This window comes from Exiguobacterium sp. R-17 (assembly GCF_049913315.1).
Classification (GTDB): Bacteria; Bacillota; Bacilli; order Exiguobacteriales; family Exiguobacteriaceae; genus Exiguobacterium_A.
Genome location: NZ_CP184372.1, coordinates 1579065 through 1634159, shown reverse-complemented (window position 1 = coordinate 1634159; position 55095 = coordinate 1579065). Strand labels below are relative to the sequence as shown.

The following is a 55095-nucleotide window of genomic DNA, read 5'->3' as shown; positions in this document are numbered from 1 at the left end:
TCTTGATTCCGCAACGAAAGAGCAGCTTGACGAATTAGGCGGGCTTCAGGCGATCGCTTTATCACATCCGCATTATTACGCGACACAAGTCGAATGGGCAGAGGCTTTTGACGTACCGATTTATATTCATGAAGACGATGCGTCGTTCGTGACGCGACCAAGTGAGCGCATCGTATTCTGGAGTGGTGAACGCTTGGAGTTAACGGAAGATTTGATGTTACATCGCGTCGGTGGTCACTTCAAAGGAGCAGTCATCTGTGAACGAAAAGATGCGTCAGCAGGGCTGTTGTTGACAGGAGACATCATTCGAATCGTTGCCGATCGGGCATGGGTCAGTTTCATGTACAGTTATCCGAATATGATTCCGCTTCCTGCAAAGACGGTCGCGCGCATGGCAGAAACGATACGCCCGCTTCGCTTTGAAAAATTATATGACGCCTTTCATCGGAAGATCGAAACCGGTGCGTCTGAAGCTGTAGCGCGCTCTGCAGAGCGGTACATTGCTGCCTTGAACGGAGACTGGTTCACGACATGAAGTCGCGCTTGATCGTCATCCGTGGAAACTCCGGTAGTGGAAAAACGACGCTAGCTAAGGCATTACGATTGGTCTTACTGGATAGTATCCTGTTTTCGCAAGATGTCATCCGTAGAGAAATGTTGAACGTAAAAGATGGACCAGGAAATCCGACGATTCGCTGGATCGAGGAGTTGGTTGGACTTGCTGACGGACGTCATGCGACGATTCTGCTAGAAGGAATTCTCGCACAGGATTGGTACGGTGAGATGATTGACCGGTTGGAACGACGCTTTACTTCACGGTACGTGGCGTATTATTTTGACGTTTCATTCGAAGAAACCGTCCGTCGCCACGCAATGCGCCAGCCGACGGAGTTTTCTGAGACGGATATGAAACGCTGGTGGATTGATCAGGATCACCGCCCGACGGATCGTCTGATTGCTGAGGATAGATCCAATAGAAGCCATGATTCAGATAATAAAGCGTGAGCAGATAGGAGAGAGTCAATGACACATTATATTTTTGACATGGATGGAACATTGTTTCAAACAAATGCTGTGCTTGCGCATACGTTAGAAGAGGTCTTTCATGAATTGCGTCAGACGGGGCGCTGGGAAGGAGAGACTCCACTCGCGCTCTATCAGAAGATCATGGGCGTCTCGCTACCGGAAGTATGGGAGACACTACTTCCAGATTTTTCAGCCGCAGACCAACAGGTTGTGGATCAAAAGTTTCGACATAGCTTAGAGCAGGCAGTCAAGTCCGGGCATGGTTGTCTATATCCAGGAACGGTCGAGTTGCTCGCTCGTTTGAAACAAGCGGGTCATTCGGTCTATATCGCTAGTAACGGGTGGCCGTCCTACCTATCAGCGATCGTGACGACGTATGGTCTTGAAGCGTATATCGATCATGTCTATAGCATTGAAGACATTCGTTCCGGTGATAAATCAGCACTCGTACGAGAGATTTGTAAGACGCACGACATCTCTTCCGGATTCGTCGTCGGCGACCGATTGTCCGATTTCAAAGCGGCGCAAGCGAACGGACTAGTAGCAATCGGTTGCCAGTTCGATTTTGCGCAAGAGCAGGAACTCGTAGTTGCGGATCGAATCGTAACAGAGCTGAGTGCTGTCTACTAAAAAGAGCCGTCTTCTGCGGAAGACGGCTCTTACTTGTAGCAATTATTCTGCCCACCAGAGGGCATCGTCTGGTTTTTTTGCGATCGACGCGACTTCTTTTTCACTCGATACAGTCGGATGCGATCCTTTAAGTGCTTTACCGGCTGTATTTTTAAAGAGGAAGAAGAACGTGACGAACCCGATGACGCTGACTGCTGTTAGATAGAAAGCGGGAGCGAGCGGATTTTGCGTCTCATGGACGAGCCAAGTCGAAACGAGTGGCGTCGTTCCACCGAAGATCGAGACCGAGACATTGAACGTCACGGATAGTGTCCGGTAGCGGACATCCGTATAGAAGATACTTGGTAGCAGACTAGGCATCGTTCCTTCAAAGATCGCCAAGAAGAATCCGAGGATGAAGATTCCGATTCCGACGAACAAGAGTGGTTTAAGACCAATCAAGAAGAACGACAGGATCGAAAGCAACGATAGTCCTGCTAACGCGAAGAGGACGATATTGCGATTGCCTTTTTTATCACTTAGTTTTCCGAAGAAATAAGCGAGTGGAATCATGATCACCATGACACCGGTGATGAGAATCGTACTTGTCGAACTTGACATACCAATGACTTCATCAAGGTATGATGGCATGTAGGACAAGAGCATATAGTTCGTAATGTTGAAGAACGCGACAGCAATGAAACAAAGGATGATATCACGCTTATGATCGCGTAAGATTTCGCGGAATGTCGCGGGTTCTTCTGTATTTTCATTAATCTCATTTTCGAAGATTGGCGACTCATCCAAATGACGACGTAAATAGAGACCGAATAAACCGAGTGGTGCTCCAAGGATGAATGGAATCCGCCATCCCCAAGATGCCATTTGATCATCTGATAAAGTGACAAAAAGTGTTGTAGCAAGTAATGAGGCAAGAATGTACCCACCTAGTGTTCCGATTTCAAGACCACTTCCAAGAGCACTCCGTTTGTTATCAGGTGACGACTCGGCAATGTAGACCATTGCTCCGGCATATTCTCCGCCAGTCGAGAACCCTTGTAAGATGCGGGCTAATAGTAAAAGGATGGGTGCCCAAATTCCAATTTGATCGTAGGTCGGTAATAATCCGATGATAAGCGTTGAACCGGCCATCATAACAATTGTCGTCGTTAAGACGACCTTCCGTCCAAGTCGATCTCCGATGCGTCCAAAGACGATTCCGCCGATTGGTCGCATTAAAAAAGCGATCGCAAAGGTCGCAAAAGTAAAGACAAGCTTCAGTTCATCATTTTCAACAGCGCTAAAGAAGTTTTGACTGATGATGATTGCGAGATAGGAATAAAGACCAAAATCGAACCATTCCATCGCATTCCCAATTCCGGTCGCGTAGACACTCTTTTTGGTTTGCTGCATGTCAACGACATTGACTTTTTCTTTTCTGAATTTCATAAGTTCTATTCACTCCCTTTGATAGGTTTGTATCGTACCATAGCAGGAAATGAAGTCAAGTTACCAATGTGCTTAACCAATTGAAAATGACTGAAAATGGCTCTATGCCGGGAGTTGTTAAACCGTTGATGCTCTAAGGACGAACAAGGGTGTGCATTTTTTATGAAAAAAATTGAAATTTTTTTGGATGTTTTCTTAAAATCGAAACAATTTTCATGTGTTTTCATAATTAAAAAAATCAGTAATCCGCCTATAGAAGGAGGGCAAAAGGACCATATTTTGGTGATTTAAAAAAACAGATGGAAAAGTGAAGGAGGAGTATATATGAAAAAGAAATGGATCGCAATCCTGGTTATCGGTCTCATTGTAATAATCGGTGGTTGGTATGTCAGTTTTCAAGAATCACAAGCATCTGGTTTTCCGGTGCCGCGATTTGCTACGGCAATTGAAAAACAAGGTGAGTGGAGGATCAAAACTCGACTTGTCTCGGAAACCGATGGACCGGGTTTACTGTATGGAACTCGGATTCGACAAGCCGGTTGGGAAGAACTCGATCGTGAAGGCGCAACAGCGTGGTATGAAAAAGAAGGGAAAGTGGTTGCCTTGACGACGTTTGATGGGGAACTGTATCTCGAAAATTCTAGTAAAGAAGAGATTCGATTATAAAATCACAAAATGAGGCCATGATTGGATCATTGCTGTAAGAACTTCAAAAGGATTGCATGGCACTGGCTCATGCAATCCTTTTTGTTTTAATCGTCTTTAGAAGAGGAGAGTTGTTTATGGGTCTTAGAATCGTAAATTTTATAGGAAATCGGGAACTGATGATTCTTCGTTGAAATGACGCGACAATAATAGGGCACGTCTTCTCCGTACGCTCCTAATTCCGGATTTTCTAGGAAGGTGAAATCCTCATAATCCTCTGTTGAGTCGAAAATAATAGAAATGGAGTGAGTCTTGCCCGAGTTTTCCTCTACATAACAGTCACCTTTGATGACAGCATGGTTCTTGAAAACGATCTGCGTAAGGCTAGGAACCGTCCAGTAGAGTAGTCCAACTCCAAATAACGTGATCAAGATGAATTGAAGTTTGTTTTTAAGTGATTCTGTTGAGTCTTTCCATGTACTAATCGTAAAAAAAACGCCGCCAAAAAGTGTAATGATTCCGAGGATGAGCATTCCATAGTATTGAATAAGTTCACGATTCATTCAAGTTTGCTCCGTTCCTCATAAATATAGTCCGTTCGCCTGGACGACGAAGTGTGAATGTTCGTAATGGTAGGTGATGACGGAATAGTCAAACGGACGACCATTCGTTAAGTGAAAGACTGTCTCGATCGTCAATCCAGGATCGCCCTCGGCGAGATCCAGATGACGAGCCGTCTCTGCGCTTAATTTCCCGACGTGCATGTACATATCCGAGAATCCAATGTTCAATTGCAGTGCTGTCTCTAAATATTCGAAGATTGATTGTTCGACGATTTCGCGATTTAAGTACGGTACGATCGATTGACGATAATAAGACTCTTCGAGACAGAGGATTTTGCCGTCAATGAAACGGATTCGCTTAACGTAATAGACTGTCTCACCCGATTCGATCCCAAGATTCTTCGCGATATTATCCGTTGCATCGATTGGTTCGAGTACGAGAACAGTTGACTCAATCGTATGACCGATGAGATTCTGCTTGAATCCTTGAGTCGAGAACAGTCGAATATAGCCGGTCCGATTCGTCTTACGGACAAAAATCCCGCTTCCACGGACTTGAAAGATGATGCCTTTTCGTTCAAGCAATTCGAGTGATTTTGTCATCGTCGTTTTACTGACGGCGAACTGCCGGATTAGTTCTTCGAGGATGGGTAGTTTGTCGCCTTGCTTTAACTCATGTTTTTCTATGTATTGCTCGATTTCATCGGCAGTTTGCTGGTATTTCAGCATAGGACACCTTCTTTTCTCACGAACTGATTTCTAATGTGAGTTTAGCATATTATTGATGTCTCCAAAATAGAATAGTTAATTAAATTATTTATGTATTGATTAATTGTGCATGTACAATTAAAATGAAAGGGTATTCAACGCGTCATATTCAGGGGAGGTACACAATATGGGCAAGGTTCGCGATTATCAAAAACTGGCGCACTCGATTTTAGAAGCGGTCGGAGGAGAAGAGAATATCATCAGTGCTGTTCGATGCGCTACACGACTTCGTCTTGTCTTAAAACGTTCAGATCCAGTAGCCAAAGAAACGGTCAGTGCATTACCTGGCGTCATTACGGTCGTTGAGTCTGGCGGGCAATTTCAAATCGTCATTGGTCAACACGTTGGAGAAGTCCATCAAGAATTTGTGAAACTCGTCGATCTAGAGCAATCGGACACGGAAGAGGCACCGAAAGGGACGGTCCTTAACCGAATCATAGCGACGATGTCAGCCGTTTTTGCACCGTTCGTTTATATTTTAGCTGCAGCAGGAATTCTGCAGGGAACATTGATTTTGGCGACACTTGCTTTTCCAGCATTTGCGAAGACGGGCACTTATGAAGTCTTCAGCTTTATTTCGTGGGCGCCTTTTACGTTCTTGCCAATTTTCATTGCCATCACGGCAGCGAACCATTTTAAGGTCAATGCATTCATTGCCGTTGCGTGTAGTGCAGCACTGGTCAGTCCAACGTGGGCAGACATCGCGGCGCGCATTACTGCAGGTGAATCCATCACGTTTCTAGGAATTGCTTTATCCGGAACAACTTATACATCATCGGTCTTACCTCCATTATTCCTCGTCTGGATTTTGTCCTACGTCGAACGATTCCTGAACAAGACGATCCACGAAGTCGTTCGTCCATTGTTCGTGCCATTCTTTAGTATGGTGTTGATGGTTCCATTTACGATTCTCTTGATCGGACCGATTACGACACTTGGTGCAGAAGGGATTGCAAATGGGTATAACTACTTAGCAGAGAATGCTCCTGCGGTCGCTGGTCTGATCATTGGTGGCTTCTGGCAAGTCATCGTCATCTTCGGTGTCCACTGGGGTGTCACGCCGATGGTGCTTGCGAACTTCGAACAATATGGTCGTGATTCATTCCAGGCGTATCAAACGATTGCCGTCATCGCCCAAATCGGTGCTGTCATCGGCGTCATCTTAAAAGCACGAAACAAAGAAACAAAAAAAGTCGGTGTCTCAGCAGGACTAACAGGTATCTTCGGCATTACAGAACCAGCCATCTATGGTGTGACGCTTCGTTTTAAGAAACCGTTCATCTACGGTTGTATCTCTGGTGCGATCGGCGCCGTCACGGCGAGTTTCTTTAAACCGTATTACTTTGCTTACGCCGGATTACCGGGACCATTGACGCTCGTCAACGGAATCGATTCCGACTACCCGTCGTCCATCATCGGTTTATTGATTGGAACAGCGATTGCCTTGATCCTGCCGATTGTCTTGATTCAAGTATTCGGTTTCGGTGAACAAGCATCACCTGTCGTCGCAACGGAAACGACAGCGACCCCTGTTGCTGAACAAGAAGTCAGTGCAACACTAACGAACGAAGAGACGCTACGTGCACCACTTGAAGGAACAATTGTTGCCTTATCGGATGTGCCGGATCCCGTCTTTGCTTCGGGGGCAATGGGTCAGGGAGTAGCGATTCGTCCGACGAACAACCGGGTCACGGCCCCGTTTGACGGGACCGTCGTCATGGTAGCCCCGTCCGGTCACGCAATCGGGCTACGGTCAACGAGTGGCGTCGAAGTTTTGATCCATGTCGGTCTCGAGACGGTGAAGCTCGACGGTAAACCGTTCACGTTACACGTCAAAGAAGGTGAAGCTGTGACGACCGGTGACCGCTTGTTGACGTTTGATGCGACAGCAATTGAAGCGCATGGACTCGAGACGATTACGCCGATCATCATCACGAACACCCAAAGTTATGCGCAAATCTTACCGACGGACGAGACCGTCACGACGGCAAACACACGGATTTTAACAATCATCAAGTAAGAGAAATAGAAGGAGGACATGAAGATGAAGACATTACCAAACGATTTTCTATGGGGCGGTGCGCTAGCAGCGCATCAATTTGAGGGTGGCTGGAACGCTGGTGGCAAAGGGCCGAGCGTCGTTGATGTATTGACGGCAGGAGCACACGGCGTCGCACGACGTATCACGGATCAGGTAGAGGAGAATGAATTCTATCCGAATCACGAGGCGATTGATTTTTATCACCGTTATAAAGAGGATATCGCGCTGTTCGCTGAGATGGGACTGAAATGTCTTCGGACATCGATCGGTTGGAGCCGGATTTTCCCGAACGGAGACGAAGCTGAACCGAACGAAGAAGGACTGAAGTTTTATGATGACGTCTTCGATGAATTACTGAAATACGGCATCGAACCAATCATCACGCTGTCGCACTTTGAGATGCCACTCCACCTTGCGCGTGAATATGGCGGTTTCCGTAATCGGAAAGTAGCGCTGTTCTTCGAAAAATTTGCGGAAGTCTGTTTCACGCGTTACAAAGACAAGGTCAAGTACTGGATGACGTTCAATGAGATCAATAACAAGATGGATGTCAGCAATCCACTGTTCCTCTGGACGAATTCAGGTGTCCTCCTCGATCCGGAAGAGAACGCGATGGAAGTCATGTATCAAACGGGACATCATGAATTGCTAGCGAGTGCGCTTGCTGTCGCAAAAGGGAAAGCGATCAACCCAGACTTCGAGATCGGAGCAATGGTTTCGCACGTACCAATCTATCCGTACTCATCGCACCCGGAAGATATTCTACTTGCTGAGACATCGATGCGTCAGCGTTACTTCTTCCCGGATGTTCAAGTCCGTGGTTATTATCCGTCTTACGCATTGAATGAGTTCAAACGAGAAGGATATGACATTCCAATCTTAGACGGTGATGCGGAGATTCTTCGTAACGGAACGGTCGACTATCTCGGATTCAGTTACTACATGTCGACGACTGTCAAACATGATGCCGTCGTCAATAATACAGGTAACATCGTTAACGGTGGTCTCGCACAAGGTGTTGAGAATCCGTACATCCAGTCGAGTGATTGGGGCTGGGCGATTGATCCGGTTGGTCTTCGTTACGCGATGAATCGTCTCTATGACCGTTACCAGATTCCGTTGTTCATCGTCGAGAACGGCTTTGGTGCGATTGATACAATCGAGGATGGTCAAATTCATGACACGGCGCGAATCGATTACTTGCGTGCGCATATCGAAGCGTTCAAAGCAGCCGTCCTCGAAGATGGTGTTGAGTTGATTGGGTATACGCCGTGGGGCGTCATCGACATCGTCTCCTTTACGACGGGGGAAATGAAAAAACGCTACGGTATGATTTACGTCGACCGAGATAACGAAGGCAACGGATCGATGGAACGGATGAAGAAGGATTCGTTTGACTGGTATCGTCACGTCATTGAGACGAATGGTACTGCGTTACACAGTTCAGAGACAGCAAAATGATGAAGCAAGGGGTAACGGAAAAATCCGTTGCCTCTTTTTTTAAGGATTGGAATGAAAAAGAGACGGGGTATGGCACACTAAAGAAAAACGGAGGATAAATAGATGATCAAAAAACGATATGCTGATCGGCGTGACTGGAATCGTATCAAACAGCGACACTATGTTCAAGAGCAGGTCGAGAATGAAGTGTTTCAAGGGCAAGTGACGCTTCTTCAACTGATTGAAGTCGCTTCACCATTAGACGTCAAGTATGGCGACGAAACGATTCGAATCGCTGACGCTGGTTACGTCTGGGTACAACAATTTCCAAGTGATGCTCATTATGCTGTGACCTCGATGTTTGATGCTTCAGGTCGGTTGGTGCAAACCTATATTGATATCTGCCTTCGTACTGGAATGGAAAACGGACGTGTCTACTGGGACGATCTATTTCTTGATCTGATTGCTTTGCCATCGGGAGAAGTCTTGTTAGTCGATGCGGACGAACTGGAAGTAGCACGGGAGCAAGGGACGGTCTCACAATCAGACTATGCGCTCGCTTGGGCAGAAGCAAATCAACTCCAGAACCAACTACAAGACGGGTCTTTTCCGCTAGTCGCTCATGCAGAAGTGATGAAAAGGCAGTTAGAGCAGCAACTCAAGTAGGGAACCCCGCGCTGACGGGATTCCCTGTTTTTTAGGCATGTTGTTCTTCTTTCACTTCGTCCGTTGTAAAATACTGTTGCTTGTGCGGGAGGAAAACCATTCCAAGAAAACAGATTGTCACCAACATGAGCAAACCAGCGAACAGGATCGTACTGAAGCGAATCGACCAAATATCGCCGAGTAGACCAATGCTGACGATCGCTAGAATCTGTAGCAGACTGACACCGACTCCGTAAAGACTCGTAAAGCGTCCCATTAAGTGTAGTGGAATATTCGTCTGTTGGAACGTTAGGAAACCGGTCCCCGCAAATGCGTGGAAACAACCGAGTAACAAGAAACCGATACAGACGATTGAAAACGAATTTGCACTTGCGTACAGCATATAACCGATAGCGACAAACGTATAGCCAATCGTCAGCATCGTCCGAACGGAAAGGGTTTTAGCGTAGCGGGCGACGACCCAGCTGCCGGCGACGGAACCGATCCCAGTCAGACTCATCAGTAAACCATAATCGGTTTCCGATAAGCCGATGCTTCGCTGTAAAAAGACGACTTCTTGCGTATCGAGTGCAAGCGTCGCGATCATCATCAGCATCGCGAGGACATACAATCCAGTCACATAATACGCGTCTTTACTGAACTGATAGACAAGCCGCCAATCGGACAAGATGTCTTGCAGCCGCATCCCTCGTTCGACCGAAGCGGTAAAACGCGGCAAGCGCATCAGCAGAACAGCTGATCCGAAAAACGAGACAGCGTTGAGCCAAATCGCAATGTCGGCAGAAGCAACATAGAGCAATCCTCCAGCGAGAGCAGGACCAATCAAAAAGGCACCTGACGTGATCAGACTACGATAGGCATTAAACGACGTCCGATCGTTTTGTGGAACAAGCGTCGTGATGTAGGTCAACGTTGCCGGTTCAACGACTGCTTTGATAATGGCTATGGCGATCAAGTCGATGTAAAGCAACGATAGTGGTAAAAATGGCATGATACCGATTAAGAAAGCACGCAACACATCAGTCTGAATCAACAGTCGACGTAAGTCGGATCGGTCGACCCAACTTCCTGCGAACGACTTGATGACGAGAGAGACGACCGGGCTGATGATCCACAGCGCAGCAACGGCAGACGCTGAACCGGTCAAACGGTAGATATAGACATTGATCGCAACGAGATAAATGAAGTCACCAAACTGTGAAATACCGAGCGCACTTAAGAGTATTCGTTCCCGAGAAGACATGACAGCATCCTTTCTTACATCATTTTCCAATAGTATACCAGAAAATTCAGATAACGTTTTCATATATCTCTATACTTTTTAAGAAAGAGTGGGTATACTTGGAAAAAATCAAAGGAAGAAGGGTTCGATCATGTTAACGACCATCGATTTATATCAAGCTTTGCCTGTACTTGAAACGGAACGACTCCGTTTGCGACCAGTTCGCACAGAAGATGCAGCAGATATCTATGCCTATACGAAAGATGAAGAGACAGCAAGATATGTCAGCTGGCATGCGCATAAAAGCCTTACGGATTCTGAACAATTCGTCGAACACATCCTTCGCCAATACGAACTAGGGAATCCTGCACCATGGGCAATCGAAGACAAAACGAGCGGACGGGTCATCGGAACGATTGATTTCATCAAAGTCTCGTTTGAGCAACAGCAAGCAGAACTCGGTTATGCGCTGTCGCGCGAGTACTGGGGGAAAGGTTTGATGCCGGAAGCAGCAGCGCGTCTTGTACAGTACGGTTTTGAGACACTCGGACTCGAGCGCATTCAAGCTCGTTGTTTTGTTGCAAATGATGGATCTGCTCGTGTCATGGAAAAGATCGGTATGACGTTCGAAGGAATCTCGCGGAGTGCTTTATTTGTTAAAGAGCGTTTCTGGGATTTAAAGATTTATGCGATCACGCGTAGTGATTTTGAAGGAAGGTAAGCGATGGGTTCACGACTGATGCATGCCTACATCGGACAACGATTGATTACGTCATTACCGGAACTTGACCCCGCTCGATTTCTTCTCGGTACGATCGCTCCTGATGCACGCTATGACGAGAAGGAGCAAGCCCACTATTATACGGGTGAATTAGCGAGCGGGACACGAACAATTGACTACGAAGCATTTTGGGGAGACTCGACGTCTTGGAATCCATCTTTTCGAAGTGGCTACTACGTCCATCTGATAGCGGACGATATTTGGTTACGCGGTTTTTATATGGGGTGGTTACGACAAGCGATCATAGCCGACGCCTCGATCGGTTCAAGATATCATGATGACTTTAGGCGGTACAATACACGCATCGCTCCGTTCGTGAAATGGAATGAACAAGCGATCAACGGAGCGCTTCATGAAGTGAGTGTACAGTCGAGGTGGAAAGCACTTCCACAATTTGTTGGCGAGGTAGAAGAGGACCGACGAACCGTTCTGCCACAAGAATATGATATCTTGTTGCCGCATCAATTGGACGGATACATCGAAACAGCGATTGAACGGTCCATCCATCACTTAGGTGAAAAAGGGCTAAAGATCGAGACAGCCAAAGAATCATCTCCGAATCATTGAATTGATCCATCTAACGGTTCCGAATAAGATGTAGCAGCATCCGTTCAGCAGACCAATCCACATCAGGTTAATCAGACTTTCTAAACCTTCAAACTAATCCATGAGTGGTGTGACGAATAAAGCGAATACAAAAAGTACCATGACGGTCCAACTGACGGTTCGAATTAGGAAGAGAATTGTTAAGCCAGCGACTACAGCTGGTACGATTCGTTTATAGATAAGATAGATTGCTGCCACGTTCAACGATAAAATATAGATTACAAACGCAATTAAAAATAATTGCGACATAAAATCACCTCCGAATAACAATAAGACGAAGAACGCATCCATTTAGATTAGGATGCGTTCTTCTATATTTATTGTAAGATGTCTTGAGAATAATCGTATGAATACGGTTGAACAAAAAGAAAATCGATTTTTAAATTTTAATTCAAAGCAAAATACTCGGAATAAGTTTAGAAACATGTTAAACTGGAAATAAGAAAAGTAAGGAAGTAAGGAATATAAGAAAAACATAGAAAGAAGGAAGTTCGTGATGGAGCTATCAAAGTTAACGTCAAAAGGACAGATCACCATTCCTAAAAAAATTCGGCAGGCCTTGCAAGTGGAGGAAGGAGATCGCGTGGCATTCATTGAGGAGGACGGGTTTGTCATCATGGCGAAAGCGGATTTGAAACAGCTGCATGACCTTCAAGATATATTGAGCGATGAGACGTTCAAGACGCTCATCCACAAAGCGAATCATCATTTATAAAATTTAAAAGAGGAGGAAATATAACATGGATATGCGAGAAGTAGATTTACCAGGAATCGGGCGGAAGTTCGAAGGCATCACGACACGAGGAGATAAGGTGGTCGTCATCGTTCACGACGACGGACGTCGAGAGGTCCATCATTATGATGACGATGATTTTGATGAGAGCATCTCGAGTGTGACGTTTAATGACGCAGAAGCTCGTCAAATGGCAGGAATTCTCGGAGGACTGTCTTATAAGCCGAAAGATCTCGAAAAAATCGAATTAGCATTTGATGATCTTGTGATCGAATGGTTTAAAGTCGGTCAGGATTCAAAAGTCAACAATCGAACGATCGGAGAACTCGATGTCCGCAACCAGTACGATATCTCGATTATTGCCGTGCTCAAGCATGACCGTTCAAAATCGCTGAATCCTGGACCAGAAACGCGTCTTGAAGTGGGAGATACCATCGTCTTATCAGGTGAGCGTCAAAACGTCCGTCACATCACGAAAGCATTATTCTCAATCGAAGGAGGCGGATAATATATGGATCATCTCATATTTGAAGTCGGTACCGCGCTTATCTTAGTGGCGATCGCGGCATTGCTCGCGAATAAACTTAACTTCTCGATCATTCCGTTTTTAATTGTTTTAGGAATGATTGTTGGACCGCACGCTCCGACAATCGGGATACTAGACTTCAAGTTCATCGAAAGTGCTGAGTTCATCAGTTTTCTCGGACGAATCGGCGTCCTGTTCCTTTTATTCTATCTCGGTCTCGAGTTCTCGATTGGTAAATTGATCCGGTCTGGGAAATCAATCGTTACGAGTGGAACGATTTATTTATCCATTAACTTTACGGGTGGTCTACTCTATGGATTCATCGCGGGTTTCCCACTTTACGAAGTGTTGATCATCGCTGGAATCATCACGATTTCCTCGAGTGCGATCGTCGCAAAAGTCTTAGTCGACTTACGTCGGACTGGTAATACAGAAACAGAATTGATCCTTGGGATCATTATGTTCGAGGATATCTTCCTAGCAGTTTACTTGTCTGTTTTATCTGGACTCTTGCTTGGTGACGGAACAACCTTAATGTCTTCTGTCACATCGATTTTGATTGCTCTTGGTTATATGTTGTTGTTCTTCATCATTGCTCGAAAAGCGACACCACTCTTGAACAAAATGCTAAAAATCGCATCGGATGAAGTCTTCATCATCGTTGTCTTTGCTGCCCTGTTCTTCGTTGCTGGTTTTTCAGAAACGATTCATGTCGCAGAAGCAATTGGTGCCTTGTTACTCGGTCTCGTTTTCTCGGAAACGGATCAAGGAGAGCGGATTGAACATCTTGTCGTACCGTTCCGTGACTTCTTCGGCGCCATCTTCTTCTTTAGTTTCGGATTGAGTATCGATCCGACGATGCTCTTAGATGCTGTCTGGCTCGCACTTGGTGCTGTCGTCATCACGATTGTCGGAAACTATGTCGCGGGAATGATTGCAGGACGTAAAGCAGGACTTTCGCATAAAGCTTCATCGAACATCGGCTTGACGATCGTCTCGCGCGGGGAGTTCTCGATCATCGTCGCGAATCTCGGTATCGCCGGTGGATTGATGGATATCTTGTCACCATTTTCGGCTCTGTATGTCTTGATTCTCGCGATTCTCGGACCACTGATGACAAAGGAATCGAAACGCATTTACAACGTCATGAATAAAATCTTCAAATGGACGGAACCGAAAGAGAAAAAGACAAAGAAAAATGCGTAATACGATGTAAACGAACAGCCAGTTCGGATTTCTCGAACTGGCTGTTGTTTTGTTTAAGTCAAGACATCATATGTCGCCATCAGGAATTGTCCCGATTGACGACTGTCCTTCAAGTGAAGATTCGTCTCAACGGTTCCTTCTGGGAATAACGGGATACCCGTTCCGAGAATGACAGGGGCCATCGCGAGTTCGATTGAACTGACGCACTGTAACCGTAGCGCTTCTTGAATCAATTCGCCGCCACCAACAAGCCAGACCTTGCCATCAATTGTCGGTGTGATCCGCTCAAGTAATTGATCGAGCGGTTCATCCGTATAGGTGACCGTCTCTGACGTTCGTTGCGTCCGGCTGTAAATATAACTTGGAATATCCGCGTATGGATACGTCTCGCTGAGTTGAAGGACTTCCTCATACGTTTTTCGACCCATGATGACGGCACCAATCTGTTCATAAAAAGCTTGGTAACCATTATCACCGTCTCCAGCAACAGCAAATAACCAGTCGAGGGAACCATCGTGTCTGGCAATTTTTCCATCAAGACTACAAGCGATATACAGTACGGTCGTAGAGTGAGACATTAAAATTCCTCCTTTAGATTTATCTGACTTCATCTTAGCGTATAATGACGACAAAAGATGTCGTCATTTGAGGAGGAACTGTATGAATACGAGACAATGGCGTTTGGTCCGTTTATTAAACCGGGGGGAACACTTTTCTGCACGTATGCTGGCGGAAGAATGTAAGGTATCGATCCGGACGATTCAACGAGACATGACGGTACTTGAAGCAAATGGTTATCCGATTTACAGTGAACCGGGCGTAGCCGGGGGCTACCGGATGCTGCCGCACCGGAACATGCCGCCACTCGTTTTGACAAATGAAGAGACGATTGTCTTGTTCATGCTACTCGAATGGGTCGGTCAGATTCCAGATTTTCCGTTCGGGACGATCCGCCAGGAAGTCGCTGAACGCTATACGAACGAGTTACCGAAGATGACGGAGCAACAGATTGTAAAATGGAAAGACCGCTTTCGCTTTCAAGCGGTCGATACACCACCGTCGCCGCGAAATCCTGCGTTACTTGACTTGTTAGAGAGCAAACGTATGGGGAATATTCTCTATGAGACGACAAAAGGTCAAAAGTCGATCGTAGTGGATCCGATCGGCTTATCGTTCGAACAGAATCGTTGGTATTTTTATGGACGGACTGACCGTGGATTTCGGCAGTTCCGTGTCGACCGAGTTCTAGGTGTATCGCTTCATGAGTTGCCAGCAACTGATTTGACCTTTTCTGATTTAGAAAAGAACATGACACATGTACCGATGACGACGGTGAAACTAGAATTAACTTCTTTAGGTGAACGAATGCTCGAAGGCATTTTACCTCTTCGTCGTGACCGAACATGGCAAATTCCGGTTAGTGAGCTCGATTTTTTAGGACGCCAATTGATGCGGCTCGGTCCGGAAGTTCGAGTCCTTGAACCACTAGAGCTGAAGGAACAATTGGTTCGTCAAGCAGAAAAAATGATCGCTGTGCAACAGTCCGATAAGCCGTTCGGACAGAATTGATCAAAAAACTATGTTACGATATAGCTAGAAAGAAACAATAGAGGAAGGGGTCTTCCATGGAAACACTATCACTGATTTTATTGATGCTTGCGCTCATCTTACTGACGCAAGTCGTCGGACATTACATCCGTTTCATCCCAACGGCTTTGATCCAAATCATTGCCGGAACCGTCGCCGCTCTCCTGATGAGTGGCTTGACGATTGAGGTCGAATCCGAATGGTTCCTCCTGTTATTTATTGCGCCATTACTTTACAACGATAGCTCTCACTTTCCGCGCGAAGATTTGTGGCGGATGCGCACAGCGATCTTCGGTAATGCAATCATCCTCGTCTTATTGACGACGATCGTCGGAGGATACTTCATCAATTGGTTGATTCCGGTCATTCCAGTCGCTGCTGCGTTTGCCTTAGCCGCAATCTTATCGCCAACGGATCCAATTGCCGTCAACGGAATTGCAAAACGTGTCCAGATTCCAGAACAAATCTTGACACTCGTTCGCGGAGAATCGCTGATCAATGATGCATCGGGATTAGTCGCGTTCAGTTATGCTGTTGCCGCTGTTGTCACGGGTTACTTCTCGATTCAAAGTGCGACAACAGAGTTCTTTTACATGTTCTTCGTTGGAGCCTTGATCGGATTGTTGATTTCGCTCACGATGAACTTTCTCAAGGTACGCTTGCGTCGAGCGGGTATTGAAGATGTCGTCTTCTACGCTTTACTGCAAATCCTGACACCATTTATCATCTTCTTCGTTGCTGAAGAAGGATTTCATGCATCAGGCGTCATCGCCGTCGTCACAGGTGGTATCTTGCATGCCTTGATCAAAGAACGAACAGAAACGTTCTTTGCGCAAGAGCAGACGTTGACGGATAACATCTGGACGATGATTGCGTATACGTTAAACGGGATTATCTTCTTATTGCTCGGTTTGACGTTGCCAGAAGCGACACGCGAGATTTTTGCGGATGACGCGATCAACAACTGGCGTCTCATGCTATATGTCATCGAAATCGGTTCATTCATTCTCGCGATCCGTCTCGTCTGGACGATGTTCTTCAATTGGTTCGATCATCGGTTCTTTAAAAAAGAGGACCGCGATCATCGTCGACCGTCCTTCAAACAAGATTTAATTACGACACTGGTCGGGGTTCGCGGAACGATCACGATGGTCGGGGTCTTGTCATTACCGTTCTTGACGGAGTCCGGCGAAGCCTTCCCGGAACGCTCATTGATTATCTTCCTTGCAGCGGGTGTCATCATCTATACGCTCGTTCTCGCGACGATTCTCTTACCGGTATTGAACCGTGGTGAGGCGGCAACGCCGATCGCACTCGACCTGAATGCCCAAAAACAACGGATGATTCGCCGGGCGATCTCAGAGATCAAACAAGTGACGGACGAAGACAATGCGGTCGTTGCGTTTGATTTACTCAATGAGTATCATGTGATGCTCCGGTTGTTGCGCGCGCAGGAAAAAAGTCAAGAAGAGCTCGATCAATTCAATGATCAGTTGAAGGCACTTCGTCTTGAAGCCGTCCAGTGGGAAAAGGAAGAATCAAAACGTTTCGTCGCTGAGAACAAGGTGCCGGATCTGCTGAAAAAGGATGTTTTCCGCTCGATTGAAAATCGTCGCAAGGCGATCGGTAAGGATTCGCGTTTCCAGATCGTCCAGCCGATTCGTAAATTGTGGTGGAAACGGAAACGATCGAACATGTCGTCGGATGCGTTAATTCAAATGACGCAAGTCGAGCATGATCTGTATGAAAAGGTCATGGGCACAGTCATCGAACGTCTCGAGAATTGCCGCACGTCTTATCCACCAGACGTCGTTCAAAGTGTGCTTGAGTTCTATAAACGACTTCGTTTCAAACATACGCGTTGGTCATCACCAATCGGTGGCAAGGACGTCGATCAGCAGAAGGAAGAGCTCTGCTTGAAAGCCATCGAAGTCCAGCGTCTTGAAATCGCCAATATGTCAAAAGAAGGGGATCTCTCGAACGAAGAAGAGAAGGAGTTACGCCGCTTCATTCACTATATCGAGAGTGTCGTTCTCTACGAATACGTTGAATAATATATAAAAAAAGACAAGAAGAGCAAACTTTTAATGCTCTTCTTGTCTTTTTTTATATCACGACTTGAGTGCCAACTTCTGAAAAAATAAAACGAGTAACTGTATGCGCATAAGGATGGATTTGTTCTATAAAAAATTCTGCCTCTTGAAACGTTTGGAAATGTAATTTTAGCATGAAGCAAGAATCACCAGATATTCGATAACAAAAGTCAACGTTAGTAAGTTGCTGAATATGATTTTTAAATGAATCGTACCGTCCTTCTTTAATGGTTGCTTCTACTAAACATTCAATAGGAGAACCTAGCTTTTCGTAATCGATTTTTAAACTGTATTCTTTAATGAGTCCAAAAGATTCCATTTGTCGGACACGCTCTGTTACGGAAGGAGCTGATAAATTAATTCGTTTAGCTAATGAACGCATCGACAGTCGACTATCTTGAGCCAGTTCATTTAATATTTGTCGATCAATCATATCGATTTTCAAATGTAAATCCTCCTTCAAAATAAGTTGTTGGATATAAAGTATTAGTTCGATATTTGTTTCAAATGAAATGTGATAATTTTTAATCATTATATAAAATTATTGTATAAGGAGTGAATAAAATGACAAAAATACCTTTATCCCAAATAGGAGAAACACCATTTCAAAAATTACTAGGTCATAATCCTAAAATCTTATCCAGTTGGACAAGGCTAGAAAAAGATTTGATTGAAGAGGGAGCCTTAAGTTCGGATGTGAAAGAACAAGTTAGAAGAACATTAGCGCAATCAAATGGATGTGCATATTGCAAGGCAAAAGGAAAGCCAAAGAAAAAAATGATGGATGAAAAAATGATTTTAGCAACTGGATTTGCAGATCTTTTTTTAAAGGTGAAAGGAAATATTCCTGATTCAATATTTTTACTCATGAATGAAACATTTACTATTCCAGAAATCAGTGAATTATGTGCATTCATTACATTTTGTACAGCATCTCAATACTACGGAGCAATCATGAATTTACAGCCAATTGATAGTCCCTGATTTTACTTTTTTTACACACTTTTATATTTTTTCTTTAGTGCATTCTGAACAGTCCATCTTTGATGTTCATGAAATAGATGATCGATTGCATCAGCCGGATCGATCCATTGTAAGACATGATCATCCTCGATTGGACTTTGTACTTCCTCTCCAGCATCACAACGATAGAACTGCCCTTCGTTCAAATAATATGTCGTTTCATTTTGTGAATAGAAATATTGATTGGCTCGTCCGATGAAATCACCGATATTGACGTCCATTCCCGTTTCTTCAAGTACCTCTCTTTTTAAACATTCTTCTGGCGTCTCATTGGCCTCAATACCGCCACCCGGAAGAAACAACTTGCCGTCCTTTTTTTGAATGACGGCGATTTTACCTGTTTGAGGGTCGCACATGACCGCATAAACAGCAGATCTCGTGATGTAGTGTTGATTCTGTTCTTTCTGCCCGAAGGTGATGACATCCATTTTTCCGTAGCTCCTTTCCCCTAAAATCGTTCGATGTCAATCATACCTTAAATGTCGTATGCAAGCATCAGCCATACAAAAACCCTCATTTCGATATAGAAATGAGGGGTGACCTATGAGCAAAGATCGTTTGTTTCAAGCGAAATTTTTAATCGATTAACCGAGTGACAAGTATTTGACCTCGAGATAATCTTCGATGCCGTAGACGCCACCTTCGCGGCCAAGACCACTCTCTTTATAGCCACCAAATGGAGCTTGTGCAGCAGATGGTGCGCCATCGTTCAGACCAACGATTCCGTATTCGAGTCGTTTTCCGAGCAGCAACGCTTCATCGATGCGTTCTGAGAACGCGTAAGCTGCAAGTCCGTATGGTGTGTTGTTCGCCCGTTCGATGACTTCATCGAGTGTCTCAAAAACAGAGATCGGTGCGAGCGGACCAAACGTTTCTTCCTGCATGCAGAGCATGTCTTCCGTGACATTGGCAAGTACCGTTGGTGTAACGAAATAGCCGACTGTTTCGTCAATCGTACCACCTGTCAAAATTGTTGCCCCTTTTGCGACAGCGTCATCGATGTGTGCTTTGACTTTCGCGACGGCTTTCGCATTAATCAATGGACCGACTGTCGAATCAGCGTCCATGCCGTTACCGACTTGTAATTGTTTGACGGCAGCTGTGAACTTTTCTGTGAATGCGTCAAGAACCGATGCTTGCACGTAGAAACGATTCGTTGCGACACACGCTTGACCACCGTTGCGGAATTTCGAGCGCATAGCCCCTTCGACGGCTTTGTCGAGATCTGCGTTTTTAGTGACGATGAATGGCGCATGACCACCGAGTTCAAGTGACAATTTTTTCATCGTATCGGCTGCTTGGCGCATGATCAATTTCCCAACGGCTGTTGAACCTGTGAACGTGATCTTCCGGACACGGGAATCGGCTTGCCAGACGCCACTAATGGTTGCTGCATCACCTGTTAGCACGTTGATGACACCTTTGGGGATACCTGCTTTTTCTGCTAGTTCAACGAGGCGAAGTGCCGTAAACGGTGTCTCTTCCGATGGTTTAAGGACGATCGTACAACCTGCTGCAAGAGCCGGTGCGAGTTTACGTGTGATCATCGCTGCCGGGAAGTTCCACGGTGTGATTGCTGCAACGACACCAACCGGTTCTTTTTCGACGAACAGTCGCTTTCCTGGAACGGAAGCCGGAATCGTTTCACCGTAAATCCGGCGTGCTTCTTCAGCGTACCAACGAACATATTGATTGCCGTAATCGACTTCACCGAGCGCTTCGACATACGGTTTCCCTTGTTCCGTCGTCATGATTCGGGCGAGTTCCTCGCGGTGTTCATTGATCAAGCGATACCAGGCATCGACTAAATTTGCACGTGTGTCTGCTGTTTCGTTTGACCACTTGACGAATGCTTCGCTCGCTGCGTCAACGGAACGTTGTGCGTCTTCCGCTGAACTTGCTGGAACATGTCCGAGCAATGCTTTCGTTGCTGGGTCATAGACCGGAATCGTTTCTGACTTATCGTACCATTCCCCATTAATTAAGTTCTTTTCAATCATCTTGTTGCACCTCCGTGAATTTCGTTACGTTCTTTATTAAACACCTCAAGACGAGTGAACGGAAGTTCCGCTTTGGATGGACAGTCATAACGAAACGGAATGACTCAACAAATAGTTAATCGACTGAACAATCGGGAACAGTTAAAATAATAGAGAATGAAAATGTCAAAATTAATGAAGGGGGTCGAAAGACATGAAACGAAACTGGATCATTGGCGGTGTGGCGCTGAGCCTACTGCTAAGTGGATGTGGGGGAAGCGAAGTCGCCGAGAAAAAGTCTGAAAAACCACGAGAAACTGAACAAAAAAGGCAAGCTACTCAGCAAGCATACATAGAAAAGACGATACAGCGTGCCGAGCGTTACGCTGCCCAGTACGAATATGAGCGAGCAATCAAGGTATTAAAACCTGTACGCACAAAAGAGACAATACAAAGAACGAAAGAATACGAACAGAAAAAGCAGGCGCTCCTGCCTGTGACGAAACCTGTGCCGCATCTCTTTTTCCATTCATTGATTGCCGATCCAAAACGAGCATTTGACGGCGACCGGAAGGAAGCAGGATACGATGATTACATGGTGACGCAACAGGAGTTCGAACGGATCTTGGATGCATTGTATAAAAACGATTACGTACTCGTCCGACCGACGGATTTAGCAAAAGAGGTGAACGGAAAGATCGTCGAGACACCCGTCCGTTTACCAAAAGGAAAACAACCGCTCGTGTTGTCGCAGGACGACGTCAATTATTACGAATACATGGAAGGCGACGGATTTGCGAAGAATTTAAAAGTGAAGGACGGCAAAATCGTCAACGCGATGGTCGGAAAACCCGATGGTGCCTATGATCTCGTACCGATCGTCGATGCGTTCGTCCAGTCTCATCCTAGCTTTTCCTATAAAGGAGCAAAAGGGTTGCTCGGTATTACAGGTTATAATGGGGTGCTCGGGTATCGTTCCTCCTACAACCAGTACGGACACAATAAACAGGTCGAAACGGCACGAAAACAAGCGAAACAGACCGCCGTCGCATTAAAACAGGATGGCTGGCAGTTCGCGAGTCATACGTACGGACATATTTGGGTCGGGAAAGAATCAGTCACGACGATTCGCGCGGATCTTAAACGCTACAAACAAGACGTTGCACCGCTGATCGGAAAAACGACGCAATTGATTTATCCGTACGGCAGTGATATCGGAGATTGGCACGATTATTCGGGTGAGAAATATCGTTTGCTCATCGATAGCGGTTTCCGCTATTTCTTTAATGTGGATGCGAGTCAACATGCGTGGAAACAAGTTGGTCCCGACTATTTCCGTCAAGCCCGAATCAACGTTGACGGGATTCGTCTACGTCAAGCCGTTGCTGGAAAGACGAGTGTCCTCGATCCATTCTTTGATGCGAAAAAGGTCTTTGATCCAGCGCGACCGGAACGGAAGTGACCTGGTCCTTCGATTGATCATCTTGCTAGTAGTGAGACGAGAGCTTTTCCTCTTTGAAGGTAACGTTCTAGGTGATTGCTCAATTCCTCGTTTGTAACGATAAAATCAGATAAAAGGTTGAATGTTTGTTGAACGAAATGGAAATTGAAACAACCCGAAAGCCAGAGTAAGGATTCAAGTCGAACAAAATCATCGTGATCAAAAATATTCATGTCATAGTTTTCTAAAATCGCTTGGGCTAGTTCAGGAGACACGCTAAAAGAATGAATCCCTTCATTTCGTGCATACCATTTAAGGATCCATGCGAGGTCTTGTATACGATCAGAGTAACCGATATGTTCATGATCAACGATTCCGACGATATGATCGTTCCTCCATAAAATATTTAGTGCATTGAGGTCTGTTGATAAAACAGGTAGCATATCGTTCTTCGATCTGCGTTGTGCCTGATAGATATGAAACTGGACGAGATCGAGATAGTTACCTAACCTTTGTTGTTCTATTGAGGTGATGACAGTATCCACCTTTGATAAATCATGATGCCATTTTTGATAGGCGACGGTATGGTCAACGACCGGAAAAGAAAATTGCGAATCGACCGGTATATCATGTAGTTGTCTTAGCAACGCACCCATTTTTGACGCTGATGATTTGGTTTATGCAGTAATATGTGTGCCGTCTATCCAATCAAAGAGGACACAGCGCCATGCTTGACCAGCATCATCCTGAATCATTGAAAATGTATTTGAGTCAGTTGTCGGTTGAACGCGTTTCATGAAGGGGAGTCCGTGTTCACGTATCCTATCAGTTACGTATAATTGCTGATTCAAATCAGATGCAGAGGCAAGTTCTGTCTCAGAACTATATCGATCATCCGCAAGAAGGCGTAAAGAATAAGCGTTACTATTACAGATTATTCGATAATGTTTGTCACCATGAATTCCGAAAGTCGATAAAGAGATTGAATGATCTAGAGCAGAATCACATGAAATCCCAAATCGTGATAAAGCGAGCGAAATCAATTGATTATCTTCAGGACACATAGTTTACACTCCTCTAACGGTATAGGTCAAAACGGTAGTGGCTGCGTTCCGTCCTGATCTGTAAATTGATACGTCTTCGCGAGATCGGCAACGAAGATGGCTTGTCCAGAATAACGGCTAACGGCGTCATCCGCCATCAGCGCTGCAACGGCTCGTCCGATATAGGTCGTCGATTCAGTCGCGGCACTCGCGAATCCAGCATCGACGACCCGTTCCGTTCGCATGAAACCGGGGCAGAGCGCGATGACAGAAATGGTCGTCTGAGCTAACTCCTGCGCCATGACGTGTGTCATTCGATTAATCGTTTGCATCGCCAAATCATAATAGAGGTTTCCTGCCACCTGATCTGGAGCGAATGACGTCAGATTGATGACGAGCGCGGCTGGACTCTGTTGCAGTAATGGCATCGCAGCCCGAATCGTCCACAAATACGCTTGTGGTCCGGCAGACATCATCGCGTCCCAATGTTCCGGTGGTCGCTCCCAAAATCGTCGTCCGGTTCCAGACGGCAAGTGGCTTTCCGAACCACCGAACACGCAGTTGACGAGGAGATCGATTCGACCATGTTGATGTTGGATCTGCTGAATGAGACGATCGATATCATCAAGACTTGTATGGTCACAAACGACCGGGATGCCAAGTCCGTCGCGTGCCGTGACACCAGCAGCCGTCTCTTCGATCGTCTCGCTACGATTGTCCGTCGTCTGTTCATTCGTACTTCGTCCCGTGACGTAAACAATCATTCCGGCGTCACCTAAAGCATAAGCGATGCCACGTCCGGCGCCACGGGAGGCGCCAGCTACGAGTGCAATACGTTTTGGCATGATGAAACTCCTTTCAGATATGAGAAGACGGATGGGCAGATGCGCATCCGTCTTCTTCTGTTTTAAAAACCTTTAATCGTCATCCCGCCATCAACATAAAGTGTTTGTCCCGTCACGTAACGGGCAGCGGCAGATGATAAGAAGACAACTGGACCAACGAGCTCTTCTAATTCACCCACCCGACCGAGTGGTGTCACGTCAACGATCTCCTGCAGATATGTAGGATCTTTTAGTAAGGGTTCCGTCAGCGGTGTTTTAAAATACCACGGTCCGATCGCGTTGACACGAATGTTTTGTGGTCCCCATTCAAGGGCTAATACCTTCGTCATCTGAATCATCGCCGCCTTCGTCGTCGCATACACGACACCGGTCCGTAAGGCGACGTGACCCGCGACGGAGGCGATGTTCAGAATACTTCCACCTGTCTCCTGCATCCGTTTACCGACTTCTTGAGCGAAAAAGAAGGCGGATTTCAGATTAGTCTGTTGGATCGTTTCCCACTCGTCTTCCGTTACATCGAGTGCCTTCGAACGAATGTTCATCCCAGCATTGTTGACAAGCCCGTCGATCTGCGGCACTTGTTCATAAGCCCGAGCTACCGTCTCGACGACTTGTTTACGGTCAGTGATGTCGCACGGGAATATGTAAGCCGTTCGACCGAGTCGTTCGATTTCTTGCGCTGTTTCCTTTAAGTCCCGTTCCGTCCGGGCGACGAGAATGATGTCGGCACCAGCTTCTGCCATCCCGATAGCAAGTGCCCGTCCGATACCACGACCAGCTCCGGTGATGAGGAATGTCTGATCGGTTAACGAAAAACTTGGAAGATACATGATGTCACGTCCTTTTATTGAGAGTCACTCCTTACTCTAATGAAAAATTGACTGAAAAGAAAGAAAAATCAATGCATTCCGAAATGATAATGGTAAAATATTGAAAAGGAGGGATGAGATGAAGCGTGGTTTAGTTATGACATTATGTATAGCACTCGTGAGTCTTGCTGCTATTCAATTGGTCGGAACGGAAGCCTATCGTTATTTCTTTTATGATCCGGCAACTTCTCAAACCCAAATTATAGTTAATGGAGGAGGAGAAGAAGGTAAACCGACCAAACAAAAGATAGATGTACGAAGCGAGGGATTTGCGGATAAGGATGCATTAGGAGTGGCTACCTTTTACGGCGTTGTCGGTCTTGTCATACTACTGATTGTTCTCTTCAGTGTACGCTACTTCTTGAAGCGTTTACGAAAACGGCGCAAACAGGAGAGTGTAGTCGACGATCTCATGGAGCCGCCTCCAGTGTTTACACAGAATCGTTCGACACGACAAACATTTGTCGGTGAAGAATCAGAGTCAGAGATTCGCCGGCTTTTACAAACATTCGATCGGCAGCTGACACGACAAAAACGCCGCCGCTCTGAAGAGACGGTCGGCGAATGGTTACAACGGATTGATGTCTCGCTCGATTCGTCGATCTATCATATCGTCCGGTACGGCGAGACACCGGATTCAGAGATTTCGCAAGAGCAGGTCGATGATCTGAGACATGAACTACAAGTGCATCTTCAGCGTGACTGACCGAGTAAATCAAGTAAGATGGCATGATGGGAAGCATCTCGTGAGACAAGTGACAATTCGCGGACGACATCAAACCCATCAACCGGTAACGTCTTGATTTCAGGGGATAGTCCGTCTTGAAAAATCTCCGGTAACAGGGCGATGCCGAGCCCGGCGCGAATGAAACCGAGGACGCTTGATCCGAATTCCATCTCGTTTTCTGCCTGATAGACGGCACCTCGTTCGATGAACGCGTCTTTTAGGATGTTCGTCGAATCGCAATCAATCGGAAGCGACAAGAAAGAGGCATTTCGAATTTGATCAAACGCAACCGACGTACAGCCCGCGAATCGTTCATCGTCTTGATGCACGTAAAGTAAAAAGTTCTCCGTATATAAATGCGTCGTATGGTACGGATGGACATGATGACGATCGTCGAGTAAGACGGCATCATAGCGGCGCTCTTCAAGCCCTTGCATCAAATCAATTGTCGTATGCGCCGTCTTCAACTTGAGGTCTGGTGCCGTCGCGTGACGTGAGACGTGACGAGGAAGATATGTCATCGCGACGCTTGGCCATGATCCGAGCGTCAACGTCATCCGTTCATCGATCGTACCGATCCGTCGTTTCATCTGATCGATCCGGTCAAGCAATTCACGGCTTTCTTCAAAGACGATTTCGCCAGCTGTCGTCAACGTGACACCATGTGCAGAACGGTGTAACAGTGAAACTTCGAGTGCACTCTCTAGGCTTTTGATTTGTTTGCTTAATGCTGGTTGCGTCATATGCAGTACCTCGCTTGCTTTCGTCAGGCTTCCGGTTTCTGCAGTGACGAGAAATGCTTCCATCCATTCGGTCTTCATTGGTTCACGCTCTTTTCATACAGGTTGTTTAGAACGTACGTTATTTGAACGCGTCTGACAATCATTTTGCACTTTTTATATTCTTAGTTTGGAATATTCTGAATTGGGAATATATAAAATAAAGAGGTGAACGAATATGAACGAGCGGATGTCCGCACGATTTTCAGCACTCGGCGACCCAATACGATTACAACTCATCGAAACATTACGAGACGGTCCTCGCTCCGTCAATGAGTTAGCCGATCAACTACACTTACGCCAACCGCAAACCTCGAAGCACTTAAAGCTGTTGCTTGACGCAGAACTAATCACTGTCGAGCGGCAGGCGAATCGTCGCTTGTATAGCCTTCGTCCAGAAGCTTTTCGAGAACTTGTCACGTGGAGTAACACAATGGCTCAGATGGAAGCACGCATGTATCGTCTAGATGAACATTTGCAGCGGATGCAATCATCCGCGAAGGGAGACGAGACGAATGAAAAAGGAACTGAAGACATCGATTGATGGTAAGGTGCTACGAATGGAATGGGTTTGTGAGGCACCGCGAGAAATCGTCTTTGCCGCATTCACGGAAAAAGAGCAACTCGAAGCCTGGTGGGGACCAGAAGGCTGGGAGACGACAATCAAGACGTTTGAGTTTCAACCGGACGGCGTTTGGCATTATTGCATGCGGTGTGTCGATCCGACACAAGGTGATTTTTATGGAATGGAGTCGTGGGGGAAAGCAATTTTTAGACATATCGATGCCCCGAACACCTATAGTCATGCCGATTACTTCTCCGACGCGTCAGGAGCTATCTCTGAAAATTTACCAGGTAGTGAAAATGTCACGACATTCATTGATCATGGAGAAACGACCTTGATTGTCTTTGAATCGACCTACGAAACGGAAGCAGCTGTGCAAGAAGTGCTGGGGATGGGAATGAAGGAAGGTTTCACGTCGCAACTGTATCGCCTAGATCACCTATTGACGAAACAGTAAGAAGGAGTCGATGTTTTGGTGCGGAAGATCGGTTTGGCTTTATGTATCCTATTCTTAGTAGGATGCGGAAAATACACGATGGAAGAGGCAAAGGAGAACGGCGACATCATCGTCCAGAAAGGTGTTGAGAACAGCGACCGATTCGAGTCTTTTTTGAATAAGTCGAAGCAAGGAAAATCAGATCAGATTCGCATCACAGCCTACACGACCGAGGGAGATCCGATTGTGTATGACGTCGAGTATGACGGCAAGACGTATCAGTATTCGTCTGATGCATCACGTGATCAGTTCGGTTCAACAGACGACGATCGAAAGAATGAAGTCTGTCAGCAACTCGATAAAACGATCGTGAAGCAAGAGGCAATCTATACGTTAAGTAAATGCGCTGAAGGAACGGATCATGAATTGCTACGATTACCAAAACAATAATCAAAAAGGATCGTGTCCCGTCGAAATGATCAGCGGGCACGATCCTTTTCATTCGCTATCAAGACGACGCAAAGCTTCACGCCAACTTGAAAAACGTTCAATCAATAAAGTCAGTGAAGGTGCTTGGTGCGCACGTGCCCACTTAGCATACTGCTGACTCGTCAATAGCGGTCCATGAGTTTCTGCAGCTTGTTTAAGTGCTTCTAGGCAGTCTTGGTCAGTGAAGAAACCGTTCGAGGTGAGGTCGAAGTGTGCTAAGGCTTTTTTCCACGTACCGAACCGACGAATGATCGTATTCGCACTTAACATCTCTGGATGTAAATCCCGTAATTCCGTGTAGGAGCGAATCGTCATGTTCGTTCCTTTTTGTGCGACATAAAAGGCGACGCTTTCTTCGATTGACCACCGTTTCGTTCGTTTGACCGCAGCCGGGCGATTCAACGTCATCCGGTCTTTGGTCGATAAGTGAGAAGCCTTGACGATGCCAGCTTTCTCTAAAAGGTGTGCCCACGAGCCGAATCGTGCATTGATTTCTTCAAGTGATGGGTAAGGAAGTTGAGCCGCTAACTTTTGATAATGGGTAGCTTTCATAGGTGAATGGTGCATTTGATGAAGACCTTGAATCAAGCGGATGATCTTCTCATCCGTTGCTAAGGTGGAAGTGGAAGTCGGATGTTGACGCATGCAAGATATCTCCCTTTTGAATGGTTGTTTCAATTAAAGGCTAGTGTAGCATGAGCGATTTCGAGAACATACTAACAATATCGTAAGGTAAGAAAAATAGCGCATTTTCATCCGAGAAATACAGGAAAATAAGAGGTTGAACACGAATACAATATTATAGAAGAAAAGAGGGGGAACTGATCAATGACAGAAACACAGACGATTGATACGATGGAGGATATTTTAAAGATGCTTGATGCGCGATTGCGTGAACCAGAACCGTTTTGGGACAAGTTTTATGAAGATCGGACGAAACCGATCCCGTTTTTTAAGAACATTCCTGACGAGAACTTAGTTCGCTACGTCGAACAGGGCTGGATCTCGCCAGGTGACGCGTTAGATCTCGGAACAGGACAGGGGCGAAATGCGATTTATCTCGCAGCACACGGTTTCTCGATGACAGGACTGGATCTCTCATCAACCGCGTTAGAATTGGCAACGGAACAAGCACAACAGACTGGAGCGCACGTTGCGTTTCGAAAGCAAGATTTTCTAGAGACGACCGAACAGAATACATATGATTTCATTTACGATTCAGGCTGTTTTCACCATATGGCGCCACATCGACGTTTGACCTACGTGACGCGAATGAAGGAGATGTTGCGACCAGAAGGATATTTCGGATTAACGTGTTTTGTTGCGGGCGGTCCGCTTGGCGGGGCGACGTTGACGGACTGGGAGGTCTATCAAGAAAATAGTCTCCAAGGTGGACCTGGATACACGAAAGAGCGATTACTCTCTATATTCGATGCATTCGACGTCATCGAACTAACGGAAATGAAACCCGTCGACAATCCGGAGGCATTATTTGGTCATGCTGGACTGTGGACTGGTCTGTTTCGATTAAAGGATTGATTCGTCCGGCATTCGAGACGCGAACCAGTCCACAAAGTAGTGGACATCTTTTAGCGAAACGATTTGGTGTGTATCGTAAGCGGCGAACAGTGACAAAAAGCGCGGTTCGTCAGGGAAATAATGAAGCAAGATTGGACGTAGTGTCTCTAGGTCATGCACGAAGCTTTGATCTCTCTCTAAGATGAGGTGATAGGCACTCCGAATAATCCGTTTCACGATCGAATCGGAATGAAGCAAAGCGACCTGACCTGTTTCTAGGAGAAAACAATCCGTTTTCAACTGCTCACATACTCCACTGTTTAACGCGAAGCCAAGAGCGCGTGTCGAACGAAGGGATGGAAATCGACCTTGGAGATTTTCGCCTGCCAAAAACAAGTTGACGGATTTCAACCAGACACCCCAGCGAAGAACTTCGTCATCCCGCATGACGTCGCCAAGCAGACCGATGTCATAATCGATTTTGGTGACGAAGGGATAGTCCGTCAACCAGTGTTCCGTCTGTTTATCTAACTGCATGTGTTCTTCTTCCGTCAACGGTTCTGTCAAAATCAGTGTAAAATCGAGGTCGGATTCAAAAGGACGCGCCGTTCCTTTGGCGACGCTGCCATACAAGTACACGCCATGAAACGCGGATAAGGTTTGTACATAGGCGACGACGTCCTGAATCACGGCACGATAACGGACAGGAATTGCTTCAGCGGAAGTTGGATTGTGGATGTAGCCATTTTTCGTGCCCAATGTCGTTGGATACTGCATCTGTCTTCCTCCTCATCCTTCAGGAATGGATTGATAGCGATACCAGGTCTTGTTTCGCTGCACATATAGAAACATCGTATCATCTTTTTCTTGATAGATGACTGTACCGCTCATAAGATGAGTTGCCATGCCGTCCTCGAGCGTCTTTTCGGGTGCTATTTTTTGAACACGTGGACCAGGAGTCAAGAAAAGATCGGAGACGGTTACGACCTGATCTAGTCGATACACGCGATCGTTCAAGCGGATGACGTCTTGATCTTGTTCAATGGCTTCTGCCGCGATGAGGTCCGTCGTTGTCATCGTCGTCTCTTCCTGGCATCCATTGAGACAAAGAACAATTAACATTGTAGTAGCTAAAACTTTTTTCATGAAACACACCTCTTTTTCTAGTTATATATCGTAATTTCGATATATTCGGGTTATGCGATATAAGGGGGAGCATCATGATTTCATCTGATTTTGAAAAAAATTTACAACCGACTACAGTCACGGTTCAAAGAAAACCTATCTCACCAGAGTGTACGTATTCTCCAACACATTCAATTTGCGACGAATCCGACGATCAAGGAGATTGCCGAGGCATTTCGCCTCTCACATAATACGACGTCCGAGCACGTCAAAAAGTTGGAGAAATTAGGTTATATCGAAAAAAAACGGAATCCGGAAGATCAACGTCAAGTAACGATCGATTTAACAAACGATGGAGATACAATCGTTCGGCGTCATACAGAACTTGATCCTGAACGGTTGAATCGAGTGCTTGCTAAGATGTCAAAAACAGACCAACAGACGATTGAACAGGCGTTTCGATTATTGCTTTTCTCGTTAAGGTATTGTCAAGCGCAGTGGTCATCGGTCTCGTTACCGAAGTTGCCCGTCGTTCACCGTCACTAGGTGGCGTATTGTCCGCGTTGCCGGTAGTTAGTCTGATCAGTTTCGCCTGGCTCGTCAAACAAGGAAGTGAACGGACCGAGCTCAGTACATTTTTAAAGAGTGTGTTACTCGGGTTACCGGCGACATTTTTATTGCTAGCTGTCTTGTATTGGCTCATTCGCTTAGGGATTCCTGTGTTTTACAGTATAGTTGGTGCAACGAGTTTTTTTATCGTCTGTTGGTATGTTCAACGTTATCTACAACAGTGGTGGCAGACGTAACGGAAAAGGAGAGAAAGCGATGGTAACCCTTCAAACAGAACGATTGACGATTTATCCATGCACAGCGACAGACGTAACGCGTTTACAACAACAGCAATACGAGAACGGACCTGAAGTACAGCATCACTTGACGTTACTCGCGTCAGATCCATCGATGCTGCACTGGGGAAGTTGGCTCGTCATGACAAAAGACGGGCAGGTAGTCGGAGATATTGAATTCAAAGGGAAACCAGACTCGCGACAAGCAGTCGAAATCGGTTATGGTTTGTTACCAGCGTTTCTCAATCGAGGTTTTGCGACGGAAGCCGTCCGAGCCTTGATTGATTGGGTGTTCGACCAAACCGAAGTGAAGGCTGTACTCGCAAAGACGGATTTGACGAATCAAGCATCGATCAGGGTGCTTGAAAAAGCGGAATTGATTCAGATTGGGAGCGACGATCGGTATATCATGTGGGAGCGTTTGAAGTGGGTGTAAAGGAAACTTGACAGATGGTGCGTCATTTACATATAGTGGAATAAGTGAGGTGGAACTATGAAAAATCAGGTCAAGAAGATGCGTGAGGGACGAGGTTGGTCGCAAGGCGAACTGGCAAAACGATTGAACGTATCGCGTCAGACGGTCATTTCCATCGAAAAAGAGCGGTATAATCCGTCACTTGACCTCGCTTTTGCACTGGCTGATCTGTTTGAGCGGCGAATCGAAGACATCTTTACACCGAATCGAATGAACGAGGAGGGAACAGAATGAAGCGAGTCAATGTGTTACTAGACATCATTTTAATTGGAGTAGGTCTGTACTTAACGATGACAGATCCGGCGGCTAAAACACTCGGAATCATCCTCGTTTTAGCTGGCGTCACGTCACGTATCACAGGAACGGTGTTCTCGCCAATGGAACCGTATGATGAGCGCCAAGGAGAGATTAAAATCCGTAGTGGACATATCGCTTATCTCGTAAGTATCGGATATCTTTTCTTGATTTTGATTCTCGTCAATCTATCGTTCATAAAAGACATTCAATTTGCCCTGTTGCTAGCATTAGGAGGACAAGTCTTGTTCTTTCCACTTATACTGCTGTACGTGAATCGAAAGATATGAAGAAGCAAATGTTTATAAAAATGATACTTGTAACCGTTATCAACAATGGTATAGAATGTAATGGAATAGGGATTGTTACTGGTCAAGCAGGCGAAACCCAAATCAGCGATCACTGAAACCGTGAGTGACGTTTGATTTGGGTTTTTCTATTTTTCCTGATTTGAAAGGAGGTCACCGATGATCATTCACCAAATTTTCAACAACAATGTTATTAGTGTATTTGACGAAGTAGGGCGTGAGCGAGTCGTCATGGGGAAGGGAATCGGATTTAAGCGGAATTCAGGACAGACGATATTAGCCTCAGATGTAGAAAAAGTCTTTTATCTCGATGATGTAGGTAATCATGAACGATTTAAATTATTACTTCAAGAAATTCCTGAAGAAATCATCGTCTTGACTGATGATATCGTAACGATTGCTAAATTGACGCTTGGAAAAAAACTCAATGAACTTGTCTACATCGCTCTTGCCGACCATTTGCATTTTGCATTAGAACGTCATGAAAAAGGTTTAGAGATCAAAAATGTATTGCTTTGGGAGATTAAGCGTTTATACCAAGATGAGTTTAATGTAGGTTTGCAAGCACTTAAATTGGTTGAAGAAAAATTCAATATTAAATTACCTGAAGACGAAGCAGCCTATATTGCACTTCATATCGTGAATGCTGAATTAAACGAAGAGATGCCGAATATCGTTTCAATGACAAAAGTCATTCAAGAAGTATTGAATCTCGTAAAATACCATTTTGCACTGGAGTGGGATGAGAATACTCTCGCCTATCATCGTTTTGTTACTCATCTCAAATTTTTTGCACAACGACTCGTGACGCGAACCGAATATGAAGGAGATGAGAGTGCGCTTTTTGATCTAGTGAAAATGCAATATCCCAAGTCCTATATTTGTACTGAAAAAATTTCTTCCTTTATTCAGACAAAATATGATTATCGGTTGACGGATGAAGAAAAATTATACCTAACGGTTCATATCACAAGATTAATTAAAGAAAAAAAGAGTAGTTGACATATAAAAGTAAAAATGTTATTATTTGTTTATTAAATATATATTTATTGGGATTGTTACTGGTCAAGCAGGCGAAACCTAGGTGAAACAAGACGTATTTTCATGAAATACGTTACTTGTTCTCATCTAGGTTTCTTTTTGTGTCTATCAACTATGGAGGTGTCTTATGAAATACGATCAATTAGCAAAAGAAATCATTGAATCTGTCGGAGGCGAACAAAACGTTAGTTCACTTGTTCATTGCGCGACTCGACTACGTTTCGTACTTAAAGACAAAGCAAAGGCTGATAAATTAAAACTTGAAAAACTAGAAGGTGTCATTGCTGTAAAAGAGAGCGGAGGGCAGTTTCAGGTCGTTGTCGGAAATACAGTACCTGAGGTATATCAAGCAATTGGAAAACAAACAAAGCTGATGGAGGAGTCGACAGAAACTAGTAAGACAAATGAAAAAGGAAACATTTTTGGTCGAGCAATCGATATTATTTCCAGTATCTTTACGCCATTGCTTGGTGTCATGGCGGGAGCTGGTATCTTAAAGGGTTTACTTGCGATTGCGACGAATGCAGGTTGGTTAATTCCTACTGAAACAACGTATATCATCTTAAATGCTACAGCGGATAGTCTCTTTTACTTTTTACCTATTTTGTTAGCGGTTACATCAGCGCGAAAGTTTGGTGCCAATCAATTTGTTGCCATGACAGTAGCGGGTGCTTTGATCTATCCAACAATCATTCAACTGAAGACGGATGCAGTCGCGACGACATTCTTCGGTATACCCGTGACGATGATGTCATATACATCTACGGTCATTCCAATCATTCTTGCCGTTTGGGTTATGAGTTATGTTGAAAAATTCTTCAATCGACATGTCCATGAGAGTGTTAAAAATTTTGTTACACCTTTGATTGCTCTCATTACAATCGTTCCATTAACGTTAATCGTGTTTGGACCAATCGGTGTCACGTCAGGCGACTTGATTGCTGCCTTCATTCTAAAGGTATTAGCATTTAACCCAATTTTAGCAGGGGCGTTCATTGCTGGTGTATGGCAAGTCCTCGTCATTTTCGGTATTCACTGGGGAGTCGTTCCGATTTTCATCAATAACATTGCCACTAAAGGATATGACTATATCAAACCGGCAACTGCTCCAGCAATTTTTGCACAGGCAGGAGCATCGTTCGGTGTCATGCTTCGTTCAAAAAATAAAAAGTTAAAAACATTAGCAGGTTCTACGGGAATTACCGCGTTATTCGGTATTACAGAACCTGCCGTATATGGAGTCACTTTACGCTTAAAGCGTCCTTTCATTGCGGCTGTTATTAGTGCAGCAGTGGGTGGAGGGATCGTAGGGCATTTTGGAAGTGTAGCAGTAGCTTCTGGTCCTCCGGGATTATTGACGTTACCCGTCTTCATTGGCGATAGTATGACAGCATTTTACGGGTTGTTAATTGGTGTCGGTGTCTCATTCTTTTTATCGATGGTCTTAACATACATCCTTGGATTTGAAGATGATCCGATTGAAAAAGAAGCAGAAAAAAATGTTCGTGCATCAACAGATATGACGATTCCAAGCCCAGTTTCAGGTCAAATCGTTTCTCTCGAAAAAGTTTCTGATAGTGTATTTGCGAGTGGAGCGATGGGACAAGGTTTCGCAGTCGTTCCAACTGAAGGAAAAGTAATCGCCCCAGTATCAGGTCAAGTAACTGCTATATTTGCAAGTAAGCATGCGATTGGTATTCGATCAGAGAATGGGATGGAAATCCTCATTCATGTTGGGATTGATACGGTACGCTTAGATGGAACTCACTTTGAATTACACGTCGCACAAGACCAGAAAATCGAACCAGGAGATGTATTAATCACTTTTGATATTGAATCGATTCAAGCGGAAGGATATGACATCATCACACCTGTGATTTTCACGAATTTATCAGAAGAACGACAAATTACGATTGATCAAGATCAAATTTCAGTAAGTGAATACAATAAACCTGCTTTTGCATAAGAAAGGATGAGACGATGCAATTTCCAAAAAACTTTTTATGGGGTGGCGCTATTGCGGCCAATCAAGCAGAAGGTGCCTATTTATCCGATGGGAAAGGATTATCTTCCGTTGATTTAATTCCTAGTGGTTCAACTCGAAGAGCCGTTATGAAGGGAGAATTATCGCATTATGAGCCCCTTCCAGAATTAATTTATCCATCCCATGAGGCGATTGATTTTTATCATCGTTATAAGGAGGATATCGCTCTATTCGCTGAAATGGGGTTTAAAGCGCTTCGTTTATCGATTTCATGGGCACGTATCTTCCCAAAGGGTGATGAAGAACAACCAAATGAACAAGGATTGAAATTTTACGATGAGGTGTTCGATGAATTATTAAAATATGGAATTGAGCCAGTCGTTACAATGGCACACTTTGATGTACCCGTTCATTTAGTAGAGCATTATGGAAGTTGGCGTAATCGAAAAATGGTCACATTCTTCGAACGATATGTTGAGGCAATCTTATCCCGTTATCATTCGAAAGTACGTTATTGGATGACTTTCAACGAAATAAATATGTTGTTCCATCTTCCTTACATGGGAGCTGGATTAGTATTCGCAGAAGGAGAGAATCGACAACAGATTCAGTATCAAGCGGCACATCATCAATTGGTAGCGAGTGCGCGTGCCGTGGAAATTGCTCATACGATCAATCCGAATCTTCAAGTAGGGTGTATGTTGGCAGCAGCCATGACGTATCCTTATACCTGTAATCCAGATGACGTCGAAAAAGCAATGGAACGTGATCGTGAGAATTTCTTCTTCATTGATGTACAAGCTCGCGGTGCCTATCCGGGTTATGCATTAAGACAATTGAAAGAGGCTGGTATTGAAATTCAGATGGAACAAGGTGATATTGAACTATTACGCAACCACACAGTGGACTTTATTGGTTTTAGCTATTATTCGAGTCGCTGTATCAGTACTGATCCAGAAATACTGGATAAAATGACGGCGGGGAATGTGTTCCCGACTGTCAAAAATCCATATTTGAATCAATCAGAATGGGGATGGACGATTGATCCGAAAGGACTCCGTCTAACGGCAAATCAGCTATACGACCGTTATCAACTTCCCTTATTCATCGTCGAAAATGGCTTAGGTGCATTTGATGAATTGGATGGAGAAGGAAACATTCAAGATGACTATCGGATTTCTTATTTAACAGATCATATTCGAGCAATGTACGAATCGATACAAGACGGAGTAGAACTCATCGGTTATACGAGTTGGGGATGTATCGATCTCGTCAGTGCGTCTTCCGGAGAATATGCAAAACGGTATGGCTATATTTATGTAGATCGTCATGATGATGGTAGCGGAACGAATAGTAGACGGAAGAAGGCGTCCTTTGATTGGTATAAAAAAGTAATTGCATCTAATGGTGCCTGTATAGAAGATCAAAAACATATTAAAATTAAATAAAAGTATAGCTAACGATGCGTACCTGAGTACTTCTAAGATACGCGTCGTTAGCTATTTAGCTATTATTAATGATATGTAGTAAGAAGTTATGTTACTTTAACCGTGGCGTGGAGCAAACAGCATGACGCTGACACCGATTAAACAGATTAAGGTACCAATTATGTCATAGGTATCTGGTGATTTACGATCTACGATCCAGCCCCAAAATACGGACATGACGATGAATACACCACCATAAGCTGCATAGACGCGACTGAATGTTGGAAATTGCTGAAACGTAGCAATGATGCCATATAAAATCAGGATCAATCCACCAGTCAGACCGAAGTACGAAGGTCGTCCCTCTCTTAGCCATAGCCAAATCAGATATCCGCCACCAATCTCACTTAAACCAGCAATAAAGAAAATGAAAGCCGACATGATCACGATTCAACCCTCGATCGCAAACGTATCACGCAATTCGATGATCGTTCCTTCCGGTGCTTTTAATTTACTCAGATGTCCATCGACGACGAAATAGATGTTGCCACCGTGTTTTGGTAAAAAAGGCATCCCGAGTTGTTCCAGTCGTGTTACTTCCTCTTGCAAGTCGTCAACATAGAGGGCGAAATGAACAGGACCCGCTGCTTGTTTCGTGTAATCGGTGAACGGTTGACCGGATTTGGGTGTCTGTAACTCGATGTAGAAATCACCGAGACGTAACCAGCTGTTAAAGTCGCGGTCATGAAAATCGGGTGTTTCTTGAACGAGCGAAAAGCCGAGCTGTTCATAAAATTGTTTAGACGCGACGTAATCCGTCGTCTGAATGCAAATGTGATGAATTTGTTTCATACTAAAACCTTCCTTCGTGTTCAATGAAATCATGCAGAACTAGTGTAGCATTTCGCGGATCAGTTGGAGTGATAGAAATGGAGAATACGATGCAACATGCCATAAATTTGATGTGTGAACGTTTTTCGATAGGGCAAACGATCAGCGAACCTATCCGATTGACGGGTGGTCTTCTGCATGAGACGTGGCGACTACAGACAACGAAAGGATTCTATGTCTTAAAACGATTGAATCCGGAAATCATGCGACGCTCTGAAGCACGAAACAACTTTAAAATGTCAGAAGACGTTGCGATGCAAGCATCTCTTTACTTAGCAGCATTACCAGCACGTCGCGTCAACGATCAAGTGGTACAGACGATTAATGGTTCTGATTACCTTTTGTTTGATTGGGTCGATGGCGAGACGTTATCAGCCGATCAAATTCGACCGACACATGCACGACAAATCGGAGTTCAACTAGGAAGGTTACACGGTCTTTCCGTGGCGACGACTGGTTTTTCACAGCCGGATACCTCCAATATGCCAATCGATTGGAACGGATATATAGAAGAAGGAAAGCGACAGCAATCAGACTGGCTACAGTTGCTAGTCGAAGAGCAGGAACAGCTACAACGACTGGAGCGATTAGCACAAGAAGCAAAACTGCAACTACCTGCGGATTGGATCGTCAGCCATCGTGATCTTGATCCGAAAAATGTTCTCTGGACAACAAATGATCCGGTCTTGATCGACTGGGAGTCTGCAGGGTTGATTCATCGTGCCGTCGATTTATTTGAGACCGCCTGTTATTGGTCAAAGCGTAAAGACGACACGTTTGATCATGATCGATTTTCTGCTTTCCTTGACGGCTATCAAACAGAGCAATCTTTGCCTATCGTTGACTGGGTATACATCATTGACATCAGTGTCCAAGGGAAGCTAGATTGGCTTCGATTCAATCTGGATCGCTCACTCGGGAAACATGGTATACCTGAAGTGGAACGGACGCTCGAGACAGAACAGGTTCTTTTGACGATAAAAGAACTACAGGTTCACGATCGGAATCTCTGGATTAAGTGGATATTGGCAAGATGATCATAAGAAAGAGGCACTGAATCATTCGATTCGATGCCTCTTTCGTTATTAAAATGATTTGACTAGATGTTCAACGGTTGATTCAGGAGTACGAAACGAAACATACCCGAGTTGCTTGATGCGGTCATTCGAAAATGTCGCTTGTTCCGCTGAACGATCTGGTACTTTAAATGGTTTACCACTCGCTGTAATCAATTTCATGCGGAAATCTGTTTCTGGCAGATTGATATCAATCGCATTAAAGATGTCCCCATCTTGCGCATTTATTGCAGCAAGAACAATCATCTCGGCTAGGTTATCCGTATGGATCCACGGAACGACGTCGTCCGGGTGTACCCAAGTAATGAGGTCTGCCGCTTTCATCCGCTCGACTTGTCGATCTCCCCAGTAGGACTGCTCCTCGGCACAAATAGAACCAGGTCGGAGAATGATTAAATCGGAATCGGGTGTATATTCCTGTAACAGGCGTTCCGATAACTGCTTTGTATGAATGTAGACGTGCTCTGACGGTGGGAGCGGTGACGTTTCCGAAAAATGTCCACTCACGACTTCTCCGTAAACGGAAGTCGTCGAGATATGTATGATGCGCTTGACACAAGCATTTGTTGCAGCATCGGCGAGATGTTTCACACCTGTGACGTTTGCTTCTTCCGCTAAGTCGGGGTCATCCCCAAGGTAGGCAGCACAGTGAATCAAGAGATCAACGCCTTGAAGTGCTGCAAGAAGCGAAGGCGGATTACCGAGCTCACCAATGACTGGAATCACGCCATTTAGTGAATGCTTGTTCGCCTGTTCCTGAGAACGATAGAGTCCTCGAACTTCACGCACTTCCTCTAGGAAGCGTCGCGCGACACGAGAGCCAAGCGTTCCGGTCATTCCTGTAACTAAAATCGTACTCTCTTTCAGGTTCATAAGTGCTTACCCCTTTGACTCTGTCTTTTCAGCGAAACATTGCTCACAAATGAAACGTCCTTCGCTTTTTAGGTATGCTTTGACTTCCGTCATCCCGCGATGTTTCGGATAGCGCATTTGAATGTAGACTTTTTCGTTTCCTTCGATTGTTTTGCCACAATGCATACATGTCGGTTCTTTACCAAACATCCTATCGCCTCCTATATATTTGAATCTTCTATCTTATCGTAAAGGAAAAACCAGGGTGTTGGAAGAATAAAGTAAAAAAGGAATCTAAAGGAGGGCGTCTATGATCTTTATTGCTATTTTTCTCGCCGTTGGTGGAGTCGTTTGGTTCATTTCAGCGCGGAGTCAATCGAAACATCGATCGCTCGACGATCAGGAATATACATTGAATCAACATGATGTCCATCAGCAACAAAATCATCGTGATTTTTGAAGGCATGTATAGGAGCATTCGGTCGAAAGACTGGGTGCTCTTTTTTAGCGATAAATCAATTATAAGTCTGGAATAAAATGTATACTAGAATATGGTGAAAGGAGATGTGGACGATTTTGAGGAAATCTCAACTACAGACAGACAATATTTTGTACGTACAGGACGTGAAAAGTCGAATTCATTCGATTCTTGAATTGGAAGAATCGTTGCTTAAACAAAAAATCATGTATCTCCAAGACGTGACAGACTCGGACGCAAGTAATACATACGAACAAGGACGTCAGCAGCTATCAGACAAACTCGATACGTTAAGACGTTCGGTAAAAATGAATCTTATCTCTCGCGACGATGTCCCGCTCCGAACGCGAGCACTCTGGAAACAGTCACTCAGAGCGACGCGTGTAACGGAAGAGGAAGCGCGTCTCATCCAAGAGTATCTTCGGATTGAGGCAACGATGCTGACACAATCAGGAGAAGTGGTTTCTGATCTCTATGCCGCCTTATTTGATGCAGATGAGCCGACACGGAAACAAGCATTCTTATCGATTGAAGAAGCGTTCCGGACGAATGAATCCGTCATTCAACGATTATTTTCGCAACTTGTCGACTTGCGACAAGTGCGTGCTTCTGCAAGCCATCAGGCGGGTTACGAAGAATTGGCTTTTTCGGAGCTTGGTCGTATCGATTATTCAAGCAAGGATGTCAATCATTACGCCAGCATCGTTCAAACTTATTTCCGACCGGTTAAACAGCAATTTCAGCGCGAGCAACAAACGTTTCTTGGCAAACAGGCGCTCCATCCGTGGGACGTCCGGCAATCGGCCTATACGCAGATTGATCATCGCATAACCGGTTCTGACGCTTCATTTTTAGATAAGGCACAAGCGATTCTTGAGAGCGTTCATCCGTCTTTTGCTGACATATTACAAGAAATGCGCCAAGCGGTTCATCTCGATATCGATGCCCGTTCAAACAAAGCTGGAGGAGGATTTTGTGAGTATTTACCCGTCGAACGTCAATCATTCTTGTTCATGAATCGTATGCAGACATTCGATGATCTCGTCATCTTCATGCACGAGATGGGGCATGCCGTCCATCACGATGCAATGAAAGAGACGTATGATGGACTTCAACCGATTCCGCTCGAAGTAGGGGAATTCGCCGCCATGTCACTTGAGCTGTTGACGATGAACGAGTGGCACCAAGTGATTCCAGATCGAAGAGACGTTGCTCGAGCGAAACTCGAACAGATCCGTTCGATAGTGGAGTTCTTGCCGCAAACGATCATCGTTGATCGTTTCCAGTCGTGGCTCTATGCTCACCCGGACCATCTGCCGGAAGAACGACAAGCTTCTTTTGCACGTCTCCGGGAGACGTATGATACGGACATCCTCGATTGGTCGGAAACGCTCGATTGGAAAGGACTCGAATGGATGAGTGTCATTCATCTCTTTGAGACGCCATTTTATTACATTGAATATGCGATCGCCCAAATTGCTGCTCTTCAGTTGTATCATCGTTTTACGAAAGATCCTGACCAAACGATGAAAGACTTCATCGCAGCTTTAGCGCTTAGTCAAACCCATTCGGTGCAAGACATCTATGCCAGAACGGGTGTGTCATTCTTACCGAGTGATGCGAAAATGAGAGAGTTGCTGACATTTCTAGAAGGTCAAATCGAAGCTTGGATAAATGAGTTAGATCAATCAGACGACGAAGATGTTAAAAAGAGAAAGTCTTAATCCGGAGCGACAGATGTACAAAACGATAGGAGGACGAACATGAATATACGTAAAAACATTGTCTATGCGACGTTATTCAATACTACAGGCAGTCAGATATTGATGGTCGAGAACCGTGGCGAACACGGTGACTACTATACACTGCCGGGAGGAACCGTCGAACATGACGAAACGCTACATACTGCAATCACGCGTGAAGTACTTGAGGAGACAGGCTTCACCATCATTCCAGGTGACATCGTCCATGTGGCGGAAGCATTCTTCCCGCAAGCGGGGGAACATTGTCTCTTTTTCTTCTTCGCGGGAGAAATCACTTCCGGTCAGTTAAAAACGAATGTTCCGGAAGAGATTTCCGGACTCGTCTGGATGGACCGTGAAGAAGCGTTCAAACACCTCAATTTACCGGAAGCGTCAAAAGAATCGCTCTTTGCTGGTCGAACGGTACCGTATGATTTTGCCGGAGAGATCATTCACGCATAAGGAAGTGTTGCTTGACGTACTAAGGTGACGGATTTTCGGGTACAACATTACAGGTGTATTACCCGAAATTTGTAGAAAGTCAGGTGAACACACAGTATGTCGATTCTTACGTTTCACGAAGTCAGCTATCAACACATCTTACACGAAATAACGGGTGAGTTCCGAGAAGGTGTCATTACGACGCTCGTCGGACCGAGTGGTGCCGGAAAATCCACGACATTGAAACACATCAACGGACTTATTTCTCCCGATCGCGGCGAAATTTGTTTTCGAGGCGAACCACTCGAGCAGATGAATCTGCTCGACGTCCGCAAACGGATCGGAATGGCGTTCCAAAGCGCGCCGATGATTCCAGGTACCGTCTACGATAATATCAATTTACCGAAATCGATCTTCGGGGAATCGTTGCCACGCGAGGAGGCGGAACGCTTGCTACAACAAGTCGAACTATCCGTCGAACTTGAACGACCGGTCAAAGATTTGTCCGGTGGCGAACGGAGCCGACTCGGAATCGCACGAACACTCGTTAATCGACCGGACGTCCTGTTGCTTGACGAAATCACGGCAAGTCTCGATTACCGGATGGTACAAGAAATTGAGAAGCTGATTCTTGATTTACAGCAGGAGTTGCAGACGACGATCATTTGGATTACGCATGACTTAGAGCAAGCCAAGCGGGTCAGCGACGACGTCTGGTTTTTAAAAGACGGTCGATTGATCGAGTCTGGTGCTTTTAAAGAACTCGTTTCAAGTGGTCAAGCAGAGACACAAGCGTTCTTGAAGGGGGTATCGGTATGAGTTACCTCCAACTGGCGACTTCGCTGATCTTCATTTTGATCCCCCTCGTCTTAGCGCGGACGTTACGGCTTGGTCTAGAGAAGGACATCCTCATCGCAACCGTTCGATCAATCGTCCAACTCTTGATCATCGGTTATATTTTGACGTTCGTCTTTGAAAGCGGTAGTCCAATCTTCATGTTACTGATGATTTTGTTGATGATCGGTGCAGCGACACTGAACGTCATCCGTAAAGGAGACGGGATTCCCGGGATCCAGTGGATCATCTTGTTCACACTGATTGCGGTCGAAGCATTGACGATGGGCATTTTGCTTGGATTACAAATCATTCCGTTTGAAGCCCAGCAAGTCATTCCGATCAGCGGGATGGTCATTGGGAACTGTATGATTTTGTCCTTGTTGTTTCTTAATAAGTTCAAGGACGAGGTCGAACGAAGCGACGAGGTCATCGAACTGATTCTTTCGCTTGGTGGAGATGCGAAGACAGCGATTGATACGAGCTTAAAAGGCGCGATCCGGACAAGTATGATTCCAACGATTGAAGCGCAAAAAACGATGGGCCTCGTCCAATTGCCAGGGATGATGAGTGGGTTGATCATCGGTGGCGCGGATCCAATGGAAGCGGTCCTTTATCAACTATTGATTCTATTCCTCATCTTGACGACGGCGGCGATGGCATCGGTCCTCGTTGGTTTTCTATCCTACCGTCGACTATTCAATGAAAAAGCACAATTCATCGGTTTGACCTATAAGAAAAAAGACACTTAAGGAGCACGTTATGCAGACTTATCCGATTACTGAAGCCGACCTGCAACTGGTCGAACTAGCAACCGAAACGATTCAAAGCCGTTACGCTGACGATAAACATCACGTCGCAGCTGCGTTGCGGACAAAAGATGGCGCGACGAAAACGGGTGTTCATGTCGAAGCGTATATCGGACGGGTGACGGTGTGCGCGGAAGCCATCACGATTGGTTCCGCCATCACGGATGGATTGACGGATTTTGAGACGATCGTCGCCGTCCGACATCCCTATTCGGATGAGGCGGACCGAACGATTCGTGTCGTCAGTCCGTGCGGCATGTGTCGCGAATTGATTTCCGACTATGCACCGGACGCATTTGTCCTCTTAACGATCGACGATCAGTTGACGAAAGTCCGGATTGCAGATTTGATTCCATTAAAATATGTTCGACAATAACCAGTAACTCCTCGTCATTTAGATGAGGAGTTTTTTGCATTTACTTCTAAATCATCCTTATTATGATTATGATAAAGACGGAATAACTAAGGAGGGATATGCGTGTCAGCTTTATTAGAAGTCGAACGGTTATCAAAAACCTACATACGTGGTACGGAGACGATTCATGCATTGAAGCAAGTCAGCTTTACATTAGAGGAAGGAGGGTTCATCGCCATCATGGGCACGAGTGGCTCCGGGGAAAGTACACTGTTGAATATCCTGGGAGCGCTTGACGCGCCAACCGGCGGAACGTTGACCTTAAAGGAAAAACGGCAACACGACATTTTTACTGAACCCGCAGCGACGTTGTACCGTCAGCAACACATCGGGTTCATCTTTCAATCGTTTCACCTGCTCGATGACTTGACGGTCCAGGAGAACATCGCCTTACCATTGATGTTGAAGGGGATGGATGACAAAACGATCAACCAAGAGGTAGAGATTTGGCTCAAACGAGTCGGACTGACGAAGTGGAACAATCATCGACCGCAAGAGCTGTCGGGTGGACAACAACAACGTGTCGCGATTGCACGTGCCTTGATCAGTCGACCACCGATCATCTTAGCGGATGAGCCGACGGGGAACCTCGATTTCAAGACATCTGCTGAAATCATGCAGTTGCTACAAGAACTTAATCGAGAACAACAGACGAGCATCCTGCTCGTGACCCATGATGCGACCGTAGCCGCTCATGCGAAGCGGGTGCTGTATTTCCATGACGGACAGATCGTCGCCGATCAGCTGTCGACCGGAGACATGGCACCGATCTTAGAGACATACGAGCAGTTCGTGGGGGCTGTATGAAACGACAACATCTCTTCCGTCTTTCCCACCGACTGTACCGTAAAAGTCCGATGATTTTAGTGACCTCAATCGGAAGCGTCATAATTTCGATTGGTCTTGTCTTAACGATGGTCATTTTTTTATTACATAATCAAGCCGCTATCGAAGCGGATCGTGAACAAAGATATGGTCAAGTCGATCTGACGGTCAAATATACACCTGAAGACGAGCGGAAGGATCAGTCCGTGTTTGAGCAACTTAAAAAGGATCACGATGTCTTGAGAGCAGAGTCGATCTTACAAACGACTGCGCGCGTCGCTGGTCAAACAATGGCCGACGTGGAGACGATAGGAGTTCATTCGGATGCCCTGACGAAAAGTCGGTATCATTTCACGAACGAGTTGAAACAGGGAGAAGCGATCGTGTCAGCTCGACTCGCGACGTCGCTTGATCGTAGTGTCGGGCAAACGCTTCGCGTCGGAGAAGAAACGTATCAGATTCGCGAGATTCTACCGGACACCAAAACATCAAAGAACGCGCAAGATCAAGTCCTGCTTTCATATGCTGATTTGCAAAAACATCACATAAGCGAAACCAAAGCAATTTTGCTCGATATGAAAGAAGGGAAGGATGTCGTACGCTATGCCGATACGCTCGTCCAATCGAATCCGAAGCTCCGCGTTGAGCTTTCAGAAGGACAAGCACTCTCTCAAGCGATGAATGGCTATATTGGAATCTTATCATTGCTAATCCTTGTCGTCTCCGGCTTCATCTTGATGGCGAACTTCGACTTGTATTTACGTAAACATGCTGTCCAATTTGCGATCATGCGGACGCTTGGGGCGACAACACGACAACTGTTCCAGCTGTTCTTCGTTCAATCTGGGTTGATTGTCTTAGCCGGAATGATGCTTACGATTCTAGGGAGTATTTGCTTACCGTTACTTGGTCAACTCGTATGGCCGACAGAGGGTAAGATGATTGTCTCCCTCATGATTGAACAGGGAGCGTTCTTGATGCTCGTAACGTTCGGTAGTGCCTTGTTAATTCTGCTGTTGCTCGCGAGTACGGCTTACCGAAAACGGGATGTCTTACCGCTCCACGTCTTACGAGAAAATCTAAAAACGGCGTCACGACCAACACGACGAAAACGTCTCGTCCTTGCTAGTAGTGGGTTGACTGCTAGCTTGATCTTATTCGCAGAAGTGATCGCAAGCACAGAAGGAGCGCGGGCGATGACCTGGCTTGGTGCGACCATCGCCTTTTTACTGACGATGTATCTTGCGACGCCACTGCTCTTGAAGGGAGTGCTGCATCGAGCGGAACCGATTGTTCGACGGTTAGCGGGACCGACGAGTTTCGTCGCCTTCCGGGGCGTGTTGCCGCAACTTCGGAAAAATGCCTGGTTGATGCTGATCGTTCAAGTCTTAATGATCATCGTCGTCATCGGCTCGACGTTCCTTGAGACGGTGCAACAAAACGAGCGGAACTACATCATCAGCCAATATCCGACGGAAGTCGTCTTACAGAGTCGCTTGGATGAAGGATCGCAAGGGGATCCGCTGCAATTGATTCGACGGATTGAAACCGAGCTACCTGGCGCAAAAGCGACCTTCCTATCGTCTCGAAGCTCCTTTGAATACCAGTTGCCTCAGGAAGATGTCTCAATCGAGTACGAAGTGACGGACTATCGTCGTCTTGACGTCTTAGAAGGAGAACAGACGAGTGACACAGACGGAATCATCATCTCACGTACCTTCGCTAAAAAACACAGTCTCCAAAAAGGCGATACGTTGCCGCTCGGCCGATGGGACGGGGAACAAGAACGAAGTGTTTCGCTCGGTCAATTCCGAATCGTTGGAATCGAAAAGAAGATAGCACCAGACATCCTCGTGGATTGGCGGAATGAGGAGCTACGGCAACCAAGCGATCACATGTTGAATGTCTTTATCGACGTTCCATCCGAGTTAAAGAAGGCGCAAGTGACAAAAAAATTATCAGAGATCACGCAAAGTTATCCGACATTGCAAATGAATCGACTATCTGACGCGCTTCATGATGCGGAGCGACAAACGACGGAACGTTGGTTCGTCTTCATCATTGCGCTTGTCGTCATGAGTGGATCCGTCTGGTTCGGACTTGCGAACGCCTTACTCAGTTTCGTGAGTGGAAAACGAGGCGAGTATGCCTTGCTACGGACGATTGCGCTGACTCGAAACAGGCTGCGTCAATTGACACTCATTCAAATGCTCTTGTTCATTGGGAGCGGCATCATCTTTGGACTAATCAGTGGTCTTGGTGCGACAATCTTCGTGACACGGATTGATGATACAGGATCATTCTATCTCAACGTCCCGACGATTGCTGGAACGATTGCCGGTTTGGTGGTGCTTGTCCTAGCCATCGCTTGGTTCGTCACCCGACGGAAGCAGGAAAACCTCGTTCACGAATTGAAACAGTAAGTATGGGCAAGTGAACCGGGGGGATCGAAATGCGAAAAACGATCGGGGCGATTCTATTACTTGTAGTGATTGGCGGTGTTGGTTGGTGGATGATCGCAGATGAACGGGATGCAACCTATGAGCAAATCGTTGAAGTGCAAGTCGTTCGGCACGTGACTAAGCAGTTCGGGCGCGACAATATCGCGTCAGTCAAACCTTATTTCGTAGCGTCCGAATCATCAAAATCACGACGTCACCAGATTGCCGTTCAATTGAAATCGGCACCGACTGGAGAATACCGGATGTACCGAGTATTTCAGAATAAGGTCGAATACATCGGTCGATCACGAACCGTTCGATCAGATTAAACAGGTACGTTGAATCAGTTGGGGGATTTAAATGAAAACGAAAGCCGAACGTATCGCGTTCATTCAAGAAGAAAAACGTCAACTCGCTAAACCACGTTTGTACAGCTCGTTACTGTACGGCTTTAGCATCTTGTTAGTCGTCGCCAATCGGGACATGTACTGGTCACTACTTTTATTATTTGTAGCACTAGTCTGGATTGCGCGGATTCACTCGCAAGAAGTCGAACGTGATATGGCGTTGACAGAAGAACCACGGATGAAGAAGATCATTCAATGGCAGTACGTAACGGATTTCTTTTTCGTCATCTTAATGGGATTATTCTTCCCGATGATTATCGTATTCGATTTACCGTTTTTCCTAAGTTTTGCCGTCTACGTCGTCCTTGCAATTGTTTTGCTCGTATCCGATATGCTACTTGAACGTAATGGAAAGCGGCTCGATGTCGAGCATCCGACAAAGAAGGAATTGCGGACGTATCCGAAGACGTGGAAAAAGATTTGAATCGTGGAGCCGGTCATTGAACCGGCTCTTTTTAAGCAATCTTGTCGCTTCAGCACGAGAGGCTACCGTATGATGGAGAAGCACATGAAAAAGGAGGTCCTCGTATGCTTGCTATCATCATTGGATTCATCATCGGGTTACTCGTACCGGTTCAAACGAGTGTCAATACACGATTGCGAGGCGTCGTCGGTTCACCGTTCCTCGCTTCGCTGATTTCCTTTTCGATCGGCTCACTATTTTTACTACTTCTCGTGCTGCTCGTCGATGGCAATCTCACAGGTCTCACGACTACTGCCGATGAACCGTTCTGGATTTGGGGTGGTGGACTGCTTGGGGTCATCTATTTGACTGGGAACATCTTGCTGTTTCCGCGACTCGGAGGCGTCCAAACGGTCATCATGCCGATTTTCGGTCAAGTCATCATGGGACTGTTGATCGATCATTTCGGATTGTTTGAAGCGAACGTTACTACACTCTCGCTGACACGGATCATCGGAGCAATTCTTGTTTTGTTCGGCGTCGTTGGGACGGTCGCGCTCGGTGACTATTTGGCACGACGACGGAAGCAACATGTGGAGTCACGAGAGAACTCGTTACTCGTTTGGCGTATTCTCGGAATTGTTACGGGAATGATGAGCGCAGCTCAAACGGCCATCAATGGCCATCTCGGAAGTGTTCTCGGGTCAGCTGTGAAAGGGGCATTAATCTCATTCGTCATCGGAACGGTTACCTTACTGCTGCTAAATCTGATCCTACGAACAAAGTGGCAAATGGATCGCACCCAACCACTTCCCGCGTGGATTTGGATTGGGGGATTGATTGGTGCATTGTTCGTTGCCGGCAATGCGTTCATCGTTCCGCTCGTTGGTACGGGACTCGCCGTCGTCATCGTCACGATCGGGTTACTGACCGGAAGCTTATTAATTGACCGCTTCGGTTGGTTCGGTGCAAAAAAACAACCGGTCACGGGTGTGCAGATCGTCAGTCTGCTTGTCATGCTTGGAGGTATCGTGTTGATCCGCATTTAAGAACAGCTCGTTCGAACGTATGGATAGATGCGTTGAGAACGAGCTGTTTGTTTAATCGTTCTCAATAAAAAGCAGGAAATGATTTCCTAATCGATGAATTGAGGTAAACTGAAGAAAGAATCATCATTTAGGAAGTGGATTCGGAGGAGAAATGCATGAATCTAGTGGATATCGAACGACGATTACGAGAAGACGATGAATTACAACAAATGCTAGAGATCGTAGAACGACTCGATTTACCGGATTGGTGGATCTGTGCCGGTGTCTTACGCTCAAAGATTTGGAACGTCGAACGACAGGCGACATCGGACATCGATATCGTCTATTTCGATCCTACTGATCTTTCGGAAGCCACGGAAAAACGTCATGAAGAACAGTTACGAAAATTATTGGATTTGCCGTGGTCTGTTAAAAATCAAACGCGAATGCATCTCGTCAATGGATTACCACCTTATCAGTCTGCGACGGATGCGATTTCACAGTTTCCTGAGACCGTCACAGCAATCGGCGTGACGAGACGATCAGACTTTGAACTATACCTTCCATATGGAGCAGATGACTTTACGGATCGAGTTATTCGCCCGACACCATCTTTTCAAACCGGCACCGCGCGTCATTCGATTTTTCAGCGACGGGTGATCGAAAAAGGATGGCAAGACGATCCAGGTCTACATATATGTACATGAAATAAGAAGGAGCTTATGCGATGAAACGAATCAGTTATAAAAAAACAATACCGCTCATACTAATGGGACTCCTCTGTATCAGCGGTTGCGCGCCGGAAAAGAATATCGAAGTGAAGGAAAAGATTCACGTTGATGGTACGAGTCTGTTTGACAGCGGGTCCTATCCGACTGCTGTAGAGACGGCCGAGCACCAGTTTAAGTATGACTTGAGCGACAAAACCACCTATACGTTAAAGAAAGACGATTTCCGAGTGGACGCACGATTCGGTGACTATAATCTACTGCTGGCAAGTGTGGTTGAAGGGCAATACGATTCGCTGATGATCTACGAAAAAAAGTCGAACTGGATGTTAAGCAGTTCGATGGATCTCATTCGGGACCAATCCACGAAAGGTGAGGCGATCGAGGGGAGTCTAGCGTGGGAAGGAAACAAGCAAAAAATGACGACGAAACTTGTCACGAATCGTCATTATACGGTAATTGAGACACGACTGAAAAGTGAGCAGATTCCGGAACGATTTGGAAAACGGGTACGTACCATCAACGGATTGAAGGTACACGTTCAAAAGCAAGGGAAACAGCTCAATCTTGCCTACCAAAACGGAACAGACGTGATGTGGATTGTCAGTGATCGACCAGAACAAGTCCTACTTCGGCTCATAACGGCATCTCCAGACAGTCCGATTTCGGAACTATCCGATGACTTTTAGATCCGCCTCGGTGGGTCTTTTTTTTTATTTCCCGTGACCCGGTGAGAAATTGTATGTGGTTGAGGTTATGGTGCGTTTATCGGTCCTGCTTAGGGGGAATCTTATCCATGCAATCATATGTTGAAAATAATGAAAGCAATCGATGATTAAAAAGGTGAGGTGAGCTGTTAACCGTAACGCATTCATAGTAAAGGAAGTGAGAATTTCATGCGATTCAGAAGGGAACATGTCAATGTCGTTGATCCGGCGCAAACGAAAAAGAGTGTCTATGCGACCGGAATCGGCAATGCGATGGAGTGGTTTGATTTTGGGTTGTACTCCTACCTCGCCGTCATTATCAGTCAAAATTTCTTTAGTGGTGTAGAAAATGATGAACTGAAGCTGGTCTTTACGTTTGCGACGTTTGCGATCGCCTTTTTGATGCGACCACTCGGCGGATTGATCTTTGGACGAATGGGTGACCGTTTAGGACGAAAAGTCGTCTTGACGACGACGATCGTCATGATGGCATTTTCGACCTTATTGATTGGATTGCTGCCGACGTATGATCAAATCGGTGTCTGGGCACCGATTCTTTTACTGTTGGCAAGGATCTTGCAAGGCTTTTCGACTGGTGGTGAATATGCTGGGGCGATGGTCTATATCGCCGAATCTTCACCCGATAAACACCGAAGCGCGTACGGTAGTGGTCTTGAAATCGGAACATTAGCTGGGTATATCCTTGCTTCCGTGTTAGCGACGATCTTGTTCGTCTCTCTATCAGACGATCAAATGTCATCTTGGGGATGGCGGATTCCCTTCATCTTAGGCGCACCACTCGGATTATTTGGTCTTTATCTTCGGCGACATCTGGATGAGTCACCGATTTTCGAGAATGAGATCGATGAGAGTGAACAGGAACAAGCGACGTTTCGGACGATCATCCAAGAACACCGGAAAGACATCATCGTCTGCTTTATCGCCGTTGCTTTCTATAACATCACGAACTATATGTTGTTATCCTATATGCCGTCTTATCTGGATGAAATCATCGGTCTACCGAGTGCAACGAGTACGATGTTAATCACCGGTGTCATGATCATTATGATTCCGCTCGCTTTCTCGTTCGGTCGCTTGAGCGATCGACGCGGCAATCGACGATTGGTACTGCTTGGATTGACGGGGTTAGCCTTAACATCAATCCTTTCATTCTTCCTGATCGGGCAAGACTGGTTGTTATTCGTCGGCATCGGGATCTTCATTATTGGTTTCTTTTTGTCAATTTTCGAGGGAACAATGCCAAGTCTGTTGCCAAGTATTTTTTATTCAGATGTGCGATACCGGACGCTTTCCGTTACCTTTAATATCGCAGTGTCGATCTTTGGTGGGACGACCCCACTCGTCTCGACCTGGCTTGTGCACACGACAGAAGATCCACTCGCTCCAGCCTATTACCTGACAGCCGTCAGCGTCATTGGCTTCATCACTTTCTTCTTTTTCTTTGAGAACACAGCAGGTAAGGCGCTCAAAGGATCACATCCGACGGTTGCTTCGGAACAGGAAGTACATGAAGTCGCAAAAAATCCGGAAGATGCGCTGTGGTGGAAAGAAGATGACAAAAAAGAATGACGATAAAACGAACAGTCCCTTACTCGATGGAGTGAGGGACTGTTGCTTTTCATGAATTTGTGATACAACGTTACGAACGTTTAGCAGACTGAAAGACATGTCTAAGAAAATCAGCAATCCGTTGCCAAGCCTGAAGCGCTACGTTTGCGTCACCGTGATGCGTAAAGGCATGGGGTTGTCCGGCAAATTCCTGGTGTTCGACGTGAACACCTGCTGCTTGAAGTCGTTTCGCATACTGCTGAGCTTCCTGCGCCAGCGAGTCGAGCTCCGCCGTCAGGACGAGCGTTTGTGGTAACGCATCGAGTTGAGCCGCATAGAGTGGCGAAGCGAGGTGATGATACGCGTCTTCCGCACGAGCGATGTACATCGCATTGAACTGCCGTGCCTGTTCAGTTGGAATCGCTTCCTCGAAGAATGGTTTATCCGCGGGATCCGTCGCGAGGTCAAGCGGAGGGTAGTCTAGAATTTGAGCGATGAGCGGCACAGGATCTGTCTGCTCAACGTTCCATAACGATACGGCAGTCGCGAGATTGCCACCGGCACTATGCCCTCCGATTGCGATGCGGGAAGCATCGAGGCGTAGTGTATCAGCATGTTGGAAAATCCACTGAACGACCTCATAGGCGACGTGGACCGGAACAGGAAATGGATGTTCCGGCGCTAATGGATACGCGACATTGAGAACATGACAGTTGGCGGTCTCAGCGAGAAACAGATTCCATGGTTCATCCATCTCTGGCGTTCCGGTGATGAAACCGCCACCATGGAAACTGATGAATCCAGGTAATGGTTCTGTTGCATCGATCGGCGAGTGCAGCAATACTCGGACATCGCCGATCGATGTCGGCACCTGTAACGTACTCGTTATAGCTTGCGGTGGTTGAGGGGGTGTGACTTGAGGACGTTCCTCATCTGAGCGGATTTGTTTGGCAAGGTCAATCATCTCTTGGCGATTCATCGAATTCCTCCTTTATGTCTATCTTCATCATACCGAACGGATTGGTGAATTTCTCTTCTGGATTCGTTTTCTCTAGTTGCAGGAAAAAACAGCCAGAGTTTGATACACTTTTGAAAGAAACTAGAAATCGAAAGGATGGAACAGATGCCAACACTTTACATGACGCGTCATGGCGAGACGGAATGGAACTTAGAAAAACGAATGCAAGGCTGGGAAGATTCTCCCTTAACAGCGAAAGGCAGACAGAATGCGCGGGACCTCGGTCACCGCTTACGTGAAGTTCAGCTGGATCATCTCTATATCAGTCCGATTGGCCGCGTCCGAGAAACAGTTCGAATGATGGATCTCGATCCAGCGATTCCGGTCACCATCGACGATCGATTGCGTGAAATGCACATGGGAACCTGGGAAGGACGGACGGCGGCGGAAATTGAAGTCGCGCATCCGCTTGCTCATGCTGCATTTTGGCAAACGCCGCATACCTACATACCGGAGAGTGGAGAATCCTTTGACGCGGTCAACGAGCGCATCCTATCGTTTTTGGAACGACTGGCAGACCATGAAGAAGACGAAAACATCTTAATCGTCACCCACGGCATCTTCCTTAACATCTTGCTGACATATCTTCAACGTAAGCCGTTCGCGACATTATGGGATCCGCCGTTCATTCATGGAACGAGTTTGACGATCGTCGAATACAGGGATGGGGAAGCCGTGATTCGATTAGAAGCTGATATGTCGCATGTCATAGCGGACTAAAAAAACGGCGGACTTTTTCTCGGTCCGCCGTTCTCCTTATCGTGATTTCGCCAAATAAATCAAAATTGCGCCTTCTTGTTTTCTGACCTTTAGGTGAGGAGAAGATAACGTGTCGATCGAGCGACCGATGATCGTCTCGCCGGTCGTATAGCGTTTCAGTAGTAAGGGATAGAACGAAACATTCGTCTGTTTCTGATCATTGAACTGACCGCTGTCAGTCTGGACGTTTTGAGGTAAGGTATAGATCGTTTTCGTCTCAGGAATACTATTCTTCGCATCAAGCGAATAGGTGAAGGCATGCGAATCGTTGAGCAGCTTCAAATCATACGTCAACTGGAACGGTGTGCGATCATATGTACCGGCAGGAATCGATTTGTCGATCAGCACCTCTGGTAATTCTGTATCGTCAAATTGGACCGCTTTGAGCTGGAGCGGGCGATCGAGTGTACCAGTTAAGAAAAATGTCCGCTGTTGCTGCGACTCGTCCTTCGCGGTAGAGGGTGTGATCGAAAAGGAAGACTTCTTGATCTTGACGGT

Annotated in this window: 68 protein-coding genes (2 of these 68 running past the window's edge); 45 read left to right on the top strand and 23 right to left on the bottom strand. The window is 45.8% G+C overall.

Annotation, left to right across the window (positions count from 1 at the left end; translation table 11 throughout):
- The 3 genes in view from ACN9MT_RS08825 to ACN9MT_RS08815 are tightly spaced (at most 18 nt apart) and all read left to right on the top strand, a layout consistent with a single transcriptional unit that may run on beyond the window.
- Positions 1–535 carry the 3' portion of an MBL fold metallo-hydrolase gene (locus ACN9MT_RS08825; protein ID WP_426272079.1) on the top strand. The gene continues 278 nt to the left of window position 1, outside the view, so 535 of the gene's 813 nt are visible here — the last part of the coding sequence; the start codon falls outside the window, past its left edge; its stop codon occupies positions 533–535.
- Complete coding sequence (locus ACN9MT_RS08820; RefSeq protein WP_426272078.1) at positions 532–1005, top strand: AAA family ATPase; 474 nt, start codon at positions 532–534, stop codon at positions 1003–1005. Before ACN9MT_RS08825 ends, ACN9MT_RS08820 begins: the two co-directional genes overlap by 4 nt.
- 18 nt (positions 1006–1023) lie before the next feature.
- Positions 1024–1656, top strand: a complete 633-nt coding sequence (locus tag ACN9MT_RS08815; RefSeq protein WP_426272077.1) for an HAD hydrolase-like protein — start codon at positions 1024–1026, stop codon at positions 1654–1656.
- 42 nt (positions 1657–1698) lie between these two features.
- Here ACN9MT_RS08815 and ACN9MT_RS08810 read toward each other — a convergent pair whose 3' ends face one another.
- A complete protein-coding gene (locus tag ACN9MT_RS08810; RefSeq protein WP_035407564.1) occupies positions 1699–3084 on the bottom strand; it encodes an MFS transporter in 1386 nt (461 codons plus the stop codon).
- Between the two features lie 324 nt (positions 3085–3408).
- On the opposite strand from ACN9MT_RS08810, the gene ACN9MT_RS08805 reads away from it, so the two are divergent.
- Complete coding sequence (locus tag ACN9MT_RS08805; protein ID WP_426272076.1) at positions 3409–3750, top strand: hypothetical protein; 342 nt, start codon at positions 3409–3411, stop codon at positions 3748–3750.
- An 86-nt stretch (positions 3751–3836) separates the two neighbouring features.
- Here the strand turns inward: ACN9MT_RS08805 and ACN9MT_RS08800 are convergent, their stop codons facing one another.
- Positions 3837–4292 (bottom strand): hypothetical protein, encoded by a 456-nt coding sequence (locus ACN9MT_RS08800; RefSeq protein WP_426272075.1) that lies wholly within the window; start codon positions 4290–4292, stop codon positions 3837–3839.
- 18 nt (positions 4293–4310) lie between these two features.
- Positions 4311–5021: a GntR family transcriptional regulator gene (locus tag ACN9MT_RS08795; RefSeq protein WP_426272074.1), complete on the bottom strand. Its 711-nt coding sequence runs from the start codon at positions 5019–5021 to the stop codon at positions 4311–4313.
- A gap of 166 nt (positions 5022–5187) precedes the next feature.
- On the opposite strand from ACN9MT_RS08795, the gene ACN9MT_RS08790 reads away from it, so the two are divergent.
- The 3 genes from ACN9MT_RS08790 to ACN9MT_RS08780 all read left to right on the top strand — a co-directional run bounded on the left by ACN9MT_RS08790 (position 5188) and on the right by ACN9MT_RS08780 (position 9207).
- Positions 5188–7080 (top strand): beta-glucoside-specific PTS transporter subunit IIABC, encoded by a 1893-nt coding sequence (locus ACN9MT_RS08790; RefSeq protein WP_426272073.1) that lies wholly within the window; start codon positions 5188–5190, stop codon positions 7078–7080.
- A gap of 24 nt (positions 7081–7104) precedes the next feature.
- Entirely contained in the window at positions 7105–8562 is a 1458-nt protein-coding gene (bglA, locus tag ACN9MT_RS08785; RefSeq protein ID WP_290773975.1) for a 6-phospho-beta-glucosidase BglA, read from the top strand.
- A 102-nt stretch (positions 8563–8664) separates the two neighbouring features.
- Positions 8665–9207 carry a DUF402 domain-containing protein gene (locus ACN9MT_RS08780; RefSeq protein ID WP_426272072.1) on the top strand — a complete coding sequence of 181 codons (543 nt, stop codon included), beginning with the start codon at positions 8665–8667 and terminating at the stop codon, positions 9205–9207.
- A 31-nt stretch (positions 9208–9238) separates the two neighbouring features.
- Here the strand turns inward: ACN9MT_RS08780 and ACN9MT_RS08775 are convergent, their stop codons facing one another.
- Positions 9239–10450, bottom strand: a complete 1212-nt coding sequence (locus tag ACN9MT_RS08775) for an MFS transporter (protein ID WP_426272071.1) — start codon at positions 10448–10450, stop codon at positions 9239–9241.
- 130 nt (positions 10451–10580) lie between these two features.
- Between ACN9MT_RS08775 and ACN9MT_RS08770 the strand changes: the two genes are divergently transcribed.
- Together ACN9MT_RS08770 and ACN9MT_RS08765 are read left to right on the top strand one after the other, a co-directional pair.
- A complete protein-coding gene (locus ACN9MT_RS08770; RefSeq protein ID WP_426272070.1) occupies positions 10581–11150 on the top strand; it encodes a GNAT family N-acetyltransferase in 570 nt (189 codons plus the stop codon).
- A gap of 3 nt (positions 11151–11153) precedes the next feature.
- Entirely contained in the window at positions 11154–11777 is a 624-nt protein-coding gene (locus ACN9MT_RS08765; protein ID WP_426272069.1) for a zinc dependent phospholipase C family protein, read from the top strand.
- Between the two features lie 93 nt (positions 11778–11870).
- Here ACN9MT_RS08765 and ACN9MT_RS08760 read toward each other — a convergent pair whose 3' ends face one another.
- A complete protein-coding gene (locus ACN9MT_RS08760; RefSeq protein WP_426272068.1) occupies positions 11871–12065 on the bottom strand; it encodes a hypothetical protein in 195 nt (64 codons plus the stop codon).
- A 247-nt stretch (positions 12066–12312) separates the two neighbouring features.
- Between ACN9MT_RS08760 and ACN9MT_RS08755 the strand changes: the two genes are divergently transcribed.
- From ACN9MT_RS08755 to ACN9MT_RS08745, 3 genes are read left to right on the top strand one after another with little or no spacing between them, the layout of a single operon-like run.
- The gene (locus tag ACN9MT_RS08755; protein WP_023468485.1) at positions 12313–12531 is read left to right on the top strand and encodes an AbrB/MazE/SpoVT family DNA-binding domain-containing protein; all 219 of its coding nucleotides are present in this window, start codon (positions 12313–12315) and stop codon (positions 12529–12531) included.
- A 25-nt stretch (positions 12532–12556) separates the two neighbouring features.
- Positions 12557–13057, top strand: a complete 501-nt coding sequence (locus ACN9MT_RS08750) for a cation:proton antiporter regulatory subunit (RefSeq protein ID WP_214728206.1) — start codon at positions 12557–12559, stop codon at positions 13055–13057.
- 3 nt (positions 13058–13060) lie between these two features.
- Positions 13061–14281 carry a cation:proton antiporter gene (locus ACN9MT_RS08745; RefSeq protein WP_035407596.1) on the top strand — a complete coding sequence of 407 codons (1221 nt, stop codon included), beginning with the start codon at positions 13061–13063 and terminating at the stop codon, positions 14279–14281.
- A gap of 53 nt (positions 14282–14334) precedes the next feature.
- On the opposite strand, the gene ACN9MT_RS08740 is transcribed toward ACN9MT_RS08745, so the two are convergent.
- Positions 14335–14859: a dihydrofolate reductase family protein gene (locus ACN9MT_RS08740; protein ID WP_426272067.1), complete on the bottom strand. Its 525-nt coding sequence runs from the start codon at positions 14857–14859 to the stop codon at positions 14335–14337.
- 82 nt (positions 14860–14941) lie between these two features.
- Between ACN9MT_RS08740 and ACN9MT_RS08735 the strand changes: the two genes are divergently transcribed.
- Complete coding sequence (locus tag ACN9MT_RS08735; RefSeq protein WP_426272066.1) at positions 14942–15850, top strand: helix-turn-helix transcriptional regulator; 909 nt, start codon at positions 14942–14944, stop codon at positions 15848–15850.
- Between the two features lie 56 nt (positions 15851–15906).
- A complete protein-coding gene (locus ACN9MT_RS08730) occupies positions 15907–17922 on the top strand; it encodes a Na+/H+ antiporter (RefSeq protein ID WP_035407603.1) in 2016 nt (671 codons plus the stop codon).
- A gap of 52 nt (positions 17923–17974) precedes the next feature.
- Here ACN9MT_RS08730 and ACN9MT_RS08725 read toward each other — a convergent pair whose 3' ends face one another.
- Complete coding sequence (locus tag ACN9MT_RS08725) at positions 17975–18406, bottom strand: Lrp/AsnC family transcriptional regulator (RefSeq protein ID WP_035407606.1); 432 nt, start codon at positions 18404–18406, stop codon at positions 17975–17977.
- A 119-nt stretch (positions 18407–18525) separates the two neighbouring features.
- Between ACN9MT_RS08725 and ACN9MT_RS08720 the strand changes: the two genes are divergently transcribed.
- On the top strand, positions 18526–18945 hold the full coding sequence (locus ACN9MT_RS08720; protein WP_035407609.1) for a carboxymuconolactone decarboxylase family protein: 420 nt from the start codon (positions 18526–18528) through the stop codon (positions 18943–18945).
- Positions 18946–18956: 11 nt separating this feature from the next.
- Here the strand turns inward: ACN9MT_RS08720 and ACN9MT_RS08715 are convergent, their stop codons facing one another.
- The gene (locus ACN9MT_RS08715) at positions 18957–19412 is read right to left on the bottom strand and encodes an NUDIX hydrolase (RefSeq protein ID WP_426272065.1); all 456 of its coding nucleotides are present in this window, start codon (positions 19410–19412) and stop codon (positions 18957–18959) included.
- Between the two features lie 156 nt (positions 19413–19568).
- Positions 19569–20984: an NAD-dependent succinate-semialdehyde dehydrogenase gene (locus tag ACN9MT_RS08710; RefSeq protein WP_426272064.1), complete on the bottom strand. Its 1416-nt coding sequence runs from the start codon at positions 20982–20984 to the stop codon at positions 19569–19571.
- A gap of 193 nt (positions 20985–21177) precedes the next feature.
- Here ACN9MT_RS08710 and ACN9MT_RS08705 point away from each other — a divergent pair, with 193 nt between their 5' ends.
- A complete protein-coding gene (locus tag ACN9MT_RS08705) occupies positions 21178–22425 on the top strand; it encodes a polysaccharide deacetylase family protein (RefSeq protein WP_426272063.1) in 1248 nt (415 codons plus the stop codon).
- Between the two features lie 17 nt (positions 22426–22442).
- On the opposite strand, the gene ACN9MT_RS08700 is transcribed toward ACN9MT_RS08705, so the two are convergent.
- The 4 genes from ACN9MT_RS08700 to ACN9MT_RS08685 form a co-directional block, all read right to left on the bottom strand.
- Positions 22443–23060 (bottom strand): phosphotransferase, encoded by a 618-nt coding sequence (locus ACN9MT_RS08700; RefSeq protein ID WP_426272062.1) that lies wholly within the window; start codon positions 23058–23060, stop codon positions 22443–22445.
- Positions 23061–23081: 21 nt separating this feature from the next.
- Positions 23082–23468 (bottom strand): hypothetical protein, encoded by a 387-nt coding sequence (locus tag ACN9MT_RS08695; protein WP_426272061.1) that lies wholly within the window; start codon positions 23466–23468, stop codon positions 23082–23084.
- A 26-nt stretch (positions 23469–23494) separates the two neighbouring features.
- Positions 23495–24292, bottom strand: coding sequence for an SDR family NAD(P)-dependent oxidoreductase (locus tag ACN9MT_RS08690; protein ID WP_375091839.1), 798 nt, complete (start codon positions 24290–24292; stop codon positions 23495–23497).
- A gap of 62 nt (positions 24293–24354) precedes the next feature.
- Complete coding sequence (locus ACN9MT_RS08685) at positions 24355–25122, bottom strand: SDR family NAD(P)-dependent oxidoreductase (RefSeq protein WP_368914825.1); 768 nt, start codon at positions 25120–25122, stop codon at positions 24355–24357.
- 118 nt (positions 25123–25240) lie between these two features.
- On the opposite strand from ACN9MT_RS08685, the gene ACN9MT_RS08680 reads away from it, so the two are divergent.
- On the top strand, positions 25241–25867 hold the full coding sequence (locus tag ACN9MT_RS08680) for a hypothetical protein (protein ID WP_426272060.1): 627 nt from the start codon (positions 25241–25243) through the stop codon (positions 25865–25867).
- Here the strand turns inward: ACN9MT_RS08680 and ACN9MT_RS08675 are convergent.
- Entirely contained in the window at positions 25855–26709 is an 855-nt protein-coding gene (locus tag ACN9MT_RS08675) for a LysR family transcriptional regulator (RefSeq protein ID WP_426272059.1), read from the bottom strand. The two genes, ACN9MT_RS08680 and ACN9MT_RS08675, sit on opposite strands and share 13 nt — an antisense overlap.
- 136 nt (positions 26710–26845) lie before the next feature.
- On the opposite strand from ACN9MT_RS08675, the gene ACN9MT_RS08670 reads away from it, so the two are divergent.
- From ACN9MT_RS08670 to ACN9MT_RS08660, 3 genes are read left to right on the top strand one after another with little or no spacing between them, the layout of a single operon-like run.
- Positions 26846–27211, top strand: a complete 366-nt coding sequence (locus ACN9MT_RS08670; RefSeq protein WP_426272058.1) for an ArsR/SmtB family transcription factor — start codon at positions 26846–26848, stop codon at positions 27209–27211.
- The gene (locus tag ACN9MT_RS08665; RefSeq protein ID WP_056061754.1) at positions 27183–27689 is read left to right on the top strand and encodes an SRPBCC family protein; all 507 of its coding nucleotides are present in this window, start codon (positions 27183–27185) and stop codon (positions 27687–27689) included. The genes ACN9MT_RS08670 and ACN9MT_RS08665 overlap by 29 nt, the downstream gene beginning before the upstream one ends.
- 18 nt (positions 27690–27707) lie before the next feature.
- On the top strand, positions 27708–28118 hold the full coding sequence (locus ACN9MT_RS08660) for a DUF4362 domain-containing protein (protein WP_056061751.1): 411 nt from the start codon (positions 27708–27710) through the stop codon (positions 28116–28118).
- 48 nt (positions 28119–28166) lie between these two features.
- Here ACN9MT_RS08660 and ACN9MT_RS08655 read toward each other — a convergent pair whose 3' ends face one another.
- Positions 28167–28802, bottom strand: coding sequence for a homing endonuclease associated repeat-containing protein (locus tag ACN9MT_RS08655; protein ID WP_290750796.1), 636 nt, complete (start codon positions 28800–28802; stop codon positions 28167–28169).
- A 183-nt stretch (positions 28803–28985) separates the two neighbouring features.
- Between ACN9MT_RS08655 and ACN9MT_RS08650 the strand changes: the two genes are divergently transcribed.
- Complete coding sequence (locus tag ACN9MT_RS08650; protein ID WP_426272057.1) at positions 28986–29696, top strand: class I SAM-dependent methyltransferase; 711 nt, start codon at positions 28986–28988, stop codon at positions 29694–29696.
- On the opposite strand, the gene ACN9MT_RS08645 is transcribed toward ACN9MT_RS08650, so the two are convergent.
- Entirely contained in the window at positions 29685–30452 is a 768-nt protein-coding gene (locus tag ACN9MT_RS08645) for a nucleotidyltransferase domain-containing protein (RefSeq protein WP_426272056.1), read from the bottom strand. The two genes, ACN9MT_RS08650 and ACN9MT_RS08645, sit on opposite strands and share 12 nt — an antisense overlap.
- Positions 30453–30464: 12 nt before the next feature.
- Complete coding sequence (locus ACN9MT_RS08640) at positions 30465–30821, bottom strand: hypothetical protein (protein WP_426272055.1); 357 nt, start codon at positions 30819–30821, stop codon at positions 30465–30467.
- 90 nt (positions 30822–30911) lie between these two features.
- Between ACN9MT_RS08640 and ACN9MT_RS08635 the strand changes: the two genes are divergently transcribed.
- From ACN9MT_RS08635 to ACN9MT_RS08600, 8 genes are all read left to right on the top strand, one after another.
- Positions 30912–31346: a MarR family winged helix-turn-helix transcriptional regulator gene (locus ACN9MT_RS08635; RefSeq protein ID WP_426272054.1), complete on the top strand. Its 435-nt coding sequence runs from the start codon at positions 30912–30914 to the stop codon at positions 31344–31346.
- Positions 31298–31606 (top strand): DUF3147 family protein, encoded by a 309-nt coding sequence (locus tag ACN9MT_RS08630; protein ID WP_426272053.1) that lies wholly within the window; start codon positions 31298–31300, stop codon positions 31604–31606. Before ACN9MT_RS08635 ends, ACN9MT_RS08630 begins: the two co-directional genes overlap by 49 nt.
- 19 nt (positions 31607–31625) lie before the next feature.
- Positions 31626–32081, top strand: a complete 456-nt coding sequence (locus ACN9MT_RS08625; protein ID WP_426272052.1) for a GNAT family N-acetyltransferase — start codon at positions 31626–31628, stop codon at positions 32079–32081.
- A 57-nt stretch (positions 32082–32138) separates the two neighbouring features.
- Positions 32139–32354, top strand: a complete 216-nt coding sequence (locus tag ACN9MT_RS08620) for a helix-turn-helix transcriptional regulator (protein WP_426272051.1) — start codon at positions 32139–32141, stop codon at positions 32352–32354.
- Positions 32351–32704, top strand: a complete 354-nt coding sequence (locus ACN9MT_RS08615) for a hypothetical protein (RefSeq protein WP_426272050.1) — start codon at positions 32351–32353, stop codon at positions 32702–32704. The genes ACN9MT_RS08620 and ACN9MT_RS08615 overlap by 4 nt, the downstream gene beginning before the upstream one ends.
- Positions 32705–32881: 177 nt before the next feature.
- Positions 32882–33724, top strand: coding sequence for a BglG family transcription antiterminator LicT (gene licT, locus ACN9MT_RS08610; RefSeq protein ID WP_426272049.1), 843 nt, complete (start codon positions 32882–32884; stop codon positions 33722–33724).
- A 166-nt stretch (positions 33725–33890) separates the two neighbouring features.
- Positions 33891–35729 (top strand): beta-glucoside-specific PTS transporter subunit IIABC, encoded by a 1839-nt coding sequence (locus tag ACN9MT_RS08605; protein ID WP_214854097.1) that lies wholly within the window; start codon positions 33891–33893, stop codon positions 35727–35729.
- 14 nt (positions 35730–35743) lie between these two features.
- Complete coding sequence (locus ACN9MT_RS08600) at positions 35744–37195, top strand: 6-phospho-beta-glucosidase (protein ID WP_426272048.1); 1452 nt, start codon at positions 35744–35746, stop codon at positions 37193–37195.
- A 96-nt stretch (positions 37196–37291) separates the two neighbouring features.
- On the opposite strand, the gene ACN9MT_RS08595 is transcribed toward ACN9MT_RS08600, so the two are convergent.
- On the bottom strand, positions 37292–37615 hold the full coding sequence (locus tag ACN9MT_RS08595) for a YnfA family protein (RefSeq protein ID WP_426272047.1): 324 nt from the start codon (positions 37613–37615) through the stop codon (positions 37292–37294).
- Between the two features lie 9 nt (positions 37616–37624).
- Positions 37625–38026 carry a VOC family protein gene (locus ACN9MT_RS08590; protein WP_373951054.1) on the bottom strand — a complete coding sequence of 134 codons (402 nt, stop codon included), beginning with the start codon at positions 38024–38026 and terminating at the stop codon, positions 37625–37627.
- Between the two features lie 89 nt (positions 38027–38115).
- On the opposite strand from ACN9MT_RS08590, the gene ACN9MT_RS08585 reads away from it, so the two are divergent.
- Positions 38116–39102 carry a phosphotransferase gene (locus tag ACN9MT_RS08585; protein WP_426272046.1) on the top strand — a complete coding sequence of 329 codons (987 nt, stop codon included), beginning with the start codon at positions 38116–38118 and terminating at the stop codon, positions 39100–39102.
- Positions 39103–39150: 48 nt separating this feature from the next.
- Here the strand turns inward: ACN9MT_RS08585 and ACN9MT_RS08580 are convergent, their stop codons facing one another.
- Both ACN9MT_RS08580 and ACN9MT_RS08575 read right to left on the bottom strand, forming a co-directional pair.
- Complete coding sequence (locus tag ACN9MT_RS08580; RefSeq protein ID WP_426272045.1) at positions 39151–40014, bottom strand: NAD-dependent epimerase/dehydratase family protein; 864 nt, start codon at positions 40012–40014, stop codon at positions 39151–39153.
- A 6-nt stretch (positions 40015–40020) separates the two neighbouring features.
- Positions 40021–40203, bottom strand: coding sequence for a hypothetical protein (locus ACN9MT_RS08575; RefSeq protein ID WP_023468458.1), 183 nt, complete (start codon positions 40201–40203; stop codon positions 40021–40023).
- Between the two features lie 100 nt (positions 40204–40303).
- Here ACN9MT_RS08575 and ACN9MT_RS08570 point away from each other — a divergent pair, with 100 nt between their 5' ends.
- From ACN9MT_RS08570 to ACN9MT_RS08505, 14 genes are all read left to right on the top strand, one after another.
- Positions 40304–40453, top strand: coding sequence for a hypothetical protein (locus tag ACN9MT_RS08570; RefSeq protein ID WP_023468457.1), 150 nt, complete (start codon positions 40304–40306; stop codon positions 40451–40453).
- 116 nt (positions 40454–40569) lie between these two features.
- The gene (locus ACN9MT_RS08565) at positions 40570–42195 is read left to right on the top strand and encodes a M3 family metallopeptidase (protein WP_426272044.1); all 1626 of its coding nucleotides are present in this window, start codon (positions 40570–40572) and stop codon (positions 42193–42195) included.
- A 39-nt stretch (positions 42196–42234) separates the two neighbouring features.
- Positions 42235–42675 (top strand): NUDIX domain-containing protein, encoded by a 441-nt coding sequence (locus ACN9MT_RS08560; protein WP_214854077.1) that lies wholly within the window; start codon positions 42235–42237, stop codon positions 42673–42675.
- A 96-nt stretch (positions 42676–42771) separates the two neighbouring features.
- Entirely contained in the window at positions 42772–43473 is a 702-nt protein-coding gene (locus ACN9MT_RS08555; protein WP_290773881.1) for an ABC transporter ATP-binding protein, read from the top strand.
- Positions 43470–44240, top strand: coding sequence for an ABC transporter permease (locus tag ACN9MT_RS08550; RefSeq protein WP_053453490.1), 771 nt, complete (start codon positions 43470–43472; stop codon positions 44238–44240). The genes ACN9MT_RS08555 and ACN9MT_RS08550 overlap by 4 nt, the downstream gene beginning before the upstream one ends.
- 10 nt (positions 44241–44250) lie before the next feature.
- Complete coding sequence (locus ACN9MT_RS08545; RefSeq protein WP_214805028.1) at positions 44251–44673, top strand: cytidine deaminase; 423 nt, start codon at positions 44251–44253, stop codon at positions 44671–44673.
- Positions 44674–44769: 96 nt separating this feature from the next.
- Positions 44770–45519, top strand: coding sequence for an ABC transporter ATP-binding protein (locus ACN9MT_RS08540; RefSeq protein ID WP_426273491.1), 750 nt, complete (start codon positions 44770–44772; stop codon positions 45517–45519).
- Positions 45516–47960, top strand: coding sequence for an ABC transporter permease (locus ACN9MT_RS08535; RefSeq protein ID WP_426272043.1), 2445 nt, complete (start codon positions 45516–45518; stop codon positions 47958–47960). The genes ACN9MT_RS08540 and ACN9MT_RS08535 overlap by 4 nt, the downstream gene beginning before the upstream one ends.
- A gap of 29 nt (positions 47961–47989) precedes the next feature.
- Positions 47990–48307: a hypothetical protein gene (locus ACN9MT_RS08530; protein ID WP_035407705.1), complete on the top strand. Its 318-nt coding sequence runs from the start codon at positions 47990–47992 to the stop codon at positions 48305–48307.
- Positions 48308–48338: 31 nt separating this feature from the next.
- Positions 48339–48809 (top strand): hypothetical protein, encoded by a 471-nt coding sequence (locus ACN9MT_RS08525; RefSeq protein ID WP_426272042.1) that lies wholly within the window; start codon positions 48339–48341, stop codon positions 48807–48809.
- A gap of 104 nt (positions 48810–48913) precedes the next feature.
- Complete coding sequence (locus ACN9MT_RS08520) at positions 48914–49837, top strand: DMT family transporter (RefSeq protein ID WP_426272041.1); 924 nt, start codon at positions 48914–48916, stop codon at positions 49835–49837.
- A 155-nt stretch (positions 49838–49992) separates the two neighbouring features.
- A complete protein-coding gene (locus tag ACN9MT_RS08515; RefSeq protein ID WP_426272040.1) occupies positions 49993–50523 on the top strand; it encodes a nucleotidyltransferase family protein in 531 nt (176 codons plus the stop codon).
- Positions 50524–50543: 20 nt separating this feature from the next.
- On the top strand, positions 50544–51233 hold the full coding sequence (locus ACN9MT_RS08510) for a hypothetical protein (protein ID WP_426272039.1): 690 nt from the start codon (positions 50544–50546) through the stop codon (positions 51231–51233).
- Between the two features lie 207 nt (positions 51234–51440).
- Positions 51441–52841 (top strand): MFS transporter, encoded by a 1401-nt coding sequence (locus tag ACN9MT_RS08505; RefSeq protein WP_035407717.1) that lies wholly within the window; start codon positions 51441–51443, stop codon positions 52839–52841.
- 70 nt (positions 52842–52911) lie between these two features.
- Here the strand turns inward: ACN9MT_RS08505 and ACN9MT_RS08500 are convergent, their stop codons facing one another.
- Positions 52912–53799: an alpha/beta hydrolase gene (locus tag ACN9MT_RS08500; protein ID WP_426272038.1), complete on the bottom strand. Its 888-nt coding sequence runs from the start codon at positions 53797–53799 to the stop codon at positions 52912–52914.
- 144 nt (positions 53800–53943) lie between these two features.
- Here ACN9MT_RS08500 and ACN9MT_RS08495 point away from each other — a divergent pair, with 144 nt between their 5' ends.
- On the top strand, positions 53944–54558 hold the full coding sequence (locus ACN9MT_RS08495; RefSeq protein WP_426272037.1) for a histidine phosphatase family protein: 615 nt from the start codon (positions 53944–53946) through the stop codon (positions 54556–54558).
- A gap of 36 nt (positions 54559–54594) precedes the next feature.
- On the opposite strand, the gene ACN9MT_RS08490 is transcribed toward ACN9MT_RS08495, so the two are convergent.
- Positions 54595–55095 carry the 3' portion of a hypothetical protein gene (locus tag ACN9MT_RS08490; protein ID WP_426272036.1) on the bottom strand. Its footprint extends 78 nt past the window's final position, so 501 of the gene's 579 nt are visible here — the last part of the coding sequence; its start codon lies beyond the right edge, outside the window; it ends in the stop codon at positions 54595–54597.

Coding starts and splice junctions, on each gene's coding strand:
- ACN9MT_RS08705 (WP_426272063.1), top strand. CDS start 21,178: ATGAAACGAAACTGGATCATTGGCGGTGTGGCGCTGAGCCTACTGCTA.
- ACN9MT_RS08800 (WP_426272075.1), bottom strand. CDS start 4,292: ATGAATCGTGAACTTATTCAATACTATGGAATGCTCATCCTCGGAATC.
- ACN9MT_RS08745 (WP_035407596.1), top strand. CDS start 13,061: ATGGATCATCTCATATTTGAAGTCGGTACCGCGCTTATCTTAGTGGCG.
- ACN9MT_RS08500 (WP_426272038.1), bottom strand. CDS start 53,799: ATGAATCGCCAAGAGATGATTGACCTTGCCAAACAAATCCGCTCAGAT.
- ACN9MT_RS08755 (WP_023468485.1), top strand. CDS start 12,313: ATGGAGCTATCAAAGTTAACGTCAAAAGGACAGATCACCATTCCTAAA.
- ACN9MT_RS08595 (WP_426272047.1), bottom strand. CDS start 37,615: ATGTCGGCTTTCATTTTCTTTATTGCTGGTTTAAGTGAGATTGGTGGC.
- ACN9MT_RS08775 (WP_426272071.1), bottom strand. CDS start 10,450: ATGTCTTCTCGGGAACGAATACTCTTAAGTGCGCTCGGTATTTCACAG.
- ACN9MT_RS08760 (WP_426272068.1), bottom strand. CDS start 12,065: ATGTCGCAATTATTTTTAATTGCGTTTGTAATCTATATTTTATCGTTG.
- ACN9MT_RS08585 (WP_426272046.1), top strand. CDS start 38,116: ATGCAACATGCCATAAATTTGATGTGTGAACGTTTTTCGATAGGGCAA.
- ACN9MT_RS08525 (WP_426272042.1), top strand. CDS start 48,339: ATGAAAACGAAAGCCGAACGTATCGCGTTCATTCAAGAAGAAAAACGT.
- ACN9MT_RS08550 (WP_053453490.1), top strand. CDS start 43,470: ATGAGTTACCTCCAACTGGCGACTTCGCTGATCTTCATTTTGATCCCC.
- ACN9MT_RS08765 (WP_426272069.1), top strand. CDS start 11,154: ATGGGTTCACGACTGATGCATGCCTACATCGGACAACGATTGATTACG.
- ACN9MT_RS08650 (WP_426272057.1), top strand. CDS start 28,986: ATGACAGAAACACAGACGATTGATACGATGGAGGATATTTTAAAGATG.
- ACN9MT_RS08655 (WP_290750796.1), bottom strand. CDS start 28,802: ATGCGTCAACATCCGACTTCCACTTCCACCTTAGCAACGGATGAGAAG.
- ACN9MT_RS08675 (WP_426272059.1), bottom strand. CDS start 26,709: ATGAAGACCGAATGGATGGAAGCATTTCTCGTCACTGCAGAAACCGGA.
- licT (WP_426272049.1), top strand. CDS start 32,882: ATGATCATTCACCAAATTTTCAACAACAATGTTATTAGTGTATTTGAC.
- ACN9MT_RS08680 (WP_426272060.1), top strand. CDS start 25,241: ATGAAGCGTGGTTTAGTTATGACATTATGTATAGCACTCGTGAGTCTT.
- ACN9MT_RS08670 (WP_426272058.1), top strand. CDS start 26,846: ATGAACGAGCGGATGTCCGCACGATTTTCAGCACTCGGCGACCCAATA.
- ACN9MT_RS08545 (WP_214805028.1), top strand. CDS start 44,251: ATGCAGACTTATCCGATTACTGAAGCCGACCTGCAACTGGTCGAACTA.
- ACN9MT_RS08615 (WP_426272050.1), top strand. CDS start 32,351: ATGAAGCGAGTCAATGTGTTACTAGACATCATTTTAATTGGAGTAGGT.
- ACN9MT_RS08600 (WP_426272048.1), top strand. CDS start 35,744: ATGCAATTTCCAAAAAACTTTTTATGGGGTGGCGCTATTGCGGCCAAT.
- ACN9MT_RS08720 (WP_035407609.1), top strand. CDS start 18,526: ATGACAAAAATACCTTTATCCCAAATAGGAGAAACACCATTTCAAAAA.
- ACN9MT_RS08735 (WP_426272066.1), top strand. CDS start 14,942: ATGAATACGAGACAATGGCGTTTGGTCCGTTTATTAAACCGGGGGGAA.
- ACN9MT_RS08780 (WP_426272072.1), top strand. CDS start 8,665: ATGATCAAAAAACGATATGCTGATCGGCGTGACTGGAATCGTATCAAA.
- ACN9MT_RS08730 (WP_035407603.1), top strand. CDS start 15,907: ATGGAAACACTATCACTGATTTTATTGATGCTTGCGCTCATCTTACTG.
- ACN9MT_RS08820 (WP_426272078.1), top strand. CDS start 532: ATGAAGTCGCGCTTGATCGTCATCCGTGGAAACTCCGGTAGTGGAAAA.
- ACN9MT_RS08640 (WP_426272055.1), bottom strand. CDS start 30,821: ATGAAAAAAGTTTTAGCTACTACAATGTTAATTGTTCTTTGTCTCAAT.
- ACN9MT_RS08740 (WP_426272067.1), bottom strand. CDS start 14,859: ATGTCTCACTCTACGACCGTACTGTATATCGCTTGTAGTCTTGATGGA.
- ACN9MT_RS08810 (WP_035407564.1), bottom strand. CDS start 3,084: ATGAAATTCAGAAAAGAAAAAGTCAATGTCGTTGACATGCAGCAAACC.
- ACN9MT_RS08590 (WP_373951054.1), bottom strand. CDS start 38,026: ATGAAACAAATTCATCACATTTGCATTCAGACGACGGATTACGTCGCG.
- ACN9MT_RS08665 (WP_056061754.1), top strand. CDS start 27,183: ATGAAAAAGGAACTGAAGACATCGATTGATGGTAAGGTGCTACGAATG.
- ACN9MT_RS08505 (WP_035407717.1), top strand. CDS start 51,441: ATGCGATTCAGAAGGGAACATGTCAATGTCGTTGATCCGGCGCAAACG.
- ACN9MT_RS08570 (WP_023468457.1), top strand. CDS start 40,304: ATGATCTTTATTGCTATTTTTCTCGCCGTTGGTGGAGTCGTTTGGTTC.
- ACN9MT_RS08795 (WP_426272074.1), bottom strand. CDS start 5,021: ATGCTGAAATACCAGCAAACTGCCGATGAAATCGAGCAATACATAGAA.
- ACN9MT_RS08620 (WP_426272051.1), top strand. CDS start 32,139: ATGAAAAATCAGGTCAAGAAGATGCGTGAGGGACGAGGTTGGTCGCAA.
- ACN9MT_RS08535 (WP_426272043.1), top strand. CDS start 45,516: ATGAAACGACAACATCTCTTCCGTCTTTCCCACCGACTGTACCGTAAA.
- ACN9MT_RS08685 (WP_368914825.1), bottom strand. CDS start 25,122: ATGTATCTTCCAAGTTTTTCGTTAACCGATCAGACATTCCTCATCACC.
- ACN9MT_RS08605 (WP_214854097.1), top strand. CDS start 33,891: ATGAAATACGATCAATTAGCAAAAGAAATCATTGAATCTGTCGGAGGC.
- ACN9MT_RS08700 (WP_426272062.1), bottom strand. CDS start 23,060: ATGGGTGCGTTGCTAAGACAACTACATGATATACCGGTCGATTCGCAA.
- ACN9MT_RS08520 (WP_426272041.1), top strand. CDS start 48,914: ATGCTTGCTATCATCATTGGATTCATCATCGGGTTACTCGTACCGGTT.
- ACN9MT_RS08625 (WP_426272052.1), top strand. CDS start 31,626: ATGGTAACCCTTCAAACAGAACGATTGACGATTTATCCATGCACAGCG.
- ACN9MT_RS08770 (WP_426272070.1), top strand. CDS start 10,581: ATGTTAACGACCATCGATTTATATCAAGCTTTGCCTGTACTTGAAACG.
- ACN9MT_RS08555 (WP_290773881.1), top strand. CDS start 42,772: ATGTCGATTCTTACGTTTCACGAAGTCAGCTATCAACACATCTTACAC.
- ACN9MT_RS08580 (WP_426272045.1), bottom strand. CDS start 40,014: ATGAACCTGAAAGAGAGTACGATTTTAGTTACAGGAATGACCGGAACG.
- ACN9MT_RS08515 (WP_426272040.1), top strand. CDS start 49,993: ATGAATCTAGTGGATATCGAACGACGATTACGAGAAGACGATGAATTA.
- ACN9MT_RS08710 (WP_426272064.1), bottom strand. CDS start 20,984: ATGATTGAAAAGAACTTAATTAATGGGGAATGGTACGATAAGTCAGAA.
- bglA (WP_290773975.1), top strand. CDS start 7,105: ATGAAGACATTACCAAACGATTTTCTATGGGGCGGTGCGCTAGCAGCG.
- ACN9MT_RS08815 (WP_426272077.1), top strand. CDS start 1,024: ATGACACATTATATTTTTGACATGGATGGAACATTGTTTCAAACAAAT.
- ACN9MT_RS08560 (WP_214854077.1), top strand. CDS start 42,235: ATGAATATACGTAAAAACATTGTCTATGCGACGTTATTCAATACTACA.
- ACN9MT_RS08750 (WP_214728206.1), top strand. CDS start 12,557: ATGGATATGCGAGAAGTAGATTTACCAGGAATCGGGCGGAAGTTCGAA.
- ACN9MT_RS08805 (WP_426272076.1), top strand. CDS start 3,409: ATGAAAAAGAAATGGATCGCAATCCTGGTTATCGGTCTCATTGTAATA.
- ACN9MT_RS08530 (WP_035407705.1), top strand. CDS start 47,990: ATGCGAAAAACGATCGGGGCGATTCTATTACTTGTAGTGATTGGCGGT.
- ACN9MT_RS08715 (WP_426272065.1), bottom strand. CDS start 19,412: ATGGATGTCATCACCTTCGGGCAGAAAGAACAGAATCAACACTACATC.
- ACN9MT_RS08495 (WP_426272037.1), top strand. CDS start 53,944: ATGCCAACACTTTACATGACGCGTCATGGCGAGACGGAATGGAACTTA.
- ACN9MT_RS08690 (WP_375091839.1), bottom strand. CDS start 24,292: ATGCCAAAACGTATTGCACTCGTAGCTGGCGCCTCCCGTGGCGCCGGA.
- ACN9MT_RS08790 (WP_426272073.1), top strand. CDS start 5,188: ATGGGCAAGGTTCGCGATTATCAAAAACTGGCGCACTCGATTTTAGAA.
- ACN9MT_RS08510 (WP_426272039.1), top strand. CDS start 50,544: ATGAAACGAATCAGTTATAAAAAAACAATACCGCTCATACTAATGGGA.
- ACN9MT_RS08645 (WP_426272056.1), bottom strand. CDS start 30,452: ATGCAGTATCCAACGACATTGGGCACGAAAAATGGCTACATCCACAAT.
- ACN9MT_RS08695 (WP_426272061.1), bottom strand. CDS start 23,468: ATGTGTCCTGAAGATAATCAATTGATTTCGCTCGCTTTATCACGATTT.
- ACN9MT_RS08575 (WP_023468458.1), bottom strand. CDS start 40,203: ATGTTTGGTAAAGAACCGACATGTATGCATTGTGGCAAAACAATCGAA.